Genomic DNA, 57,671 nt, shown 5'->3' with positions numbered 1-57,671 from the left:
GTAAACGGAACGGGTCAATCCCAAGTCGCTCGCAAATACTCTGCCGAGTCGCCTGATCCGCCGTTGCCGTCAGCGCCATCATGGGCACATAGGGGAAGAGTTGTTTTAGCTGGCCAAGCGCCGCATATTCAGGGCGAAAATCATGGCCCCACTGACTGATACAGTGCGCCTCATCGATGGCAAACATCGCCAACTGCAACGACTGCATACGCTCAATAAAATCAGCGGTTAATAAGCGCTCAGGTGACACATAAAGTAGTTTTAACTCACCATGGCGCAGCTGCCTTAATACTTCGGCGCTCTGCTCTCGCGGCAATGAAGAATTGAGATAAGCCGCTGCAACACCGGTTTGCAACAAGCTATCGACTTGATCTTTCATCAAAGAAATCAATGGAGATACGACAATAGTGATGCCATTCATCAGCAACGCGGGGAGTTGATAGCAAAGACTCTTACCGCCGCCCGTTGGCATGATCACTAAGCAATCTTGCCCGCCACAGACACGTTCTATCACCTCCCGCTGACCGTCCCTAAAGTCACGGTAACCAAACACCTGTGCGAGGCGTTGCGAGAGCGGATCATCATGCGTGTCGAGTACGAGCTTTTCCATGGATCTTCTATGTCAAAAGTGAGGGTGCCTATTCTATACCCAAACTAGTTCAAAATGCAGGATTCAACGGTAATTTAAAGCGTTTTAGACGAGGCAATTCACCACGATTGCAGCTATTTTAACCCTAGTGGGCTAAGCCAAAAATAACGAACGCGGGGTAAAATACTTTAAAAACTGCCGAAACTGTGTCGTCATTTTAGCGACGGAGTTGCATTAGCCGTAAACTTCACTGTAGATTAATTGCTCTAAGCCGCACTTTGTTTATCTCAGTGTTGATAACAAATCCAATTACGCCTAATACCGTCACTCAGTGACAAGGACCCCAAAATGACCAGCCCAATCCAAGCCGAAGCTTTGAGAAGAGTCGCAGCAGTATTTGATCAACATGTCCCTTTCCATAATCTACTCGGACTCGATATCAAGCGTTATGACATTGATGGCGTCGAAGTCGTGATCAACATGAAGCCTGAGCTGATTGGCAATATCCACCAGCAAATCCTCCACGGCGGTGTGACAGCAACGGTACTCGATGTGGTTGGCGGACTCACGGCCTTTGCAGGACTGGTCGCCAGTCGTGATGATTGGACGGTCGAAGAGCTGCAGCAACGCCTGCAAACCCTAGGGACAATTGATATGCGCGTCGATTATCTGCGGCCGGGACGCGGCCTCACCTTTACGGGCACGGGCAGCGTCATTCGTGCGGGTAATCGAGTTTCAGTATGCCGCATGGAACTACATAATGAGCAAGGCACCCATATCGCTTTTGGAACAGGGACTTATATGGTGGGTTAGGCGGTTAAATTTAGATGTGTATTACTGCCTTAGGGCTCAAAATTGACTAAGGTAAACGTCTTGATCAACAGGATGTTTACTCACTTTAATCGCCCATTCAATCTATTGCGGAGATATTCTGTAACGAAAAGAACACGGCGATACCCTTGAGTCAGCGGTCAGACACACCTACAATCGCCACCTTGTTGTTCTTCGAAGATGTCTCATGCCAAATCTTGAATACCGCAAAGGGATCCTACTTGCCGTCAGTGCTTACTGTATGTGGGGTTTTGCGCCTTTATATTTCAAATTACTCAACCATGTTTCCGCCACCGAAATTTTGCTCCATCGAGTGATTTGGTCATTCGTGTTTATGCTGATCATTATGCAGTTTATCGGCGGTTTTTCTCGCTTACGCTTACTGTTTAAACAGCCTAAACAGTTGATGGTTCTCACCATTACTTCCATATTGATCGCGGGAAACTGGCTACTATTTATCTGGGCGGTAAATAACGATCACATGCTCGATGCCAGCCTAGGTTACTTCATCAATCCTTTACTCAACGTCTTACTCGGTATGTTATTTCTAGGCGAAAGGTTGCGTAAACTGCAATGGTTTGCGGTTTCACTCGCCAGCGCTGGCGTATTGATCCAGTTAATCTCTTTTGGCTCGATTCCCATCGTCTCACTGGCACTCGCGGGCACCTTTGGTTTCTATGCACTGCTGCGAAAAAAGGTCAATGTGGATGCTAAGGCCGGATTATTGGTCGAAACCGCAGTGTTATTACCGGTAGCGCTGATTTATCTCGTCGCAACCTTAGACACTGCCACGGCGAGCATGCTGACTAACGATTGGCAATTGAATCTGATGTTAATGGCGGCGGGGATAGTGACTACCATTCCTTTGCTGTGTTTTGCAGGGGCAGCGGTACGTATTCCATTGTCTATGCTCGGCTTTTTCCAATATATTGGCCCGAGTATTATGTTTATCCTCGCGGTGAGTCTATTCAATGAGCCCTTCGATGCCGAAAAAGGCGTGACCTTCGGATTTATCTGGAGCGCGCTGCTCGTCTTTACCTTAGATATGGCCTATAAACGCAAAACGGCGTGAGCATTATCACGCCGATAAACACAGTGGCAGAAATGATGACATATGATGATTACTTCTGTAACTGTGCTAAAAACTCACTCCCTTGCGGTACTGTCAGTAATAAACTGTAGCCTTTAGTCGTTGGCACTAACACTAACTGCGATTTATCTGTTATCGCCAAAAATGCCCTGCCTTTCCCTTGTAGATTAAACCAACCCAATTGAAATCCTGGCATGCCTATACCATTCGTTTTAAATCTCGGCGTTAAATCTGCCTCTTGTTGCAAATCGACTATACGTGCCTCGGCGGGCAATAAATCCGCGCGGGATAACTGCACTTTATAGAAGGGAACATCCACTGTGAGCTCTGTATCGGTTAACACTAATTCGGCGCTATTCGATTGATAGAAGACCCAAGAAAATCCGCCCATCATCACCAGCAATATACCTAAACTCGCTGACTTCGCTATCTTAGGCATATTTTTTAGCCATAACATCAGTAAGATACCCGCTAAACCGAGCAATAAGACGATAAAACTGAAGATAGAGGTTTGGGTTAAAGGGGCGAGTTCAAAAAATTGAGGACTCATTGGCAGTATCTCCCGTGCAGTGAAGCCTTAATCTGCCAACAAAGACATATTATGTCAATAAAAATGCCAGCGCTAATATGAGTACTAGGCTGGCATTGATTGGATTGATTTAGAACGGCTTAAAGATCGAGCGCGAGAATTTTTGAGCGGCGTTGATAGTTATACAACTGCTTCTTCTTCTGTGGCAGTGCTTCAACATCTTCAATCACAAAACCATGCTCTAAGAACCAGTGAATGCTCCGAGTTGTCAATGCAAACAAGCGTGAATAACCACGGTTTCTGGCCTGATTGATAATGTTCTTCAGCAGTAAGCTCCCTCTGTCGGCATCGCGATAATCGGGATGCACCACTAAACAAGCAAACTCACCCGCATTGTCCTCTTCAAAAGGATAGAGCGCAGCGCAACCAATCACTAAACCGTCGCGCTCAATCAACATGAACTGTTCGATTTCAATCTCAAGCTGCTCACGACTACGACGCACCAGAATGCCTTGCTCCTCCAATGGACGGATAAGGTTCAACACACCGCCAATATCAGCGATCGACGCACAGCGTAAACGCTCAGCACTCTCAGTGACGATTTGTGTACCAATCCCTTCACGGGAAAACAGCTCTTGTAGTAAAGCACCATCTTCAAGGTAGCTAACTAAATGACAACGTGGCACACCATTGCGGCAAGCATCGATACTGGCTTTGAGAAACGCCATAGTGCCAACACAAGCTGACCCTTGCTCGGCCAGCTTGTTCATGATGTTTTGCGCATCATTTGGCATCAACTCGGCAATTACATCGCCATTACGATCGAGAATACCGTTCTGTGAGCTAAAGCCGATCATCTTGTCTGCTTTAAGCTTAATTGCCACTTGAGTCGCGATTTCCTCAGCGGTGAGATTAAAACTTTCACCAGTAACCGAAGCCGCAATCGGCCCCATCAATACGATGCAGTGATTATCTAACTGACGTTTTAAGCCTTGCACGTCAATACGACGCACTTTGCCACTCAGGCAAAAATCCACACCATTATCCACACCCAGTGGTTGAGCAATCACAAAGTTGCCGCTCACTAAGTTAATTTGCGCACCTTGCATCGGCGTATTACTTAAACTCATGGATAAACGCGCTGTGATATCAAATTGCAGTGCACCTGCAACTTGCTTAATCACTTTGAGCGAATCTTCATCCGTGATACGCACACCGTCGTGGTAGGCAGGCGCAATACCGTTGGCGGCTAATGCTGCATCAATCTGCGGCCTAGCGCCATATACCAACACCACTTTGATCCCTAAACTGTGCAGCAGGGCGACATCATTTAAGATGGCGCGGAATTGATTTTGAGCCAAAGCTTCACCGCCAAGCATGACCACAAAAGTTTTACCTCTGTGAGCATTAACATAGGGGGCAGAGTGACGAAATCCATCAACCAGTTCAGTGGTACGCACGCGTTATTTACACCTCATTTTTGAGCTGGCAGCGTCACTATGACATGCCAGGAATGAATCGATAACTTTCGCGTATGGTATTGCATTTTAATTCACATATAAAGAATTTATTCTCACTAAAGTGCAGCTTTAATGATTTAAAGTGCTTAGAACTGCACTATTTTATATTTTCAGCAAGTGTTCACACTTTTTTAACTTCACAGGGGATGATTCAGCGGCTTAAGTTTGCGAGGCAATTATCTCAACTTGATGACTAGCCACTAAAAAAATGCAAAAAAAAGCCCCTTAAATAAGGGGCTTTTCTCGAAACACTAACCAAGGATTACTTGATTTTGGCTTCTTTGTAGATAACGTGCTGACGAATAACTGGATCAAATTTTTTGATTTCCATTTTTTCAGGCATGTTACGCTTGTTTTTTTCAGTTGTGTAGAAGTGACCAGTCTTAGCTGTAGAAACTAATTTGATCTTCTCACGATTACCTTTAGCTTTAGCCATGATCTATTATACCTTCTCGCCACGGGCACGAAGTTCAGCAACAACAACTTCGATACCTTTTTTGTCGATCAGACGGATACCTTTAGTAGATACACGTAACTGTACGAAACGCTTTTCTTCTTCTAACCAAAAACGGTGGTTTTGTAGGTTAGGTAAAAAACGACGACGGGTCGCGTTTTTTGCATGCGAACGGTTGTTACCAACCATCGGCTTCTTGCCAGTAACTTGGCATACTCTTGACATGTCAATCTTCTCCAAAAACAATTTTAACGCTCGAGCATTAATGTGCCTCGTATGGCCGTCGCCCGAGGCACAAAGAGGGCGCATTTTATACACGATCACAGAGTGAAGATCAAGTGTTAGATTAATTAATCCAGCCTCGTTCTGCAAAAGAAACTATCTCTCGATCACCTACAACCATATGGTCCAACAAGGATACGTCTATGGTTGCTAACGCATTTTTTAATCGCTCAGTTATTCGTCGGTCAGCCTGACTGGGCTCGGCAATACCAGACGGATGATTATGACAAACTATAACTGCTGCGGCCTTTTTCTCCAGCACTAAGCTCACCACTTCACGTGGATACACTGAGGCTGAGTCTATTGTGCCGCGGAATAATTCGACAAATTGAATCACTCTATGCTGGCTATCCAGCAGTAAAACTGCGAACACTTCATAGGAGCGATCGGCCAATTGTCGCATTAAATAGTCCCGAGTTAAATCGGGATTTGTCAAAACCTGACCTCTTTGCAGATTTTCCTGCGCTACACGCCGCGCTAATTCGGCCGCAGCTTGAAGCTGGGCGTATTTTACAGGTCCTACGCCCGGAAGTCGACACACCTGATTTCTTGGGGCACAGAGCAGGTTTCTGAGGCCGCCAAACTCGCAAATAAGCGACCTAGCAAGGTCAACCGCGTTTAATCCGGCTAAACCGTTACGCAGCAATACTGCCAGTAATTCAGCATCCGAGAGATGCGCAGCTCCTTTTTGTAACAGTTTATCTCTGGGACCTTCGCCCTCAGGCCAATCTTTAATCCCCATGTGACCTCCCTGTCATCTCACATATTTTCACTTTACTGAGTATGGACGAGATTTTTTGAACTGGGATAGTCACTAAAATTCACCACTTTGTGATATTGTTGCCGGCATTATTTCTATCTCGGATGATGTCTGTGAGTCTGACAAATAAAAACGTCCTGCTGGGCATTGGCGGCGGTATTGCGGCCTATAAAAGTGCTGATTTAGTACGCCGCTTGAAGGAGCGAGGCTTTGATGTGCGCGTGGTGATGAGCCAAAGTGCGATGGAATTTATCACGCCTCTGACGCTGCAAGCGTTGTCTGGACATCCAGTGGCATCTAGCTTGCTCGACCCCGCAGCAGAAGCAGCCATGGGCCATATAGAACTTGCTCGTTGGGCAGATCTCGTCATCATCGCCCCTGCAACCGCAAACCTATTGGCGCGGATTAATGCAGGCATGGCCGATGAGCTAATCACCACCACGTGTCTTGCCACTGAGGCGCCAATTGCCCTGTGTCCAGCAATGAATCAGCAGATGTACCGTAATCTGGCTACACAAGCGAATTTAACTAGCCTCGCATCACGTGGTTTTACACTTTGGGGCCCCGCCAGTGGCAGTCAGGCCTGTGGTGAAGTCGGCCCTGGTCGTATGTTAGAGCCATTAGACATAGCGGAACTGGCTACACAATTTTTTGCCACGCCTGACGCCGTTGAATTTAAGCCACTCGCAGGACAGTCGGTGCTGATCACCGCCGGACCAACCCGTGAAGCAATTGATCCCGTCAGATACATTTCAAATCACAGTTCTGGAAAAATGGGCTTTGCACTGGCCAAAGCCGCGGCAGATATGGGTGCAGCAGTCACCTTAGTCTCAGGCCCCGTAAATTTAAATACTCCTGAAGGCGTGGTACGCATTGATGTTGAATCGGCGCAAAATATGCTCGATGCTGTTATGGATAACGTTGATAAAAAAGATATTTTTATTGGCTGCGCCGCCGTTGCAGACTACCGCATTAGCGATATTGCTACCTGTAAGATCAAAAAATCGACCGAAGAAATGCAACTTGCGCTGGTGAGGAATCCTGATATCTTAGCCACGGTTGCGAGCTTACCTAACCGTCCTTTTGTGGTGGGATTTGCCGCCGAAACCCATGATGTAGAAGCCTATGCGCGCGATAAGCTCAAACGTAAAAACTTGAACATGATCGCCGCAAACGACGTTTCCATTGCTGGCCTAGGCTTTAATGCCGATGCTAATGCCCTGCGTGTTTTCTGGCCGCACGGCAGTCAAGATTTGCCTGCTACTGACAAACTCACGTTGGCACGGCAATTACTTTCGTTGATAGTGAAAGAAAAAACAAATACATGAAAACACCGATTGAATTAAAAATTCTCGACTCCCGTATCGGCTCAGAATTTCCCTTGCCCGCTTACGCCACCGCAGGCAGTGCAGGCATGGATCTTCGCGCCATGATAGACACGGCTTTAACCATAACACCGGGTGAAACAGTGCTCATTCCTACGGGGATTGCCATTCATGTGGCCGACCCAGGACTTGCAGCGGTGATTTTACCGCGCTCAGGCCTGGGCCATAAACACGGTATCGTACTGGGGAATCTAGTCGGACTCATAGATTCAGATTACCAAGGCCCCTTAATGGTATCTTGTTGGAATCGTGGTGACAGTCCATTCACCTTAGAAATGGGCGATCGTCTCGCGCAACTGGTGTTTGTTCCTGTGGTACAAGCACAATTCAAACTCGTTGATGAGTTCGACAGCTCAGACCGTGGTGAAGGCGGATTTGGCCATTCAGGCACTAAATAATCCCCTAAGTCGTTATTGAGCCAAGGATACTGCAATGGCTGTAAGCCCAAAAATTAATCGTCGTGAACACATTCTGCAATGTCTAGCGCAGATGCTAGAAACCAACCCAGGACAAAGGATCACCACAGCGAAACTGGCCTCAGAAGTCGGTGTATCGGAAGCCGCACTGTATCGCCACTTCCCGAGTAAAGCGCGGATGTTCGAAGGCCTAATCGAATTTATCGAAGAGTCGTTATTGTCGCGCATCAATTTAATCATGGATGACGAAAAAGACACCATGAAGCGCTGCCAGTTGGTACTGCAACTGCTGCTGATCTTTGCCGAGCGTAACCCAGGAATTTCCCGCGTTCTCAACGGTGATGCTCTACTAGGTGAAAATGAACGCCTGCGAAGCCGTATTGGTAACTTATTTGCCAAAATTGAAACCCAGTTAAAGCAAATTTTACGGGAAAAAACCCTGCGAGAAGGTAAAGGCTTCAACTTAGACGAAGCCATATTAGCCAATTTACTGTTAGCCTTTGCCGAAGGCCGAATCGCTCAATTTGTACGAAGTGAATTCAAACTCAAACCGACGACACACTTCGATGAACAGTGGCGTTTTATCCAGCACCAACTTTTACAAAGCTAATGATTTTTCAACATAAAGGACGGTAACTATCGTCCTTTATTTTCGATATTCCTTCCTTGTTTCGCTCCATCTTTTGTTTTATCCTCGAAAAACATTTTAAGAACAAAAAACACAATGATTTTACAAGGATGTCAGATGAAACTCTTCCGATTAGCCATGTTGGCGACACTTTGCTTACCAATACTTCCAATATCCACCTTTGCAGCCAATAGCTCCAACGCGAATGCGTTATCGCAAGCACAATTATTCAGCAAAGGTGATGAGTACTCGGATGTAAAAATATCGCCTACTGGTAAATATTTAAGCGCTATCACAAGTGTCGAAGGTAAAAATGTTCTCTTAGTCTTAGATACCCAAACCAAAAAACTCCTCAATGCGATACGTTTTCCCGGTAATGCTCAAGTCGGCGACTATGAATGGGCCAATAGTGAGCGACTGGTACTGGCAAAAGAATACCTAAAAGGCTGGCAAGACACACCTATCTACTACGGTGAATTGATGGCGGTAAATGCCGATGGTTCACGAAAAGCGTATCTATTCGGCTTCGAGAGTGGCGAGCAACAAACAGGTTCAAATATCAAGAAAAACACACCTATGCGTGCGAGCGCGTTTATCCTCGATCCTCTGCCAGATGATGAACGCTACATGTTAGTCAATGCTATTCCATGGAATGATAGGATCAATCTTGACTTTGAACTATCACAAGATGTCTATCGCGTAGACTTGTTCAATGGCACACGTAAACGCATCACTGGCTCACCTATCGGCCGAGCCCGTTTTATGACAGACCATCAAGGTGAAGTCCGCTTCGTTGCCGGTGAGGACAAACAAAACATTACTAAAGTGTTCTACCGCAAAGACGGTAACTGGGTAAATACCGATAAACTAAATCTAGGTCTTGCTGATTTTAAACCACTCTCCTTTGCCGATGATAAAAATACGATTTATGCCGCGGGTCGCTCCCAAGGTGAAACCTTAGGAGTTTACAAAATTAATCTCGAAACGGGCGATAAAACTGAAATCATTCAGGATGAAAACGTTGACCCTAACAACTTTTGGATTAACGGCACCAATAAACAACTTTACGCAGTTGAGTTTGAAAATGGCTACCCAAGTTATGCCTTTGTCGATAATGAGGATTCGCACGCTAAATTGCTAAAAGATCTGCTTGGTGCTCTCCCCGGCCATCAAGTACGAATTGTTAGCGAAACCCGAGATGCAGAAAAACTCGTTGTACTTGCGTTTAACGATCGAAACCCTGGCGATTACTACATATTTGATACGAAAACACTAAAACTTGAATATCTAGCCGCCGCTAAAAAATGGCTCGACCCAGAGCAAATGGCTGATGTTAAACCCATCAGTTTCACCAGCCGTGATGGTAAACAACTCCATGGGTATCTAACGCTCCCCTTTGGTAAAGAAGCTAAAAACCTACCCTTAGTCGTCAATCCACACGGTGGTCCACACGGTATCCGTGACTGGTGGGGCTTTGACCCACAAAACCAATATCTAGCAAGCCAAGGCATAGCCGTTCTACAGGTCAACTTCCGTGGCTCAGGTGGATATGGCGATCAATTTGAACGCGCAGGCTATCAAAAATGGGGCTCAGATATTCAGCACGACATTATCGACGCAACCCAGTACGTTATTGACCAAGGTTTTGCCGATAAGGAACGCATCTGTATTGTTGGCGGCAGTTTTGGTGGGTACAGCGCCTTGCAGAGCGCTGTGCTTGCGCCAGATATGTTTAAATGCGCCATAGGTGTAGCTGGCGTATATGATCTTGAATTGATGTTTAATGAAGGCGATGTCGCCAACAGCCGTTCTGGTACTAGCTATCTCAAGGATGTGCTTGGCCAAGATAAAGCGGTACTTAAAGCAATGTCTCCTTCTGAAAACGTCGATAAACTCAAAGCAAACATACTATTGGTGCATGGTGGTGAAGATGAGCGAGCGCCAATTGAGCAACTCGAATCCCTCGAAAAAGCCCTAAAAGCTCACAATTATCCTTACCAAAAACTGGTGATGGACAATGAAGGCCACGGTTTTTATAACGATGAGCATAGAGCGAAGTACTATGAACAAATGCTCAGCTTCCTAAAAACCAATCTGAAACTTTAGAATTAACTCAAACTTGCCGACACTGCTAGGCTAAACTCGATTGACAGTGGCAAATTTAAAGCCGATATCCGATAAGGACTATCGGCTTTTTCATGTGGCCTATGCGCGTTTTTCGGTATGAATTGTCTGCAATTCGCGCTATCCTCCTCCCCCTATTCTTGCCCTAGCGAGAATAACAATAATTTGTATCTGATGCTGAACAGCCCAAGTACCACGCGATGATCAGCATAGGTTTTCTGTTATAGCCGCTACGACGTAGTGGAGGATAAGATGGCATTAAGTGAAGCAGCAGTAAAAGTACAAGCCGCGTTATTAGAACGTGGACTTGAAACCCCAATGCTCCCAAGCGTTTACAGCAGTGAAGAACGTAAAGACAAGATTGAACATCATATGAAAGAAATCCTGACATTAATGTCATTGGATCTATCAGACGATAGCCTTGCCGATACGCCGCGCCGCATTGCTAAAATGTACGTCGATGAAATCTTCTCCGGCTTAGATTATGCGAACTTCCCTAAGATCACGGTTATCGACAATAAGATGGGCTTCGATGAAATGGTGCGAGTGCAAGACATTAGCCTCACCAGTACCTGCGAACACCATTTAGTGACGATCGATGGCACTGCGACCATAGCTTATCTACCACGCAAAAAAATCATTGGTTTATCAAAGATTAATCGCATCGTGCGTTTCTTTGCCCAACGTCCACAAGTGCAAGAGCGTTTGACTCAGCAAGTGTTAGTCGCGCTGCAAACCTTGCTCGAAACCAAAGACGTTGCCGTTAAAATGGATGCCGTGCATTACTGTGTAAAATCCCGTGGCGTGATGGACTCCACCAGTTCGACCACTACCACAGCGCTGGGCGGCATTTTCAAATCTAACCCCGCGACCCGCGCCGAGTTTTTGCACCAGTCTAAATAAATGTATTGAAACTTAACGCTATTTAAAACGTGTCGAAATCAATAGCAATCAATACAACTCAATAAAAAAACGCTGCGATTCCTTCTATAGAATCGCAGCGTTTTTTGTTTTCATACCCACTCAATCAAACCTTTCTCAACCTAGCTAAGATCAATGCCGGCTGATTAACTGATTTCACCAAGCCAGCGATAGCCACTTGATCAATACCAGCCGCTAAGCGCTAGACTTAAATCCCGTATTGCTCGCGGTACTGGCTCACGGCGGCAAGTTGCACTTCCATCCCTGGTTTTTCAGACAAATAACTGATTAGGTCGGCGAGTTTAATAATTGCTACTATTCCGCAGCCAAAATCACGCTCAACTTCTTGGATGGCCGATAACTCGCCCTTGCCTTTCTCTTGCCTGTCTAAAGCAATCAACACACCCGCTAATTGTGCTTTATGGGCTTCGATGATTTCCATCGACTCACGAATCGCAGTACCCGCAGTGATCACATCGTCCACCAGCATCACGCGGCCTTTCAGCTCGCTACCGACTAAGCTGCCACCTTCACCGTGATCTTTTTTTTCTTTGCGATTAAAGCAGTAAGGAATGTCGATATCGTGATGCTCACATAGAGCAACCGCCGTAGTGGTCGCAATCGGAATGCCTTTGTAAGCAGGGCCAAACAGCAAGTCGTAATCAATACCAGAATCCACTAACGCAGCGGCATAAAAACGGCCCAGACGCGCTAAATCACGGCCAGTATTGAACAAACCCGCATTGAAGAAATAAGGACTGATACGGCCCGATTTAAGGGTAAATTCGCCAAATCGCAACACCTGACGTTCTAGGGCAAATTCAATAAACTCACGTTGATAAGCTTTCACAATATCTCCTTACGACTTTGTATTTTACTGGTTTTTTATTATGGGGAATTTTTATTCGGTACAGGGCTTGCTTTACACTAGCATCTTGCTGCAGATAAAAAGCTGCAGTTAATAAAAAGCCCAGCACTCTATAACATGACGGGGCTTTTTCATCACCACAATATTAGTTCAGTGCGGCTTTCTGCACATCGACGATTTCACGAATACTGTTCTTCGCCAATGCCAACAGTTCGAGTAATTCTTCGTGGCTGAATGGCTCGCCTTCGGCGGTGCCTTGAATTTCGATGATCTTGCCCGTTTCCGTCATCACCACGTTCATGTCCGTTTCGGCGGCGCTGTCTTCGATATATTCTAGATCGCTTATTGCTTCACCCTTGTAAATACCGACGCTGACAGCAGCGATAAGGAATTTCAGCGGGTTAGATTTAATGATGCCTTTACCACGCGCCCAGTTCAACGCATCCACTAAGGCCACACAGGCGCCAGTGATAGAGGCAGTGCGTGTGCCACCGTCAGCTTGGATCACATCACAGTCGATCACGATAGTGTTTTCGCCTAGGGCTTTCATATCCACACAGGCGCGTAGGGCACGACCGATAAGACGTTGAATTTCTTGCGTACGGCCAGATTGCTTACCGCGAGCGGCTTCACGATCCATACGGCTATGGGTCGAACGTGGCAACATGCCGTATTCAGCCGTTACCCAGCCTTGACCCTGACCTTTAAGGAAACGTGGCACACCTTCAGTAAAACTGGCGGTACAAAGCACTTTCGTTTCGCCAAATTCCACTAACACAGAACCTTCGGCATGGGCCGTAAACTGGCGAGTGATAGTGATGGGACGAGTTTGTGCTGGCGTTCTGTTACTTGGACGCATGCGAGATTCCTGTATTCTGAGTCATTGACCGATTTTGGCTGCATATTATAAGGGCTTGAGCCTTAGGATGCCATGCTTAGGGTGATTCTCTGGCAAACTCATCACACTCAAACGCCTAATCCCGGTCGCTATTGGCGGTATGCCTTTAATCCTAAAGCCATTGACTCTATAATCGCCTCTCATTATGACGATTACACCATTAGGACAACCCATGATCCAAAGCATGACAGCCTACGCTCGCATCGAGCACAAAGCACAATGGGGCACAGCCTCCTGGGAAATTCGCTCAGTCAATCAACGCTATCTCGAAACTTACCTACGTTTACCCGAGCAATTCCGCAGCTTCGAACCTGTACTGCGCGACCGTCTTCGTAAACGCTTAAACCGCGGCAAAGTTGAAGTCAATTTGCGCTACGAGCTGGCAGACAACAGCAATAACGAGCTGCAGTTGAATCAAGCGCTAGCAAAACAGCTCTTAGGCGCCGCCACTTGGCTCAAGCAAGAAGCGGGACAGGGCGATGTCAATCTTACCGACATCCTGCGCTGGCCGGGCGTGCTCGCGAGCGGTGAACAAGATATGGATGCCATCGGCGCCGATCTGATGACAGCCTTCGACTCAGCCATAGATCAATTCATCGAAGCCCGTGGCCGTGAAGGCGAAGCCATCAAAGACATGCTGTTAAGCCGCTTAGACGGCGTGAGCGAGCAAATCGCCATCGTACGCGAGCACATGCCTAATGTGATGCTGTATCAACGCGAAAAGCTCATCAACCGCCTTGCAGAAATCAAAGGTGAACTCGACCCCGCCCGTATCGAGCAAGAAATGGTGCTTCTGGCTCAGAAACAAGATGTCGCCGAAGAAATGGACAGACTCGAAGCCCATGTGGCCGAAGCTCGCCGCATCCTCAAAAAAGGCGGCAGCGAAGGTCGCCGTTTAGATTTTATGATGCAAGAATTCAACCGCGAATCGAACACACTCGCCTCTAAATCCATCAGCACTGAAATCACCTCAGCCGCAGTTGAACTTAAGGTGCTGATTGAGCAAATGCGCGAGCAGATCCAAAACGTTGAGTAATGATAGTTAACGCGTTTTAGATACCAAAAAGCCCTTAATGTAAGGGCTTTTTGTATTTTATGACACTGAGGGAGTATCAGTTAAAACACTCACTTTGAGTCACTAATATCAAGTGCGAAGTGCTGAGCTAGACTCAGTGAACAATTATTTACGGTAACAGGATTTTTTGCAGCTCTTGGTGCGAGCTCACTTGATAGTGCGGGGCGATACCGGCGGGTACACCGTGGCCGTGGACGTTATACCAACAAGTATGAATACCTGCATTGATACCGCCTTGAATATCTGAATGCGGGTTATCACCGACCATGAGCACAGCATCGCGCTCAGGATGACCCATGAGTTCGAAAGCATGTTCGAAGATGCCCACATCAGGTTTGGCTATGCCGACTTTTTCTGAAATCACTAAAATATCAAAATGATGCTGTAAGCCTGTACGCTCTAATCGCACGGTTTGTAGCTCAGTGAAACCGTTAGTGATGATGCCTAATTTAGCCTTACCTTGGAGCGCGGCTAATAACTCGCGGGCACCGGGTAGCGGCGAACAAATTTCGGCCATTGCCGATAAAAAGGCACTATTGAGCGTCATCGCCGTGACAGATAATTTGGCAGCCCAAGGCTCGAAACGTATGGTCTGCAACTCAGCGGCAGTTATCTTGCCATCTTGATAATCGACCCAAAGTGGTTTGTTAACTAACTGATACTCATCAAAATCGGCTTGGGTAAAATCGACCCCAAACTCACTAAACATCAATTTAAGCCCTTTTAAGGCATCGAAATAAAATAGGGTTTCATCGGCATCGAACAAAATCCATTGGTAAGGCAAGGACATAGGAACTCTCTTTCTGACAAAATAGCTAAGACCCATCCCATGCCGTTCAGTGGCATCGAGAATGGTACATCGGCGATTGCGGCAACACTGTGGCTAACTACCTAGCAGTAATCAAGATAAGCGATAAACATGAGCGATGAGCGCCAAAATAACTAGGCTTCACAGTCGACACCCGCAATCAGCAAGTGCATTAGTCTACCTTGCATCAAGGGCGATGATAACCACGATAATAAAAACTGACTGTTGAGGTATCATCAACAATAATGGCAGGGGAACGCGATAATCTAAGGACACCATGGAGCACTTTTCGGCATTACCTATCTTTGTCACGGTCGTGGAATGCGGTAGCTTTTCGCTTGCAAGTCAAAAGCTTGGACTGAGTAAATCGGCGGTGAGTAAACGCATTACCCTATTAGAACAAAGTCTGGGTATTCAACTTTTGCACCGTACCACTCGCAGCTTAAGTCTTACCGAAGCGGGCGCCCGCTATTTTGACTATGTTCGTCCTGCCGTTAAACTCGCAGAGGAAGGGTTAGACGCCATTTCTGAGCTACAACAAGCGCCTCAGGGCAATCTTCGCATCGCAGTTCCTATGGTATTTGGCCGCTTGCATATCGCCCCTTTAATCCCCGAGTTTCTGCGCCGTTACCCGAAAATACAGCTGCAAATGCAGATGGATGATAAGACAACCGATTTAATTGCTGGCGGATTCGATCTGGTAATTCGTATAGGCGAGCTACCAGATTCAAGCCTTATTGCCCGTAAAATCGCCCCTTGTTTAAGTGTCATTTGCGCCTCACCCGAATATCTTGCTCGCCACGCTGCAACACAAACGCCGCAGCAATTAAGCCAACATAACTGTTTGTTCTACTAATATTTTCGTGATGGTGTTGAATGGACCTTCTTAAGCCCGCAGGGCCCCACTCGTATCCAGCCGAACGGTAACTATCAAGTCAACAATAGTGATGCTATCCACCAAGCCACACTCGATGGTTTAGGCATAGCCAACCTGCCGCGTTTCATGGTCGACGCCGACTTACAAGCTGGCCGCCTACAAGCCTTGCTCACAGATCATCCCCTCCCCGAACATGGCATTTATGCAGTTTATCCACAGCGAAAACATTTGCCGACTAAGGTGAGTGTATTGATTGAGTTTTTGATGGAGAAGCTGGCGAGTTCAGATAAGTTTCAGCTTGTAAGCGACTAAGAATTACATCCCTACTTTACCCATATGTTGAATGAGAGATATGCTCGATACCTGTAAAAGCGGAGCAACTCTATCTATCCAATGGGTAAAGTTGATATTGCAAATAGGATAATAAAGTTAGTTCGTGTCTCACTCAAAAGTTCAAATCTCTTCGATTCCACACGCTTTTAGAAATTGATAAGTCGAATCATAAAAAGCCGGTTTTCTAGTAATATCTAACTCATCGCCTTTAGGGACGAAAATCACCATTCCTTGCCTCGCTCGCGTCAGTAAGACTCGATAGGCATTTTCAAGATACCTGCATTTTTCTTCCCGTTGTCGTTGTTCCCAGCTTGAGCCTCGAAACTGCATATGCTCAAAACCTGCATGACCGAATCTAAAATCAGCCTCCCAAGCAACCAAACACCAATCAAGCTCAAGCCCTTGAACATCAAACTCTGTGGCGACATCTTCAAGAAAATGTGAAGAACGAATATCCTCTATCGGCCCCAAAAACCAATCTTTATGCTCAATTTTGTTTTTAACGAAAATGCCTTCAGCTTTTAATCGAATACCATTTGACGAGGCTAGCATTCCCATTGTTTCAGTCCCACGCACTTGAGATTTTATCCAACATTTAGCAGCCTTTAAGTCTCGGGTAACTTTAATTGTATATTTTTGCTTAAAAGTCGCCATAACATTCAAAGCCATGCCACTGTTACCATTAACTAAATGGTGGATAAAATTTGACAACTTTTCGGCTCGAAATGAACGCATCGATGTCGCCAAATGTAAACAAGGTAACAAAGTACCTTTTGAAAAGTCGCGAGTCGTTAAACCCGTAGACACATACTCACCATTAAGTAAATCCGTAGAATAATAAGCATCCCAGTGAGTAAATCGGTTGCCAAGTGCATCCAACCATCCAAAAAGCCCAACCTCGCCGGTGTTGATTTCTTGTCCACCGCCGATCAACGCAATAATTACAGCCCAATCTTCATGGCGGTCCATCACTTCGATAAGATATTCTGGCTCAGACTTATTGAATCCAGCTTGATTACGCTTGGTCTGCATGAATTTGCTAGTCTGCTCAACATTCCAAGCACGCTGAGCTTCGTCAAAGATAGCTACTTGCTCTACTGGGGGTTTGTTCGATGTAAGCGAGTCATCCCTAAACTTATGGATATTCTGAATAAATTGCTCAGTATGTCGTCGACAATCGCCAATTTTCTCTTTAGTGCGATCACGTCTATCTCGCGCCAGAGCTTCTTGCAAAACAGAGACTAAAGGGCCATTTCCGCTTAAAAATACGGCATATTCCTTTTCGTCAGCATTAGAATGCGCACTCGCAATATTAAGCCCTACAAGGGTTTTGCCCGCACCCGGAACGCCGGTAACGAAACAAATGATTTTTCGCTTATTGATCCGAGCATTGTGAATCAACTGAAGTAATTGCTGGCTCGTTTGTCCAAGATTTTGAGTGTCGGCTTCACTACGAGCAATATCTTCGACTTTATGCTGCGCATATAGCGCTTGCGCCGCTTCGATAATAGTTGGTGTTGGCAAATAACCAGAATCAGCCCACAAGTTTGAATCAAAAGTAGGTTGATTCAACCGCTCAGCAATTAGGCGCATTCTTGAAAACAATTCACCGGGTGAAATACACAAGGTAGAAGCAACATTATCGCCTGCGAATACTGGATCTTTCGATTGGCTCGTCGCTTTGGTGGCGACAAGCAGAGGGACTAGATATTTATCATGACTACCGCGATGAAAGTTCTTTAAATCTAAGGCATATCCATGAGTTTGCCTCATATCTGCAGCGGTAAATACTTTTGCGCCAACTTTAAACTCTACAATAAAAACAATTCCTTTAAATATCATGACGACATCCGCACGTCGTCCCATTCGTGGGATCATAAACTCAATGAAAATATGCCCTTCTCGCTCAACGCTCTCGGCCAAGGAGCGTTTGAGAACTTCAATTTCAGCACACCAAGCACGAGTTTGTGCATGCAATAAATGCTGAGTATGGAAACGTGATATCTGCCCGGTAATCGCATCGGGCTCAGCAGATAGAAAATCTTTAAAACTCGCCGAATAAAATGCTCGTTGAGTCATAATGATCCCTCAACGGTAAAATCAAGAAGTTGTTTCGCCGGAATATCTAAAGCACTGGCAAGCTTAAAAAGATTAATCAAACTAACATTGCGTTGCCCACGTTCAATGCCGCTGACATAGGTTCTGTCCATGTCAGCTTTTAATGCAAGCTGCTCCTGAGAAAAAGATCTCTCAAGTCGCAAACTTTTTAGATGAGTACCGAATGAGGTAAGCAAATGATCTTCCATGAATAATCCTTTGAAGAGTTTTCATGATGATCTTTACTTGTAGACAATACGTCTACGGACTATGAGTCACATTAAATGCCTAGCACTTAATGATTTGGACATAACATCGCACAGGGTAATCACTCACAAAATGCAAAATGATTGTTGCCGCTGATTACATTTAGACGGCAAATTCCGCAATCTACTTACCAACCACTCGGCAATAAGTACCTTGTACTTCGGCCGCCGACGTCGGCTTTGAGCCAGTATCTATCTCAAATTTCTATTAAGCGATTGGTTCTACTGGCTAACAGATATGCGCGAAGGCTAGCAGGATTAGGCACTAACATGGAAGTGACCATCCGTGACAGGACGTCACGGTTGAGCATCCTGGGACTTGAACATTCCCTATTTAACTGCCTGTTCGCCTTCCATGGCTCTCGTTCATAAACTTAGAAACCCTAGGTTTCTATTCACCGAGTCACTGGAATGCAAGTGCTTGATAACATACCTAACCTTTATCGTTTCATACTGAGTGGCAATAAGTATCTGGTACTTCGGCCACCGGCGTCGGCTTTAACTAAAAAGTGCTGTTCAACCATTTGCGCAAGATGACGGGTGGCGGTGGCGCGACTCACCTTAGCGACTTTTTGATACTGGCTACTATTAATCTCTAGTTCAAAATCGCCGTCTAACATGCGATTGAGTACTTTGGCTTGCTCTTGATTCAATAAAGATTGGTCGACACTTTGCCAATACTGAGTTTTCGACAGCGTTCTACTCACATCTGCCATCGCATTGAGTAAGCAATCATTGAGGGTTTCAAAAAACCAGACTAACCAAGGAGTAATATCTACATCGCCCCTTTGAGTGGACTCTAAAATATCATAGTAGCTTTGGCGACGGGCAAGAATACTGACCGACATAGCGTAAAAACGAATCGAGCGTTTTTCCGCTTGTGCCAAGGCCAAATCGGTCAATAGGCGAGTGATGCGCCCATTGCCATCATCAAGCGGATGCAGCGTCACAAACCAAAGGTGAGTTATCGCCGCGCGGATAAGCGGATCTAAAACCTGCGCTTGCCGTGATGCATTAAACCATTCGATAAACTGCGAGAGTTCAGCATCCAATGACACTCTAGAGGGTGCCTCAAAATGTACTGTTGGTTTATCAATGCGGCCAGAGACAACCTGCATAGGTGTATCGCCACGCAGCGCTCCGCCAATAACAGGGTTAAACAGCGTATAACCCTGGGGAAATAACTGTTTATGCCAACCTAATATCCGCTCAAGGGTTAACTCTGTATCTAAATTTTTTAAGGCATCGAGCATAATGTCAGCCAAACCATCGGTTTGTGCTGTTGTCGGATACGGTTTATCTTCAGTCACACCGAGTTTTTTAGCTAAGGATGAGCGTACCGAAGCCGCATTGAGCTTTTCACCTTCGATCGCACTGGAATGGATAATGTTAGCGAGTAAGGTGTCGAGTGCAGCGTCTGAAGTTAATAAGCTATCGTCGTGACTTAGCATTTGCTTGCCAAGCAACTGGCCCTGATTGAAATAGACCTGACGCAGCAAGGCATCAATGCTGCTGGTGTTCCAATGAAACTTAGGCCAATCGGCTTGCTGCCAAATCCACATATCTACCCCATGAGTCAAATAACAAGCCTATTCTACTCACATAATGAGGCGATTAACAAACCTATTCGCCTCACTTTATGAGTCGAATAGCACTAATAATCGCCTCATCAATACCAACATGGCTATGCAATACAGGGAAATGAGCCTTGTTGGTAATCCGGGAGCTCGTTTCTAAGCCTTGCGGTCAGCCACTTGCTATTATTGTGCAGCTACAGTGCAGCTATCATACAACTTAGTGGCGCCTTTACTGTGGTGCATTGGCGTTGCGCGTGACTTTTATGTATAGCCACCGACAAATATGTATAGCCACCGACAAAGCCTTCGCGCTGAGATATAATGCCGCCGCTGATTTGACACGCCAATGTGAAACGCCGAGGTGATAACCTACGGCTTTACCGCACCGCTGACACACATTCTGAGCCTAACCTATGCCTGATAACGCCAACAATTCACCAACCTCTACTCACGTACAATGTACTGCTAATGCACAGCGTATCGGCAATGTTCAACCTACTGGTAATTCACAGATTGCTACGCCAGATGCAATGTATCCAGTCCAGTCGAATGCGCTCAGTAACGAACAGATAAAGGTAAAAAAGCAGAAGGTCTTTATCATAGGTTTGCCACGTACGGGCACCACGAGTGTGAGTGTGGCGCTGTTGGAGCAAGGGCTAAAAGTGGCGCACATGGCCTTTACTAAGCAGGCGTTTATGCTGGCCGATGCAGTGTCTGACACGCCTTGTTTCAGCGATTATCAGCAGTTGGATTTATTATTTCCCGAGGCTGTGTTTGTCTATCTCGACCGCGATATCAATACTTGGTTGCCTTCGATGCAGATGTTACTTGGTAAAATGGCGCCCCATTTGGATGAAAAAACAGGCCGCTTCCATCCAATATTAAAGCGCAGTTTTAGGCATACTTTCGCCATAGATAAAGTGGCGGAACCTGCCAGCAGTGAGCACTTAATTGCTTGTTATCAAAAGCATCAGCAAGAAGTGTTCGCTTACTTTAGTGGGCGGGAAGACTTTATTTCAATTGATGTTAGCCATGCGGGGAGCTTGAGTCAGTTACTGCAATTTTTGGGAATGGAAGCAAACGCGGAGAATAGCGATGTTACATTAGGTTTAAGCGAGCCACTGAGTTTCCCTAAACTTAACGTGGGCCGCAACGTGGCAAGTTGGGGCGAATATAAACACCCCAACAAGGTCAACACCAATAGCGCAGGCCCACAAAGCCGTAAATTTTTCGACTACACGCTTTAACATTGGATCAGTACACAGATACCAATACACAGATATCCAAGCGCTGAATTAGAAATTAGCTTTAAGCACAGTCTCTTGGTCGAGCAAGCTTTGGTACAAGGTAAACTGGTTGGCCGCGCGGTCTAAATTATGGCCTTCGCGGTGGATGTGGAAATACACATCACCGTTAAGATAATCCGTTAAAAAACGCACACCTATCATCAAACAAATCACCCGAGCACCGAGCCACAGACTGCGCTTTTCGTCTTCCGTTAAAACGTCACCCAACTCGCTCAAGTAGCCACGGCAAATCGCGGCGAAGATATCTTGGCGCACTTGGACTTTATCCAAGGCCGTAGAGTCTTCCTCCTCTGGCGAGCAGAAAGTACGGACCATGTCGCCAAAGTCATACATAAGATGACCTTTCATGCAGGTATCTAAATCGATAATCGCCATGCTGGACATGTCACGTTTATCAAAAAGCATGTTATTGATTTTAGTGTCGTTATGACAAATTCGTAGCGGCAGCTTTGGTGATATTTCTGCAAGTTCATCTAGCAAAGCCTGCTGAGATAACGCGTAATCGACCCAATGACGGCAGAGCGCTAAGCGATGTTGACTATCGAGTTCAGCGGCCTGCTTTAGTAAGGCCATGCGTCCCGGTAAATGGTGAAATTGAGGGATCACATCTTCAAGCTCTGTCGCATCAAAATCACTTAAGGCAGAGGCAAAATGCCCAAAGGCCTTGGCCGCCATTTCCGCTTCTTGTTCCGACTTAACCACTTCAATGCTGAGACTATGGGGCAAGTAACTGATCGCACGCCAAAATCCTTGCTCGCCTAAATCGATAGCCAGCTCACCCTCTTGGGTTAAACATGGGCTAACGACTTTAAGGCCGTATTGTTGCTGTAATGACTTAGCGCATAAATGATGGCTAATTTTATAGGCATTGCAGACCAAAGCGTTGGGTGTTTTAAATACCTCAGTGTTAATTCGCTGCAATACCAATTCGCCCGCAGGCCAGCGCACTAAAAGGGTGTCATTGATGTGGCCATTACCGAGGGCAGAAATTTTCGCCTCGGCAGATTCAATACCAAAATGAGGCAACACTGACTGCCTGATGAGTTTAATCACTCAATAACTCCGTTAATTTTTGTTTTACCCAGACAGTGTCCTGCGGATAAGTCACGCCAAGCCATGGCTCACAGGCAACATCGACATAGACAGGCAAACCTTGCTCAATTCCCACTTGTACTATGGCGGGTAAATAGCATTCAGACTTAGGTTGTTGACCCTGTTGCCCGATAAATTCGGTTAATTCACGTTTAATAACATCAAATATGTTTGGGGAGAAGCCCCAGCATGTCATAGAGACCAAGGACTGCGCCGGCAAATTAGCATGACCCTGCGGGCCATCACCCATTAAGTGGCCTGCTTGCTCGGCGATATTAAGCCATTCGGCGACCGATTTAAGCTGACCATTTTCAACCTGACACAAACCACGGTTAACACCACCGTGTTCCGACAATGTGAGTTCTATGGGATAGGCCACCATCATCCACTCGGTTGGCCTAGTGCTTAAGCCTTTGGCTAAGGAAGCAAAAGCGCTATCACCATAAAAATCATCGGCATTGATAACGGCCATTGGCTCTTTAACAAGATGGCGCGCACTCCAGAGTGCATGGGCCGTCCCCCAAGGTTTAAGCCTGTGGCTAAGATCCGCCAACTGCGCCGCTTCGGGTAAATCCGTTAAGACTTGATAGCAAAAATGATATTCAAAATCGGCTGGCAAAAATCGTGTCAGGATCTCAGTTAATTCACTTTCTAATTCTGGGCGGATCACCAGCACAGCACGCTGAAAACCACTGCGAATGGCCGACATGATTGATAGCACCAACATGGGTTCACCCGCGGGGCCGAGTGCCGCCAATTGCTTATCGCCGCCGAAACGACTACCTAGCCCCGCAGCCATAATGACTAAGGTCAATTCTGTATTCATGCTGGATTGATATATTCAGTTCAAATTTAAAGGTGTTCCCCCAAACCGCAGCGACCTAAACAACCTAAAGTACGGTTTGAGAAAAAGAGGAGCAAAAGTGTAATCTACCCCTCTAATTGTGACTAGCATTTAAGCAGAATTTTTATCGACTTAGCTGCAGACTTTTTTAACGAGCAATATAATCGCCAAAGGTGCGATTTTGTTCCAATATCGCTTGGCTGCCCTTAAGACTGAACTTATAACCACACAGGCTAATATTACCTCGACGGGCGAGATCAATAATGATGGCCTGAGTATCGAGTGGCGAGAATCGTGCCTCTGAAGCGGAATCCGCTTTCAGATCCACAGTCACAGGGCGATAGTCAGTGCCATTGTTAAAGGATAAGACGCTGCAAGTTTTATCTCCCTTTGCCGTCGCTAAGGACCACAGGTTTTGTGCTTTACCTTTCTCACCGAGCCAACGCATGATCAAGATGTCATCCTCCAGCGCCACAGAAAAACCGTCCGGTAACGCGAGCGTCACCCGCTCACCCGCATAGGGCGCAATCGCGTTAACTGTGACAACTTCTGCACCATCACCCGTTTCTGCGTCGCCATTTGGCCAAAGGCCCCACACCAAGGCAATCAAGAGCACCACGCCACAGCCAATTCCTGCTGGGCGCCAATAACGGCGTTCCACTTTCGGCAGTTTAATCTTAGGCAACACCAAGAAACGCTTTAGTGGCGCCAAAAACTCAAATAAACCGCGAAATAGCTCAGTCATCGAACCAGAATCTTTTGCTTCGGCGCGGCGCTGACGCACTTCTTCGGCATGATCTCTATCGTTAAAGCTGTCAGGCTCGTCATCTTCTTCGGCGGTAAAACGCCAACCGGGTTCAGCACTACGCTCGGCAGGATCTAATTGCGCCGCAGTAAAGTCGACATGTTTCAAATCAACATTGTCCACATCGACATCGACCAACTCAATGTGGGTCTGTTCAACGCGGCTAGTATTAGCAGGACGGAAATCTGCATGGCTGTCTGGTATCACAAAATCGGCAGGATTCTGCGTCATTCGAGTTAACGCATCAAAGCGCAGCTCATCTTGACGCAACGCCTCTCGCTCTGCCTCCGCCGCGCTAACACTCGGCTCAACCCTCGGCGATGTTAAAACAGATTCAACATGGGTAGACAAATCGACCTCTGGCTCAGACACAGTCTCAGCACTAATGGTTTGGGCATGAAGCTGATCAACATGCGGCTCATGCCTTTCAGCTTGAGGTTGTGCTTGAATATGAGAGGTAGATTTTGCCGATTGTCTTACGGCAACGTCTTGAGCAACAATAGGTTTAGGGTCAATGATGTTAGGATCTATGGCAGTTTTAGATGCCATGGCTTTAGGGTCTATAGTTTTAGGATCTACGATTTTAGGATCTATGGTTTTAGGTGCGATGGTTTTAGGAACGATAGTCGGTTCCACACGGCGCCTAGGCATTGCCTGTGATGTTGGTGCATCCAGCTCAGGACCGAAATAACCGTAGCGATAATCCACTATCGTTGGTGCAGGAAAGCGCCAGCCCCAAAATGTCAGTCCCGCGGCTAACACTAAACTCAATACAATTAAGACAATATGCACACCGGCCGCTAACAGGCCGATGAAAATTATTAACGGCAATAGAAATACGCCAATCAAGCCTTTTGACTTATCGGCATCGGCCAAACGACGCAAACTGGTGAGCCCTAATAAAGGTAGACCCAACAATGCCAGCAAATACATCAGAAAATTAGCCCCAAAAGCAGCGGCTGCAAATGCAATACAGACATAAACGCCAACACTGATTGCGACAAAACGGGGACGAGAATCACGCCCGTGAAGGCAGAAAAGAGATTTTAACAGCACGACCCTTCCTTTATTGTTGTAAAAACGAGATACAAAAAGACACTCATTGCCTTATTCGCACGAGCGTAACCAATTTACCCGCAATTGTCAGTGCCTACGACCCAAGTCGGATAAAAATGCACATAATATCGAAGTAAATCTAAAATAGGCTTAAATTGCCAGCCAACAAGCCCTAGTATTTCTATGGTCAAAATCGGTATAATACTCGGCTTTCTGGGCCCTTCTTGCGTTAACCCATTGGATATTTAGCTCATGACCGCACGCGGAAATTTATTTATTGTGTCGGCGCCAAGTGGCGCAGGTAAATCCTCGTTGATTTCAGCCTTGCTTAAAGACAAGCCAGCCGACATGCAGGTTTCAGTATCTCATACCACCCGCGCACCACGCCCAGGTGAAGTTGATGGTCAACACTATCACTTCGTTAATGTTGAGCAATTCAAAGCCTTAATTGCTGAAAATGCCTTTTTTGAATGGGCAGAAGTGTTCGGCAATTATTATGGTACCTCGCGCCATGTGATCGAGCATACGCTCACCCAAGGTATCGATGTTTTCCTCGATATCGACTGGCAAGGTGCCGAACAAGTTAAAGCCGTGATGCCAGAGGCCGTTGGTGTGTTTATTCTACCACCCTCTAAAGCCGAGCTAGAGCGCCGCCTCACAGGTCGCGGACAAGACAGTAGCGATGTTATCGCCAGCCGTATGGCACAAGCCGTATCGGAAATGTCCCACTATAAAGAATATGATTTTATTATCGTCAACGACGATTTTGACACTGCCTTAGCCGATTTGCGTGCCATCATTCGCAGTCAGCGCTTAACAGGTGCTAGTCAGATCCACGCGCAAAATGATATGCTTCACGATCTGTTGGCAGGATAGCTGTCATAGTGTACAATTTTGCGTCATTTTTTCCCTAGATAAACTGGAGTTTCAACACATGGCTCGCGTAACTGTAGAAGACGCCGTAGAACAAATCGGCAACCGTTTTGATATGATCTTGGTTGCGGCGCGTCGTGCTCGCCAAATCGCCGTGCAGGGTAAAGACCCTATGGTTGAAGAGATGAACGACAAACCCACGGTTATCGCCCTGCGTGAAATCGAACTAGGTTTAGTTAATGCTCACACCTTAGATGCCGATGAGCGTCAAACGGTGCGTGAACGTGAAGCCGCTGAAATTGCAGCGGTTGCAGCCATTGCTGAAGGTCGTTCATTATAGTTTTTGAGTAAAAACCTATTTAGGTAAAAGGAGAGCTGCCACTTGTATCTGTTTGAAGGTCTAAAGGAGTCTGCTTCCGGTTACTTAGAACCTGAACAGGTAGAATTGCTCAAGCAGGCGTACCAGATTGCGCGCGATGCCCACGAAGGGCAAATGCGCACGAGTGGCGAACCTTATATTACTCATCCGGTTGCGGTTGCCCGCATCCTTGCTGACATGCGTCTTGATCATGAGACGCTGATGGCAGCACTGCTCCACGACACTATCGAAGATACTCATGTCACCAAAGACGATTTAGCCGAACTATTCGGTGTCGCGGTGGCCGAACTCGTCGAAGGCGTGTCAAAACTCGATAAGCTTAAATTTCGCGACAAGAAAGAAGCTCAGGCTGAAAACTTTCGTAAAATGATGATGGCGATGACGCAGGATATCCGCGTTATCCTCATCAAGCTTGCCGATAGAACCCACAACATGCGTACCTTAGGCGCACTGCGTCCCGACAAACGTCGCCGTATCGCCCGCGAAACCTTAGAGATCTACGCACCTATCGCTAACCGTCTCGGTATCCATAACATCAAGACAGAGTTAGAAGACTTAGGTTTCCAAGCTTATTATCCCATGCGATATCGGGTGCTTAAAGAAGTCGTTAAAGCCGCCCGTGGCAATCGCAAAGAATTGATCCAAGGCATTGAAGCCGCTGTGTATACGCGCTTAAACGATGCGGGTATTCCGGGAAAAGTCAAAGGTCGCGAGAAAAACCTCTACTCCATCTATAACAAGATGCAGAGTAAAGAGCTGCAATTCCAAGAAGTCATGGATATCTACGCCTTTAGGGTGATAGTCGATTCCATCGACACTTGTTATCGCGTACTCGGTGCCATGCACGGACTGTACAAACCTCGTCCCGGTCGTTTCAAAGATTATATCGCTATCCCCAAAGCCAACGGTTATCAGTCTCTCCATACCTCTTTATTTGGTCCACACGGCGTGCCCGTTGAGATCCAAATTCGTACCGAAGATATGGATCAGATGGCCGACAAAGGGGTCGCCGCACATTGGGCCTACAAAGGCGGAGCACAAACAGGCCAAGGCACGACGACTCAAGTACGTGCCCGTAAGTGGATGCAAAGCTTGTTGGAGCTACAACAAAGCGCTAGCACCTCATTCGAATTCGTTGAAAACGTGAAGACTGAACTCTTCCCTGAAGAGATTTATGTGTTCACCCCTGAAGGTCGCATTCTGGAATTACCCGTCAATGCCACCGCGGTAGACTTTGCCTACGAAGTGCATACAGACGTAGGTAATACTTGCGTCGGCGCCCGTGTTAACCGCCAAGCGTATCCGCTTAGCCAGCCGTTAATTTCAGGCCAAACAGTTGAAATCATTACCGCCAAAGGCGCCCGTCCTAATGCCGCTTGGCTGAACTTTGTGGTAACCGGTAAGGCCCGCGCTAAAATCCGCCAAGTGCTGAAAAGCCTTAAAGGTGATGATGCGATTGCACTCGGTCGCCGCCTGCTCAACCATGCGCTAGGCAAAACCAAACTCGACAGCATTGCGCCTGAGCAGATTGAAAAAGTGATCCGCGATACTAAACATACGACGCTCGATTCGCTGCTCGCCGACATTGGCCTTGGCAATGCCATGAGCATCGTTATCGCCCAGCGTTTGATTGGCGATAATCTTGAGAATCAAGAGAGTCGCGACGGCCACATTATGCCAATTCGTGGCGCAGAAGGCATGCTCGTTACCTTCGCCAACTGTTGCCGCCCAATTCCTGGTGATGCCGTGATTGCCCACGTGAGCCAAGGTAAGGGCTTAGTGGTACACATGGAAAACTGCGCCAATATTCGTGGTTATCAAGGCGAGCCAGACAAGTATATTCCCGTACAATGGGATAATGTTGAAGGCGTTGATTACCAAGCCAATCTGCGGGTGGAAATTGTTAACCACCAAGGTGCACTGGCGAAGATCACCTCGATCATTGCCGCCGAAGGTTCAAACATTCACAACCTCAGCACTGAAGAACGTGATGGTCGCGTGTATTTGATCAACCTGCGGATTTCGGTGAAAGACAGGATCCATTTAGCCAACGTGATGCGCCGAATTAGGGTACTGCCCGAAGTACTGCGCACGTCCCGTAATCGTTAATTAACTCAACACTAGAGAGAGCGTCATGGCAGAAAAAATCATCATAGCGACCGAAAACGCCCCAGCGGCCATAGGCACGTATTCACAAGCGGTTAAAGTCGGCAGCACAGTGTATTTATCTGGCCAGATCCCGCTCGTGCCAAGCACAATGCAAATTGTCAGCGATGATTTTGAAGCACAAGTCGTGCAAGTATTTAAAAACCTGACGGCAGTTTGTACTGCTGCGGGCGGTTCAATCAACGATATCGTTAAGCTCAACATCTTCCTGATTGATTTAAGCCACTTCGCTAAAGTGAATGAAATCATGAGCCGTTACTTCAGCCAGCCATACCCAGCCCGTGCTGCTATCGGCGTGAAGCAATTGCCGAAGGATTCTCAAGTTGAAATGGACGGCGTGATGGAGCTGTAAGCGCTAGCATTTCACCTTCTATAAACGAAAAGGCGCTACGGCGCCTTTTCGTTACCACCACAATCCTACACCCTACTTGCCACTCTCTTCATCTTGCTTTCATACCAATCACATTAAATATCTAATCAGTTCAGAGCCTCACAGGCATTTCAATCCAAGGCGCATTGACGCAGAAATGGTCATTCCCTTTTAAGTCAATGCAACACCGGAGTGGGATGCCTGTGTGGCTCCCGAAGGGCGGCTGATGTTCACTACATGGCAACGTGCTTTATACTGCGTTTAAGGCTTTCGGCAGAGCACCACTATGCCTTCAAGCCTTCGCCTTGTCTAAAGCGCGTTGAACTCCCGCTGAATGAACAGATATTTAATACGATTGGTATAACACTCAACTTGTAGGCTTTGCGCTCCATTCTCATATTTTACAATCTTGTAAACTATTTGCGCGAGCTCACAAAACTCGCCATACTGGGTACAGCCAAAAGAACAATAAATAACAGGGAATTGCCAATGGATACAGCGATTAAGACGCCAATTGAAATGCTGGCGCACTGGGCTAAGACTCAGGGGGACCAAGTCTATTTACGCCAACCGATCAAGGGTCAATTCCTTGATTTTACTTGGGCTGAAGTTCAAGAAAAAGTTCAACAACTTGCCGGTGCCTTACATCACTTAGGCTTAGAGCGTGGTGATAAAATTGCCGTTCTCTCTAAAAACTGTGCCGAATGGTTTATCACCGACCTCGCGTTGATGCACGGCGGTTATGTCAGCGTACCTATTTATCCTACCGCCAACACAGATACTATTCGCTATGTGCTGCAACACAGTGGCGCAAAAGCCATTTTTCTCGGCAAACTTGACCATTGGGCAGACCAAGAGGCTGGTGTCGGCGGCGAGCTACTACGCCTTGCCATGCCCTATGATACGATGCCAGCACAATATCAATGGGAACAATTGCTTAAGCTAGGCTACCCCTTAGTTAACGCCCCGCTGCCTACTCCAGATCAAGTGATGACGCTCATCTATACCTCTGGCTCGACTGGCCAACCTAAGGGCGCGATTCAAACCTTCGCCAGCTATGGCTGGACTTGCCAAGCGGTCGTCCGTGACCTGCGCACCGATGGCGACGATAGACTGTTATCCTATTTACCCTTAGCCCACATCACAGAGCGCGTTGCGATTGAAGGCTCATCCTTCTACTCAGGTAGTGTGGTGGCTTTCGTTGAAAGTCTCGACTCCTTCGTTGTCGATGTTCAACGGGCAAAACCAACGGTATTCTTCTCAGTACCACGGTTATGGAGCCTGTTTCAAAAAAACATTATCGACAAAATTGGGGTCAGTAAACTTAATCTATTGCTGAAAATCCCACTGCTTAGCAGCTTTGTGAAATACAAAATCCATAAGGGTTTAGGCTTGAACCATTGTCGTCTACTCGGCTCTGGCTCGGCGCCAATTCCACCATCACTGATCCACTGGTATCACAGTATTGGTCTTAATATCTGCGAAGCTTGGGGTATGACAGAAAACTGTGCCTATTCGATCATCAACTATCCTTTTGATGCGCGTAAAATTGGTACTGTTGGCCGCCCAGTTGAGGATTGCCAGATCCGCCAAGGCGAGGATGGTGAGCTACTGCTCAAGAGTCCGGGATTAATGACAGCTTATTATCTGCAGCCTGAAGCTACTGCAGCGGCATTCGATGCTGATGGTTTCTTCCACACAGGCGATCTCTGCTCAATTGATGCCGATGGTTGTGTCACTATTACTGGCCGAGTGAAAGACAACTTTAAAACCGCCAAGGGTAAATATGTAGCGCCCGTGCCTATCGAACGTAAACTGGCACAGGATCCCCATGTTGAACTGATCTGCGTGATTGGCTCTGGTCTGCCACATCCCGTCGCACTAGTGCAGTTATCCGAAGGAGCCAATCTACAAGCCCGTGAAGAAGTCCGCACCTCACTCAAAGCGACACTCGATAGCGTTAATCCGCACTTAGAGTCACACGAACATGTCGATGCGATTGTCGTGGTCAGTGATCCTTGGACGATTGAGAATGATGCGCTCACGCCTACCCTCAAAATCAAACGCCATGTGCTTGAAAAAGCCTTTAGCGAACGAGTTGACGGCATTCGTGGCGCCCAAGTCCGCTGGGAAGATGAATTAACTCAAAAATAACTAGGCCAAACAATCAGTTGGCGAGTATGGTCATCAGCTAAAACTAAGCACGCCTAGGGTGTGCTTTTTTATGACATATTCTGTCAAAATCCGATAAAACCACGTATCATGTGCGCCAGTCGGCCAAGGGGCAATTCCCTTGTACTTTTCCATTCAATATTAGGTTTAACAGAGTCTAACGATGCTAATTACACTATCGATTATTGGCGGTTTTATTATTTTAACCTTAGGCGCTGAAGCCCTAGTTCGTGGCGCGAGTTCTATCGCTCTACGTTTAGGTATTACGCCACTTATCATAGGCTTAACTATTGTAGCCTTTGGTACTAGCGCACCAGAACTGGCTGTGAGTGTAAAGTCTGCTCTAGCAGGAAACAGCGGTATCGCCTTAGGTAACGTTATTGGCTCTAACATTGCCAACATAGGTTTGATTTTAGCCATCACGGCACTTATCCGCCCAATTCAAGTGCAATCTCAAGTCGTAAAGCGTGATATCCCTTTGATGATATTGGCTTCTATGTTGTTCTGGGCACTCTTGTTAGATGGCGAGCTCAGCCTAATTGACGGTGTGATATTACTGTCACTACTGTTCGGTTATTTAGCCTTTAGTTACATCAGCTCGAAAAATGGTAATGAAGAGGAAGAGATTGAAGCTGGTCCAAATAATCCCCTACTTTCAGCCCTATTTATCTTAGTCGGTATTGGTATGTTAGTCGGTGGCGGTATTTTGTTTGTCAACGGCGCAGTAGATTTAGCCAAGACCTTCGGTATCAGTGAAGTCATTATCGGCTTAACGATCGTGGCGATTGGTACCAGTATGCCAGAGTTAGTAACTTCTGTTCTAGCGGCACTGAAAGGTCAGAGTGACATAGCCATAGGTAACGTTGTCGGTTCTAACATATTCAATATTTTGGGTATTTTAGGTATTACTGCAATAGTACAGCCAGTATCATCACTTGGCTTCCAACCCTTTGATTTCATCGTGATGTTGGCATTTGCCATCATGATTTTACCTTTCGCTTGGACAGGATTTCGTATTGGCCGCCGCGAAGGTTCAGTATTACTACTGTGCTACTTAGGTTACTTGGGCTACCTAATAAACCAAGCGAGCACTCAAGCTGTGGTATAACACTTAGCTGCTCATTTGCGATAAAAAACACCGGAGCCTCTCCGGTGTTTTGCTCTCTAGGTATTGTCCCCTTTATTAATCAAGCACTTTCTTTAAAGCACACCTCATAAAAAATATAAGCACACAACTCAACTGATGACATTTGTCATGCCAAAGCCATGACCTTTGTATCTGCATTTCTTCTATCGAATTTCTGATAATGAGCCCGTACCCAAACATTGGGAAACTCACTCAATAAGGAAATACCATGAAAGCATTACTCCTCGCCTCCAGCTTTGTACTTATCAGTACTCACTCGTTTGCAGCAACGTCATCAAACACTAACATCACCAACGTAGATGCAGCCTCGAATGCGATGAATCTAACGCAATTACAACAACTGAGCGGCAGCACTCAAGATTATGATAAAGCCTATGCGAACTATCGCTTAGCCATCAGTGCCAATGTAATGGGGCAGAAAACGCTCGCTAGCATCGCACTGACTACAGCGCAAACCACATTAGAAGCACTCGAAACCAGCCAAGCGAATGCAGAATCCCTCGCGCTGTTATCGTCGGTTTATGGCATGCAAATCGCCTTAGACAATAGCAAAGGTGCAACGCTCGGTATGAAATCCGCCAAGGCGATTACCAGTGCCGAACAATTAGAACCACAAAATCCACGGGTAGCGCTTGTTAAAGCCATCGCCGCCTATAACACCCCAGCCATATTTGGCGGCAGCATGCAAAATGCTAAGACCTTAGCCACTACGGCCATAGAAAGATTCGCCCAGCCTTGCGACAACATTTGCTGGGGTGAAGCCGAAGCCTACACGTGGCGCGGGCTCGCTAAACAGGAATTAGGCGATAGCCAAGGCGCGATTGAAGATTGGCAACAAGCGATCAAAGTACAAGCAGATTATGGTTGGGCAAAATTTTTGCTTCAACAAAATCAGCAATTAAGTGCAAAATAGACAAAGTTGTTAACGGGGATCTATGGCGCTGACGATAGCGCCAATCCCTAAAAAGAATAAATTAAAACAGATGCCATCGGTGGGCATTCAACAACCAACTCAGTGACACAGAGGCATCATGATAAGCACTCCCCTTCAGCTCGAACGAAAACTTGCTTGGGTGTATTTGATAAACTTAGTGTTTTATCTGATCCCACTTGCCATAAATCCCTATCCAAGCTGGAAAATCGCCCTCAGTTTTGCCGTGTTAATCCCTTTTATTGCCAGTTATTTTTGGACCTATAAGTGCAATAGCCGTAGCGCCTATCTGCCCATTCTCATTATGGTGGCCATAGCAATAGCGATCACACCAATCAACCCAGGCTCTATCTCGCTATTTACCTTTGCCGCTTTCTTCATTGGCTTTTTTTATCCTCTCCGGACCTGTCTGTTGGCTATTGCAGCCCTCATCGGCCTGCTGTTTGCCCTCAATGAGATTTACCACTTTAACAGTTACTACTTTCCGCTTTACGGCTCGGGATTAGTGCTCGGCGTGGGCATGTTTGGTGTCGCCGAACGCAGACGTTATCGGCATAAATTGAAAGAACAGCAAAGTGCCCAAGAAATTACCACCTTGGCCACTATGCTTGAGCGTGAACGTATCGCGCGGGATCTACACGACATTATGGGGCATAGCCTATCTTCCATCGCCCTTAAGGCTGAGCTAGCCGAAAAGCTAATCGCAAAACAAGAATATGAACTCGCATCAACCCAATTGACTGAGCTAGGACAAATTGCGAGGGAAAGTTTAAGCCAGATCCGCCACACCGTGTCAGACTACAAACACAAGGGCCTAGAGAGTTGCGTGACGCAGCTTTGTAAATCCTTAAGGGATAAAGGCTTAAGTGTCGAGCTCAGTGGTGAGCTACCCAAGCTAGGTGCAACCACAGAAAGCCAACTGAGTTTGATCCTCACCGAACTCATTAATAATATTCTTCGCCATAGCGGTGCAAGTGAATGCTCTATCCACTTTTCTAAGCAATCAGACCGCCTGCTGCTCGAAGTCAAAGACAATGCCGCGGCCAAACCTTTTATAGAGGGTAATGGCCTCACAGGTATACGCGAGCGCCTCGACAGTTTAGGCGGCAGCTTGAGCTATAATCTCGAACAGGGATATACATTTACCGTCAGTTTACCTTTGCAGGGAGCAACACATTAATGAAGATTTTATTGGCGGAAGATCAAGCTATGGTGCGAGGAGCACTCGCCGCACTCCTCACGCTTGCTGGGGGTTTTAGTATCACCCAAGCGAGTGACGGCGACGAAGCTCTAAGTTTACTCAAACAGCAAAGCTTTGATCTCTTGCTAACGGATATCGAAATGCCCGGCCGCACAGGCTTAGAGCTGGCCACATGGTTAAAGGAGCAACATAGCCAAACCAAAATAGTGGTCATTACCACCTTCGGCCGTACGGGCTATATTAAACGTGCCATAGAAGCGGGTGTGGGCGGCTTTCTGCTTAAAGATGCGCCCTCGGAAACCTTAGTCAACGCGATTCAACAAGTGATGGCGGGAAAACGAGTGATCGATCCTGAACTTGCCATGATGGCGATTGGCGATGTCGACCCGCTCAACGACAAAGAACGCCGCGCTCTTCGCCTCGCTAGCGAAGGCAAATCCACCTCCGACATCGCCGAAACTCTTTTTATCGCCGAAGGGACTGTTCGCAACTACCTCTCAGAAGCCATAGCCAAACTCAATGCCAGTAATCGAATCGATGCAGCCCGCATTGCCAAGCAAAAAGGCTGGTTGTAATAACACTCACAGTTAACCACGCTTTCAGCCTAACGATATCTTATCAACAATTTTGTGGTCTTAAGGCCACAGAAGGATATTAGCTATGCTTCCAAACAAAATTTGATAACACCCTAATTCCCCTTGAGATTGCCTTACGCTTATTCTCTGTTAATATATGTATAAATTCACAGTGATTGAGTGCTAACGACTTGCAGCAATTGGATCTTGTTCCGATCACCGACCTCAAAGGCGTCGCCAAAAAGGTCGCGGAGAAACTCGCAAAGCTCGGCATCACAACAGTACAAGATCTGCTGTTTCACTTACCCCTGCGCTACGAAGATAGAACCCAAATCTATCCCATTGCCGCCCTCAGCCTAGGCGGTTATGGCACTATAGAAGCTGAAATCCAATCGACACAAATCATCCAAGGCCGCAAGCGCATGCTGGTCTGCAATGTGCGCGACGATACGGGCAGCTTAAGCCTGCGCTTCTTTAACTTTTCCGTTGCTCAGCGTAATGCCATGCAAAATGGTTTGATGATCCGCGCCTACGGTGAAGTGCGCCGTGGTAGTCATCAAGCTGAGATAGTGCATCCAGAATATAAAGTGGTGTATCCCGGTGAAGATGTTCACCTGAGTGATACCCTAACGCCGATTTATCCCACGACTGAGGGCTTAAAACAAGCGAGTTGGCTCAAGCTGACCGAGCAAGCTTTGGTATTGCTGGAAGAGGGCGGTTTAACTGAGCTGCTGCCACCGCAGTTGCAACCTAATAACATCAGCCTTAAACAAGCGCTGCAGACGCTGCATCGACCTCCTGCGGGGATCTCTCAGTTCGATTTAGAGTTAGGCCAACACCCAGCCCAGCAGCGACTCGTGCAGGAAGAGTTGCTCGCCCATAATCTCAGCATGCTACGCCTAAGGCAGCGCAGTAATTTAGATGCAGCGGTTACCATGCAGGCCACGGGGCAGTTGCTCAATCCCTTCCTCGCGGCTTTGCCCTTTAAGCCGACTGGCGCCCAGCAAAGAGTCGTGGCTGATATAGGCAAAGATTTAGAACAGCCGCACCCTATGATGCGCTTAGTGCAAGGGGATGTTGGCTCAGGTAAAACCTTAGTCGCGGCGATGGCGGCATTGCAAGCGATTGAAAACGGTTATCAAGTTGCCATGATGGCGCCAACCGAGCTATTGGCCGAGCAGCATGCGACTAACTTTGCCGCTTGGTTTGAGCCACTCGGGCTTAAGGTCGGTTGGCTGGCGGGAAAACTTAAAGGCAAGGTCAGAGCGCAATCCCTTGCGGATATTGAATCCGGCGCCGCCCAGATGGTGATTGGTACCCATGCCATCTTCCAGCAGCATGTGGTCTTTAACAAACTTGCGTTAATTATCATAGATGAGCAACACAGATTCGGCGTACACCAACGCTTAGGCCTGCGGGAAAAGGGCGTGAGCCAAGGTTTCCACCCGCATCAATTGATCATGACAGCCACACCTATTCCCCGCACGCTGGCAATGACGGCCTATGCAGATCTCGACACGTCCATTATCGATGAACTGCCGCCGGGGCGAACTCCAGTGACCACTGTGGCGATTGCTGATTTACGCCGTAACGAAGTGCTTGAACGGGTGCGTAACGCCGTCATCAGCGACCAACGTCAGGCCTATTGGGTGTGTACTCTGATTGAAGAATCCGAAGTGCTCGAATGCCAAGCCGCCGAAGACACAGCCGAAGAACTGCGCCTCGCCCTGCCCGAGCTCAATATTGGCCTAGTGCATGGCAGGTTGAAGAGCGCCGAGAAACAGCAAATCATGGCCGACTTTAAGGCAGGCATTATTCATCTACTGGTAGCGACAACCGTGATTGAAGTGGGCGTCGACGTGCCTAATGCCAGCCTGATGATCATTGAAAACCCTGAACGTTTAGGTCTAGCACAGCTGCATCAACTGCGCGGACGAGTCGGTCGAGGCGCCATCGCAAGCCATTGTGTGTTACTCTACAAGGCGCCGTTGAGCCATACCGCCACCCAAAGACTGAGTGTACTCAGACAAAGCAATGATGGTTTCATCATAGCGCAGAAAGATTTAGAAATTCGTGGCCCGGGTGAAGTGCTTGGCACTAAGCAGACGGGACTGGCTGAGCTCAAAATTGCCGATCTGGTGCGCGATCAAGCTTTGATCCCACACATTCAGAAATTAGCGAGCCATGTAATGGCGCAAGCTCCCGAAAAAGTCGATGCAATTATTTTACGTTGGCTCGGGCACAGACAGCACTATGTGCAGGCTTAGGCCGTAAATATTAAAGGGTAAAGAACGAGGCGTAACATCTGCCTTTACTCGAAATAAATTGTTTATGTTCAGCTAAGCGCTATAGACAAGCGCATGGAAACTTGCAAAATGAACCTGCGGCCTTCAAATAGCCCGCTCTTGCACTTTAATGTTAGCTGCATGTATTCACCAAGTTACCTTGACACTCAAGCGAAGGATGTAAAATGCAAGTTAATCAAGATGATAGAATAACACCTCAAGAGACTTCTTCTAGCAGCAATCGCTTTGCGCTTTTTGCGATAGTGCTCGTCGTGCTACTTTCTGCCGGAGGATATTATTACTACAGCGGTGATTCTGACTCACCTAAACTCATTCCTAACGCCCCTATTGTATTGCCTGAAACACCGCCATCTGAACCTATGACGCTCGAAAGTGAGCCAGAGCCTGAAACCACTGAGACGACGCCTGCCGTTACAGAAACGAACACTAATAGCACTGAAACCACTGCAGTGGCAGAGCCTGAAGTTGTCGTAGAACCTGTGCCTGTGCTGGCTGAAAGTGATGCATTTGTGCAACAAAAAGCTCTCGCCATGATCAATAACAATGTGCTGAGTTCTTCGTTAGTGCAGCAAGATCTCGTCCGCCAATTTGTGGTATTCGTGGATAACCTAGCTCAGGGTGAATTAACCCGTAAAGTTAGCCCACTTAAAGGACCAGAGAAGCTGTTCTCAGTCTCAGAAATCACCAACAAAGTGTATTTAAATCCTGAGGGTTTCCACAGATACGATGCCTATGTTGACTCGATTGCCAAAATGGACGAACAGAGCTTAATTACAACTTACAAGCAACTGACGCCGCTCCTAGAGGAAGCCTTTACCGAACTCGGCTACAGCAACGCCAAATTTAACGACAGAATGCTGCAAGCGATTAAAATGTTACTCGCAGCACCTATTATTGAAGATCCGATTGAGCTGAATTCAATTAGCGTTAACTATCAATTCGTTGACCCTAACTTAGAGGCACTACCCAGTGCACAAAAACTGTTGATCCGTATGGGTCCAGAAAATACTCGCAAGTTGAAAGTAGCGCTGCGTAAAATCGAGAATCAATTGTCGCAATAGGTTATCAAGCTCATGCCAAAAGGCGCTCAGTGCGCCTTTTTTCATTTTAACCTGTAAGTTAAAGCGTCTGCGCAATCAGATAGCCACTGCGATATTTGTTACTCAATGTCGAATAAGTGCTGTAAATCACAGCACTTGATCCCATTCCGTTAACCCGCACAATGCAAATGGCTTCATAAAAAGAAGGGGCATAGTGTAGAATGACCACGCTGTAGAGGGCATTTCGAGCGTCATTCTTCTAACGCGTATACTCCTCACTATGGTATGACAATCCATTAATGTTCTAACTTAGTTAGGGATAACTAAGACAGCTTAAATTTAGTGTCGAGGCAAAGTAGTGCAACTAACATTCAGCATTCTCTCTTGGGGCGCTTGGGCCCCCCAATATCAGCACCATCAAAGTTGGCAAACTTGGTGCGAGAGTTCGGCTGAGCTCAATCTCGATACGCCACCACAGTCGGATACCACCGCTCCCGCACTCAAACAAATTCCCGCCATGCAGCGCCGCCGTTTTAGTCGCTTGACTAAGATGATGTTAGAGGTGAGTTTTCAGTGCGAAATGCCTGCAAATTGTCGCTCTATTTTTGCCTCGCGCCATGGAGAGTTGCAGCGCACCATTGGCCTACTCGAAGACATTATCGCCAAACAACCCTTATCGCCCTTAGGTTTTAGTCAGTCGGTGCACAACACCGCCAGCGGCATTTTTGGCATAGTGGCGGCCAATACAGCGCCTTCAACCTCAGTTGCGGCGGGCACAGAAACCCTGTCCCAAGCTATGGTCGAAGCCTTCGCCCAATTACATCAATCGCCAGAACCATTGTTATTGGTCTTCGGTGATGATCCAGTGCCTCCTGTGTACGATGAGTTTACCCAAGAATTTGAATTACCTTTGGCCCTAGGCCTACAGCTCGCGCCCTTCGATACACCCGCTTCGGCCAAGCTCACAGTGAGCCGTATTTCTAAGGCAACAGCTTTAAATCCGCTGACCTATGGTGCATTTATCCACGCCCTAGCGACGGCGCAAAATATTTCAGGCTGCTTATCCCAATGGCATTGGAGACTTGAGCATGTTTGATGCAGCCCACAGCCATGACGCCGCCAAGGATCATCAAGATTCAATACTCAATGCCGCTTATACCTTGCCGGAAACTCGCCGCGAAGGGCTGAATTATGTGCCACGTTGGCTAGGCGGTGTAAGTTGTTATATCGCCTTTGGCTTAGGCGGCTTATTAAGCTCCTTGACCATTTTGCCTTTGCTGCGTTTTTGGCCAGGCACACCAGAGGCGCGGATTATTCGGGTACAAAAGGCCGTGCATTTAATGTTCAAAGGCTTTGTCGCCATGCTCACTTGGGCAGGTGTGATTAAGGTCAGCAGCCACGATGCACAAAAATTACATGATGCCAGAGGCGTTATCGTCATTGCCAACCACCCCAGTTTAGTCGATGTGGTGGTATTGATAAGTCTCATGCCCAATGCGGGCTGCATAGTCAAACAAGCTTTGTGGCGTAATCCATTTTTGCGTGGTGTGGTGTCCTGCGCGGGTTATATTCCCAATCGCGGCGCCGAACTCATGCTAGAGGATTGCCGCGAAGTGCTCGCAAGAGGCACCAATTTAATCATCTTCCCCGAGGGCACGCGTACGGTGGTTGGTGCGACCATTAACCACTTTGCCCGCGGCGCTGCCAATATCGCCTTAAGGGCCGAAGCGGATATTTTACCTGTGGTGCTACGTACCAATGTGCGTGGTTTGACAAAGGAGCAACCTTGGTATGAAATCCCAAGGCAAACCATGGGAATGGCCGTTGAAATCGGCACAATCGTTTCTTACCAGAAGTACCAAGCGGCTTTAGGTGAGCATGCAAAAATGGCCCGGCAGCTGACGCGGGATCTTGAACATTACTATAAACAACAACTCGAAAATAATTATGAACTTAAACAATGAAATAAAGCAGTTAATCATCGACTGTCTCGATCTAGAAGACGTCAGCATTGATGATATTGAAACCGATGCGCCGCTATTTGGCGAAGGTTTAGGCTTAGATTCTATCGACGCCCTCGAACTCGGCTTAGCCATCAAGAAAAAATTTGATGTCAAAATCGAAGCCAATTCGGATGCCACTAAGGCCCATTTCCACAGTGTTGCCAGCTTAGCTCGCTTTATCGAATCACAGCGTCCATAGGAGAGGAATATGCAAAATCGTGAACAAATCCTCGCTATGCTGACCACTATTTTAGTGGACGAATTCGAAATTGATGCCGAGGCGATTACGCCTGAGGCCAACCTGTATGAAGAGCTCGATCTCGACAGTATTGATGCCGTCGACTTAGTGATAAAGCTGCAGCAACTGACAGGTAAAAAGATCCAACCCGATGAATTTAAATCAGTTCGCACAATCAACGATGTGATTAATGCTATCGAAGGTTTAGTGAGAACCTAATGCGAGCCTTGCTACAGGTCTTAACCGCCCTAACTTTGCTGGCCTACCCCGTTGCCGTGTATTTAGGGCTCAGTTACTTGCCTGCTGGCACCATAGCGCTCGTGCTGTGTTTATTGCTGATAGTGCGGCTAATGCTACAAAAGCAAAAGGTTAAGACATTAGTTTTACCACTATTGGTGGGGATTGTGCTCACGGCAGGCAGTTATCTTGCCAAGCGCAGTGACTGGCTGCTGTATTACCCAGTAGTGATAAATCTCACTATGCTGGCGCTGTTCAGTTATTCACTGCACACTGGCCCTAGCATGATCGAACGTTTAGCCCGTTTGAAAGAACCCGATTTACCGGATGAAGCCACTGGGTATCTTAAAAAAGTCACTCTACTTTGGTGCGGCTTATTTATCTTCAATGGCACTATGGCGGCTTACACCGCTGGCTTTACTAGCTTAGCAACCTGGACCTTGTATAACGGTTTGATTGCATACGTACTCATGGGACTGCTCCTCGGTGGGGAATGGTTATATCGCAGCTTTTGGTTGAAGAAAACATGACACAGCTACTCAAAAACTGGTTAACCCAAGGGCCCTTTGCCCAACAACTGATCAGCTTTAATCACCACGACATAGTCACAGGTGCATTATTTACCAATCAGGTGGCGTATTTTTACGAGCAACTGCTGGCCGCGCCAGAGAAAAAATGGCTGCTCGCGAGTGATACCAGCGATCTGTTTGCTGTCGGTTTATGTGCGGCGCTGTTAGCAGGCAAGGAAATTATCTTACCAGCCAACACCCAAACGGGCACGCTGAGCGAGTTAACCCACCAGTTTGAAGGCATATTGTCGGACAAGCCATTGTGTGAAAGTCAGGCCTTTATTCTACTGAGAAAAGAGCTGAGCCTGCCGAGCAAGCCTTGGCCGGCGAGCGAGGCTATCGGTGAACTTGTGCTATTTACCTCCGGCAGCAGTGGCGAACCTAAGGCGATCCGTAAAACACTTCAGCAATTAGACGTTGAAGTCTCAGTGCTCGAACATACCTTTGCCGAACATTTACCCCATTGCAGTGTGGTTTCAACGGTTTCCCACCAGCATATCTATGGCCTGTTATTCAAAATTTTGTGGCCACTCGCCGCCAGTCGGCCGTTTTTAAGTGAGCAGATTGAATACCCAGAAACCTTAAGCTATTACACAGCCTTACTGCCAAACCTATGTTTGATCAGTAGCCCAGCCCAGTTATCGCGTTTACCTAAGGCCTTAGAGCACGAGCGCCAACTGCGCTCACCTAGCTTAGTGTTTAGCTCTGGCGGGCCCTTAAGTTTTGCGGCGGCTCAGGGGATCAGCCAATGCTATGGCCATTTGCCCATCGAGATTTTTGGTAGCACAGAAACGGGCGGTATCGCCTATCGCCGTCAGCATGAGGCCGATGAACCTTGGCAAGTATTTGACAGAATATCGATAGATCAAGATCCTAGCGACGGCGCCTTGCTGCTTAAATCACCCTATTTAGCCGACGATGAATGGTTGCGCTGCGAAGATAAAATCGAACCGACCGAAAATGGCCAGTTTAGACTCAAGGGCCGACTCGATCGCATCGTTAAGATTGAAGAGAAACGCCTGTCACTGGCGCAAATGGAAACGCTGTTAGGCAGTCACGCCTATGTTGAGCAAGCCGCACTTGTCGTATTGCCGCAGTTTAAATCCCAACTGGGCGCGGTCGTGACCCTCTCAGCGCTTGGCCGCAGTGTGCATCAAGAGCAGGGAAAACTCAGTATCAACAATGCGTTAAAAGCACATTTACTGACGCAATTTGAGCGAGTCACCCTGCCACGCCGCTGGCGTTATCCCGATATTTTGCCGCTGAACACTCAGGGTAAGCGTGTCACTGCCGAGTTAGTCGAGTTATTTGATCATGATTAAATCGAGTTTACCGCCGATCCTGCATTCCAATATCGACATGGATAATATTGAATTACGTCTGTTAGTGGCGGCCGACCTTGAATCTTTTAAGGGACATTTTCCCGAGCAAGCCGTACTGCCAGGCGTGACGCAATTAGATTGGGCGGTGCGTTTAGGCTGCCAATATTTCGGCTATTGCGAAGCCGTAGCCAACTTAGAAGTGCTTAAGTTTCAGCAACTCATACTGCCGGGGCAAGAAGTCACCTTAAGCATTAGCAATAATGCGGCTAAGGGGAAACTCACCTTCGCCTATAGCGATGGTGAAAACCGCTACGCGTCAGGTCGTATCGCCTTCGATATCTCGCCCGTTAACAGCAAGCCTTCTGATACCAACAGCAGCGATGAGGCGAGCCAGTGCTAACACCTCCCAGCGACTTAGTTGAGTCGGCGCCCATCAAGCTCGCCTTAGTGATCCCCAATTACAATCACAGTGCCGCAATTGCCCAGACCTTGGCCGAACTCGCCCAATTTAATCTGCCCTGTTATTTGATTGATGATGGCAGCAATGACGAAACCCGTTATCTACTGCAATCCTTAGCCCAAACCTATCCTTGGGTGACTTTGCTGCTGCATCCTTACAACCGTGGTAAAGGCGCTGCTGTGATGACGGGCCTACGCCGAGCCTACCGCGATGGCTTTAGTCATGCACTGCAGGTCGATGCCGATGGTCAACACAATCTAGCCGATATTCCAGCTATGGTAGCAAGGGCGCAGGCTAAACCCGATGCACTGATTTCAGGCAAACCCGAGTACGATGAATCCGTGCCTAAGGGCAGGCTCTATGGCCGTTATATCACCCATTTTTGGGTGTGGGTCGAAACATTAAGCTTTGATATTAAAGATTCTATGTGTGGCTTTCGCGTTTATCCCCTCGCCGCCACCGAGCGATTACTGTGCCAGCAAGCATTAACGGAGCGAATGGATTTTGATATTGAAATCCTCGTCAAACTCTACTGGCAAGGGGTGGAAATTTTATTCCAGCCGACTAAGGTGATTTATCCCGAAGGTGGTGTTAGTCACTTTCAAGGTGTGGCCGACAATGTGCGCATCACTAAACTGCATACCAAGTTGTTTTTCGGCATGCTCAAACGCCTGCCTTGGCTATTGAAGCGTAAATCACAGCAACAAGCCGCGCAAAACTCCCATTGCTCGTCAGCAACACTATCGACTTCAGCAACATCATCAACTTCAGCCACCCATTGGTCGGGCATGAAGGAGCGCGGCAGTTACTGGGGCATCAAACTGTTAGCCGAGAGCTATCGTATTGGCGGCCATTGGTTGTGCCGCGCCATTATGTATCCTGTGATTTGTTATTTCTTTCTCACGGGCAAAGTCACCCGCGAAGCCTCGTTAGATTTCCTGCGCCGCGTGCAAATGCTTGAGCCGCAACATCCTAAGCTCAATCAGCCCGTAGGCTGGCGCGATAGCCTGAATCACTTTTTAGCCTTTGGCAATGCCGCTCTCGATAGAATCGATGCATGGTGCGATCGCATCCAATTGAGCCAAGTGGATTTCCCCGATCGCCAAGTGCTGGCCGACCAGCTCGAAAGCGGTAAAGGCGCGGTGTTATTGGTGTCGCACCTTGGCAATTTAGAACTCTGCCGCGCCATTTCCATCCACCAGCGCAAGGTCAAAGTAAACGTCATGGTGTTAACTAGCCATGCTGAAAATTTCAATAAGGTACTTAAGCAGTTAAACCCTGATAGCACGCTTAATCTTATTCAAGTGACCGAGCTTAACCCCGCGACGTCTATGCTGTTGCAGCAAAAAATAGAAGACGGTGAACTGGTGGTGATCGCGGGCGATAGAACCTCGCCGAATACCCAAGGTCGCGTCATGTACGCGCCGTTTATGGGGCAAGATGCAGCGTTTCCCCAAGGGCCGTTTATTTTGGCAGGCTTACTCGATTGCCCTGTGTTTTTAATGTTTTGCCTGCGGGAACAGGGCCGTTATCGGGTGCATTTAGAGCACTTCGCCGAAACACTTAAAGGCCCAAGGCCGGGCAGAATGGACAGATTACAGCAGGCGGTAAATCGCTACAGCGAACGTTTAGAATACTTTGCCAGACGCGAGCCTTTGCAATGGTTTAACTTCTTCGATTTTTGGCGTAAAGACAGCGAGTTAGGACGCGTATCAGCCAATTCAGTACAAGCCGATGCTGTAACAGCAGAGTCAACATCACCGCAGATCCCAGAGCAGGATCATAAGACAGACAGGACTAGTCATTCATGAGCCACACCCAAGCCGCCGACTCAAAGAATCAATCAGACTTAAAGACTGTTGAGTTCGGCCGTCAATTTCTTACCTTAGAACAAGTGGTTGCCGTCGCCAAGGGCGCACCAGTCAAGCTCTGTGACGATGCGGATTATCAAGAATACATTCAAAAAGGTGCGCGCTTTATCGATAGCCTGCTGCACGAAGAAGGCGTGGTTTATGGTGTAACCACAGGTTATGGCGACTCTTGCACAGTCAATGTGAGCTTAGATCTGGTCCACGAATTGCCACTGCATTTAACCCGCTTCCACGGCTGCGGTTTAGGCGAGACCTTAAACATAATGCAGGCCCGCGCTGTGATGGCTTGCCGTTTAAACTCCTTAGCCATTGGCAAATCTGGCGTGACCTATGAGCTATTAAAGCGCATCGAAACTTTGCTCAATCTCAACATAGTCCCTGTAATCCCAGAAGAAGGTTCGGTCGGTGCCAGCGGTGATTTAACGCCGCTGTCGTATTTAGCCGCCGTGTTAGTCGGTGAGCGCGAAGTAATCTACCAAGGTGAACGCCAAGCGACTCAAGATGTCTACGCTAAGCTCAACATCACCCCGCACGTACTGCGGCCAAAAGAAGGCTTAGCCCTGATGAACGGCACGGCTGTAATGACGGCCTTGGCCTGTTTAGCCTTCGATCGCGCCCAATATCTTGCCCGCTTAAGTAGTCGCATTACCGCTATGGCTTCGTTAACGTTAAAAGGCAACTCGAACCATTTTGATGAAATCTTATTTGCCGCTAAACCGCATCCGGGACAAAACCAAATCGCCACTTGGATACGGGAAGATTTAAATCACCACGAACATCCGCGCAATTCGGACAGGCTGCAGGACAGATATTCCATCCGCTGCGCACCGCACATTATCGGCGTGTTGCAGGATGCGCTGCCGTTTATGCGTCAGTTTATCGAAACCGAAGTCAACAGCGCCAACGACAACCCGATTGTCGACGGCGAAGGCGAGCATATTCTCCACGGTGGCCATTTTTACGGCGGCCATATCGCCTTTGCGATGGATTCACTGAAAAATACTGTGGCTAACTTAGCCGATCTTATCGATCGCCAAATGGCGCTAGTGATGGACCCTAAGTTTAACAATGGTTTACCCGCTAACTTATCCGGCTCAACCGGCCCGCGCCGCGCGATTAATCATGGCTTTAAAGCGGTGCAAATTGGGGTATCTGCGTGGACAGCAGAAGCGCTCAAGCACACTATGCCCGCCAGCGTATTCTCGCGCTCGACCGAATGCCACAACCAAGACAAGGTGAGCATGGGCACTATTGCCGCCCGCGATTGTATGCGCGTGCTGCAATTGACCGAACAAGTCGCGGCGGCAGCCTTGCTCGCCATGACCCAAGGTATTGGTTTACGTATCGCCCAAAATGAACTGGACGAAGCCTCGCTCACCCCTTCATTGGCGAAAACCCTCGCTCAAGTGCGCGGTGATTTTGAGACCTTAATCGAAGACCGACCGCTTGAAGCCGTGCTGCGCCAAACCATAGCTAAAATCCAAGCGGGCGAATGGGAAGTGTGCAGATGAAATCATTGCTCACTATCGATATGGAAATGCAAATCCCCTTCCACGATGTGGATTCCATGGGGATCACTTGGCATGGCAATTACCTGCGTTATTTCGAGATTGCTCGCTGCAAACTGCTCGATGAGTTGGGCTACAACTACCGCCAAATGCAAGCATCTAACTACGCGTGGCCTATTATCGATTTGCAGATTAAATACGTCAAAGCCAGCACCTTCGAGCAAAAAATCACAGTCCGCGCCGAGTTAGTCGAGTGGGAAAACCGCTTAAAAATCAGTTATCAAATTCGCGATGTTGAAACCGGTGCGCGCATCACTAAGGGTTACACCATTCAGGCAGCAGTCGACATGAGCACCCAAGAATTGTGCTTTGTTACCCCAGAGGTGTTCCGTGACAAAATAGCCACCCTGCTCGCTAAGGTTGAAAACCAATGAATGCCGCGCTAACACACATCAAGCTTATGCTTATCCTGTGTTTTTGCAGCGTATGGATATCGGCACAGTGCAAGGCTGACACATCGACAACGGCAGTTTCTGCCAGCAATTACCAGCAACTATTCAACCAACCTGCGGATAAAGCACAGCTTGTCGCCTTAAGCCAAAAGCTTAACTTGGGCGAAACGGTTCGTGGCAACTTTGTGCAATCTCGGCAGTTGAAGGTGCTCAAAAAGCCGTTAATCAGCCAAGGTCAGTTTATCTTCGATCAGACCCAAGGACTGATTTGGCAGCAGATAAAGCCCTTCGAATCCCTGCTGATTTTAAAAGATAAGCAGCTTATTCAGCGCGATAGCCAAGGTCGAGTCCAAGTCAGCAAGGCCGATGCCTCGGCGAGCGCTGCCGCTATGGGGGATTTATTGCCCAGCCTAGTGCGCGCTATGCTCGGCGGTGATATTTCCGGTTTAAGTGAGAACTTCGAGCTGCACTTCCTCAGCACAGACAAGTTAAACGCAGAGAACTTGAGTCCAGGCAGCCAATGGCAATTAGGCCTAACGCCCAAAGATCCCTTAATGAAAAAAGCCATCGCCAATATGGTGTTAGAGGGCAGCGATATGTTGCAATCCTTAGTGCTGCTCAGTGCCGCACCGAGTGTGAACCCACAGGATATGACCCGCATCGACTTTAGTGCGATTTCCCAAGGCAAACTCAGCGAAACAGAATTGGCGCAGTATGCTGTAGCGATAGAGGCAAATAAACCTTAACTATGGCCGCCAACTTCGCCGCGCGCGCCAATCAAGCGCTAATACAATCATCCCCTAAATGGCGCCTCGCCATTTGGTTGCTATTGATGCTCTCTGCCAGCCTATGGACGTTGCAACTCTGGCAAAACGGCGCAAGGGTGCAGAGCGATATTCTCGCAATGCTGCCCCATTTACAGCAGGACAAACTCACAGAGCGCGCCCTTAACCAAGTTAAAGCGACGCTCGCCGATCAAGTCTATATTGCGCTCGTCGCCAAAGATGAAACCACGGCAATCGCTGCAGCTAAGCTGTTGATGCAAAAGCTTGAAACAGACCTTGTTGCTACTGGAAAAAATGCTGCACTTACAGATATTCGCAGCGCAGATATGCAGATCGGTGAAGCCTTGGGGCAATATTATTTCCCCCACAGATTTAAATTACTGACAGCGCCACAAGCTGAGGCGTTAGCAACGAAAGACATTGGAAATCTGATTGAAGCGGCCACTGCACAGCTTTACAACGCCTTTAGTTACGCCAATAGCAACTTGCTTGCCCAAGATCCACTACTGTTATTCCCCGCCAATTTACTCGCCCTCGCGCCGAGTTCCAAAGTCAGAGCCAGCCAAGGTATTCTGCTGGCTAATCAAGGCGATAATGTCGCTGCGGTTGTTATGGCAAGGGGCCAAGAAAGTGCTTTTAATCCCAATGCGCAATTGGCGCAGATGACGGCATTAACCCTAGGATTGGATACGGTTAAACAAAGCTATCCCGATATTACCCTGCTTAAGGCTGGCGCCCTGTTTCACGCTATTGCGGCGACCCAAACGGCTAAGAGTGAAATCTCGATTCTTGGTCTTGCATCCTTACTTGGGGTAATAGCCCTAGTCTGGCTGGCGTTTCGCTCTGTAATGCCGCTACTGCTGGCGATTGTCACTATCTCCAGCGGGCTGTTGCTGGCCGCGACTTTTACCTTAAGCGTATTTGGCGAGCTTCATTTACTCACCTTAGTGTTTGGAACTAGCTTGATTGGCATTGCCATCGACTACAGCTTTCATTTTTACTGCGAGCGCTTAAGCGATACCGAACGCAACGCAAAGGCGACGGTCGCGTATATCTTCCCCACAGTGACACTTGCCTTTATCACCAGTGCCTTAGCTTATGTGGGCATAGGTTTAGCGCCGTTTCCAGGAATGCAGCAAGTGGCGATTTTCTGCGCCGCGGGGCTACTCGGGGCTTATCTCACCCTCATTCTCGCCTACCCACTGTTAGCGGGAAGTCGTTTGCCATCGGGCTCCCGCCCATTAGCGTTAGCGGGGAAATACCTTGTCAACCTCACTCAGTTATCCAACAGCTTGACCACGCCTTTAGGCATGGGCATGTTTGCTTTAGTGATAGTAATGTGGTGTCTGGTTGGCGTAACCAAGTTAACCGTCGATGACGATATTCGCCATTTGCAGCAAAGCCCCGCGAGCGTGACTGAACCTGAAAATAAGCTCAGGCAGCTACTCAGCGGCGGCACAGATAATCAATTCTTACTGGTACGCGCCGCGAGTGAAGAAGCACTACTACAACAGCTTGAGCGAGTGTCGCCACAGCTCGATGCCGCTATTACGAACCAAGAGTTAGGCAACTACGTCAGCCTCAGCCAATATCTGCCCAGCCATCAAAGGCAAGACACGGCTTATAGCTTGCAGGGTGAAATCTATCAAACTCAGATAGATACTGTGCTCACAAGCCTTGGGTTGGATGAGAACTTAAAGCCAGAGCTGCAAGCAAGCTACTTAGCAGCTAAAGAGCAATATATCGCCCCAGCAGATTTCTTTAAGCTAGAGGCAGGCAAGCAACTCGCACCGCTGTGGCTAGCGCCAAATGGCAAGGCCACCGACTATGACGCGCTAAATGATGGCGGCGCGAGCGCTGAGTATGGTGCCATTGTCTTGCTTGGCGGCATTAAACAGATCGACGCGCTCAAGGCGCGCTTTGCCAATGTTCAAAGCGTACAACTTATCGATAAAGTCGCGGATATCTCCGCCGTCATGGGCCATTACCGACTGTTAACCCTAAAGCTGTTAGCGCTCGCACTCGGTATCGCACTCTTGTTGTTTAGCCTGAATTTTGGCATTAAAAAAGCCGCGGTTGTCGTTGCCGTTCCAGCCCTTGCGGCCTTGCTAACGCTTGCAACCTTAGGCTTAACAGGCTCGCCGCTGAGTCTGTTCCATGCACTCGCGCTCATTTTAGTTTTCGGGATTGGGATAGACTACAGCTTGTTCTTTGCCTCAGCTCAAAACCACGGCAAGGCAGTGATGATGGCGGTATTTATGTCCGCCTGCTCGACCCTATTAGCCTTTGGTTTACTCGCCTTTAGCCAGACCCAAGCGATTCATTATTTTGGTTTAACCCTGTCGCTAGGTATAGGTTTAACCTTTTTACTTTCGCCACTGATTTTAACGACTAAAAAGTCCTGATAACGACAAGGAACGTACTTTACATGCCTACACCCGCTCACGATTTATCGGCTATGCCAAATTCACTTGCCGTCGATGTGGCTATTATCGGCGCAGGACCTTCAGGCGCCATCGCCGCCAGCTTGCTACACCAACAAGGTAAGCGCGTGCTGGTGTTAGAAAAACAACATTTCCCCCGTTTCTCCATCGGTGAAAGTTTACTGCCCTGCTGCATGCAGTTTATCGAAGAAGCCGGCATGTTAGATGTGCTCAATGCCGCCGGATTCCAACATAAAAATGGCGCCGCCTTTCGTCGCAATGGCACTTACACTACCTTCGATTTTACCGATAAATTTACCCCAGGGCCGGGCACCACATTCCAAGTGCAGCGCGCCAGTTTTGATAAACTGTTAGCCGATACCGCCCAAAGCCAAGGGGTCGAAATCCGCTATGGCGAAACCGTCGAGGCGATAGATTTAACCGAGAATCCATGCTTAATGGTGCGCAATGAACAGGGCGAGCTTTATCAAATCAGCGCCCAATATGTGCTTGATGCCAGTGGTTTTGGCCGTGTGTTACCCCGCTTGCTCGACTTAGAAAGTCCGTCTTGCCTACCACCGCGTAGCGCCATCTTTACCCATGTGGAAGACAACATCAGCGATCCTAGCTTTGATCGAAATAAAATTTTAATCAGCGTCCACCCAGAGCATAAAGACATTTGGTATTGGCTCATTCCCTTTAGCAATGGCCGTTGCTCACTCGGCGTGGTTGCCGAACCGCAATTACTTGCGCGTTTACAAGGTTCGCTTGAGCAACAATTGATGAACATAGTCAATGAAGAACCAGGACTAAAAGCCCTACTGGCAAACGCTAAGGTGGTGCAAGAATGCGCCACACTCAAGGGTTATTCAGCCAATGTGTCACGGCTTGCGACCGACAAGTTCGCCCTACTGGGTAATGCCGGCGAGTTCCTTGATCCGGTATTTTCCTCCGGTGTCACTATCGCCATGCAATCGGCATCGATGGCAGCAAAATGTGTGACGAAACAACTCAATGGCGAAACGGTTGACTGGCAAGCCGATTACTCAGCGCCTTTAATGCAGGGGGTGAATACCTTCCGCACCTATGTGCAAGCTTGGTATGATGGCCGCTTTCAGGATGTGGTCTTCTATGAAGAACCGAACGAGCGTATCAAGCAGATGATTTGTTCTATTCTGGCGGGCTATGCTTGGGATACGAATAATCCCTTTGTTAAAGACTCGGAGCGCCGCCTGAATATGATAGTCGAACTGTGCCGAAATCCAGCCGCCACTCCAGCATTCGCAGAGGTCTAATCGCATGCTGCTAAACCTTAACGCTAAATGGCTAATCATCCCCGCGCTATTGCTCGCAAGCCTTGGGCTAACGGGCTGTAGTGAACTGCTGTTCAGGCAGACCTGTGTCGGACTCGCTAAGGATATGCGTTATTGTTTGGCACCATTGCCCCATGATTTTGCTCCCGCGACCGATAAGCCGTTGACTCAGCCAAGGATAAAGTCCACGACTGAGCCTACAACTAAGCCCGCCATCATGGCGAGTCAGCAAACCGACAGCAACACAGGCGTATCTTCTCCCCAGTCCTTTAGCCAAAAGGTCAGCATTAAAGTGGGTGATAAATCCCACGAGCTGCTCACTCAATTAGAGTTAGAGAATGAGCGCATGACGCTCGTTGGCTTAGCGCCACTCGGACAGGCTTTGTTTACCTTAGTTTATGATGGTAATACACTCAGCAGTGAACAAAGCATGCTGCTAGGGGACCGTTTTAAAGCTGAGTATTTAATGGCGATGATGCAACTGGTCTATTGGCCTGAGCAGAGTATTCGCGCCCATTTAGAAGGTGGTCATTTAGTCACAGGCCTTTGCGATAAGGTTGGGGGAAATCAGGGCGATACGCTTATAGGCACCCGAGTGAATACAATCCCCTGTCGCCAGATCTATAGTCAAGACACCTTGATCAGTAAAAGCGGCCAGCAAACCCATGTGGTGCAAATCCGTTATCAACAAAATATCGGCGATGCTCTTTGGCAAGCCCACATCAGCTTAACTATGCCACAAGCTAAATTTGAGCTAGAAATCGAACCTATTTAATCTGTTAGCATCCGCACTTAACTGTGCCATGGTAAAAAGACACACAATGATGAACAGAGTAGCTATTACACAGATTGGATTGTGTACCCCGCTAGGGCAAGATCCCCAGCAGGTTTTAGACCGCCTGATCGCTGGTGATACCAGTGCGATGCTGCGCTGTGACACTCTCCTGTTCGAGCACCCAACCTTAGTTGCCCCCGTGACGGCAGCACTACCAACCATTCCCGAAAAACTCATTCAGTTCGATTGCCGTAACAACCAATTACTGCTGTGCGCCGCACTGCAAATTGCGACCACAGTTGAACAAGCGAAACGGGATTTTGGTCATGCCCGTATTGGTGTAGTACTAGGCACGAGCACGTCAGGCATATCTAAAGGCGAAGCGGCACTTGCGTATCGAAATCAACACGGATACTTTCCCGCGGATTACCACTATTTCCAGCAGGAGCTCGGCAGCACCAGCGACTTTTTACGCCAGTATTTTGAGCTCGATGGTCCTTGCTACACAATTTCAACCGCCTGCTCATCCAGCGCTAAAGTGTTTGCCAGTGCCAAACGCCTATTACAGGCTAACCTCTGTGATATTGTGATTGTCGGCGGGGTCGACAGCTTGTGCCAACTGACAGTCAATGGTTTTAATGCCTTAGAATCTGTCTCGAAAGGCCACTGCAATCCTTTTAGTATCAACCGTGATGGCATCAATATCGGCGAAGGCGCGGCGCTTTTCGTCCTAACGTTGGGCGAGTCAGAGGTCATGCTAGCGGGTATTGGCGAGTCGAGCGATGCGCACCATATGTCGGCGCCACACCCCGAAGGCGCAGGCGCTATCGCTGCTATGCACGCGGCGTTGCAAGATGCACACATTGCAACAAAAGACATTGGTTACATAAACTTACACGGTACAGCCACGCCTAAAAATGATGCGATGGAAAGCCGCGCCGTGGTTGAGGTGTTTGGCGTGAACACGCCCCCTTGTAGCTCGACCAAGCCCTTAGTCGGCCATACCTTAGGTGCCGCTGGCGCCATTGAAGCCGCCTTCTGTTATTTATTACTTTCAGCACATAATCACCGCCAAGCCCTGCCGCCCCATCAATGGGACGGACAAGTCGATCCACAGGATCCGCCCATTGCCTTGGTCGAGCGCCATCAAGTCGCTGCTAAGGGCGCGCTTAATTATGTGATGAGCAATTCCTTCGCCTTTGGCGGCAGTAATGCCAGCCTAATTTTCTGCCGTAACGAGGCCTAGTACCATGCAGTTACTTAAGATTAACCAACCCTTTGCCGAACAGGATATTGCCGATTTTATTCCCCATAGGGCACCGATGATTTTGCTCGATAAAATCATTGGCTATCGGCGCGATAACCTAGAGACCGAAGTCACTATCACGGCCAAGAGCCCTTATTTCGATGATAAATATCAAGCCGTACCCAATTATGTGGGTATCGAATATATGGCTCAAAGTATTGCCGCCCTTGCTGGGGTTGAGGCAAAGCTTCGCAATGATAAAATCCGCGTGGGCTTTCTATTGGGATCGCGCAAATTAACCTTGTATGCCAAGCAATATGAGCTCGGGCGCACCTATCGCACCCAAGTCAGCCGCCTCTATCAAGAGGAATCGGGATTAGCGGTATTCGATTGCCAAATTTATCTGCTGCCCGAAGCCGGCACTGAGCTAGAAAAGAGCTTAGTGGCCCAAGCCAATGTGAATGTGTTCCAACCTCAGGACACACAAGCCTACCTTGCAGGCAATCAAGACGCGGCAAATAGAAGTCTTGGGCACTAAAGCAATGATGTAGATAAAAAAGCCTTAAAGCGCCTTAACAAGCGACCTTTTTACCATAAATACATGAAACCCCATACCGACACATAACGATAAAATGGGGTGGAGAAAACAGATGAATAACAGAGTATTAGTTACCGGTTCGAGCCGCGGTATTGGTAAAGCCATCGCCCTAAAACTCGCCGCTGCGGGTTTCGATATCGCCCTGCATTACCACAGTAACCAAGCAGCTGCCGATGACACTGCCGCGCAAATCCGCGCGCTTGGGGTGAATGTGAGCCTGCTGAAATTTGATGTCGCCGACCGCGCAACCGTCAGAGCCACCATTGAAGCCGATATCGAGGCCAATGGTGCCTATTATGGCGTGATCCTCAATGCTGGTATCAACCGCGATACCGCCTTTCCTGCTATGACAGAAAGCGAGTGGGACAGCGTGATCCACACTAACTTGGACGGCTTTTATAATGTCATCCATCCCTGTGTGATGCCTATGGTACAAGGCCGCAAGGGCGGGCGTATCATTACCTTAGCCTCTGTTTCTGGGATTGCGGGCAACCGTGGCCAAGTCAATTACAGCGCCTCAAAAGCGGGTATTATCGGCGCGACTAAGGCATTGTCATTAGAGCTGGCAAAACGCAAAATCACCGTCAACTGTATCGCCCCCGGCTTGATTGAAACCGACATGGTGGCCGATATTCCTAAGGATATGGTCGAGCAATTAGTGCCGATGCGCCGCATGGGTAAACCGAGTGAAATCGCCGCCTTAGCCGCATTTTTAATGTCTGACGATGCCGCCTATATCACTCGCCAAGTGATATCGGTCAATGGGGGCATGATCTAAATGAGCGAACCGACAAATCAAACCCGCTTAGGGAAACGAGTGGTCGTCACTGGCATTGGCGGCATTACCGCCATGGGCCATGATTGGGAGGCGATAGCAGCGAGCCTTAAGGCGCAGAAAAACTGCGTCGTCACTATGGGCGAATGGGATAAATACGATGGTCTCAATACCCGCTTAGCCGCGCCCATTACCGACTTTGAAGTGCCAAGCCATTATTCGCGCAAGAAAATTCGTTCTATGGGTCGGGTTTCCATCATGGCGACCCGCGCCAGTGAACTTGCATTAATCGATGCGGGATTGTTAGACGATCCTATCGTGTCCTCGGGTGAAATGGGTATCGCCTATGGCTCGTCCACTGGCAGTACCGATGCCATCATCGCCTTTGGCGATATGTTGAAAACCGGTGATATGTCGGGCGTCACCGCCACGAGTTATATCCGCATGATGGCACACACCACAGCGGTGAATGTGGGGGTATTTTTCGGCTTAAAAGGCCGAATTCACACCACTAGCAGCGCCTGTACCTCGGGGAGCCAAGGCATAGGTTACGCCTATGAAGCCATCAAATACGGTCATCAAACCTTAATGTTGGCGGGCGGCGGTGAAGAACTCTGCCCCACAGAGGCTGTAGTGTTCGATACCCTGTTTGCCACTAGCACTAAAAACTCAACGCCCGAACTCACGCCACGCCCCTTCGATGCGAGCCGTGATGGCCTCGTGATTGGCGAAGGGGCTTGTACACTGGTACTCGAAGAGCTAGAACACGCCAAGGCGCGGGGCGCCAAGATTTATGCTGAGTTAGTCGGTTTTGGCACGAATTCAGATGGCCAACACGTCACCCAACCAAACGCGCAGACCATGGAAATCGCTATCAGGTTGGCGCTCAAAGATGCCCAGCTTGAGCCTAGCGCCATAGGTTATGTGAACGCCCACGGCACGGCAACGGATCGCGGTGACATCGCCGAAAGCCACGCGACCCATGCAGTTTTTGGTGCTGGCATGCCGATTTCATCCCTTAAAAGCTACACGGGCCACACCTTAGGCGCATGCGGCGCGTTAGAAGCTTGGGTGAGTATTGAGATGATGAATGCGGGCTGGTTTGCGCCAACACTCAACCTTGAAAGTATCGACTCACAATGCGCTGATTTGGACTATATCCGTAACGAACTGCGCCCAATCGATACAGATTATGTCATGAGTAATAATTTCGCCTTTGGCGGCATTAATACCTCGCTGATTTTTAAACGCTGGGCCCAATAACGACATATAAAAACCACATAAGGACATCACCATGAAACCACTCTTTGCAGGTATGCTGCTTAGCATCAGTTTATTAAGCTCGCCTTTATTGGCTCAGGAATATACGGTTGAAACCTATCAAGAAATCTTTAAGGGTGATAACCAATTCAAGCAAAAAGAAGCCATTGAATCACTCACCATCGCTGGTTTATCCGATCCTGCCATTTTTGATGCGCTCGAAGCAAAGCTACTCGCATCTTTGCCCCAAGCCACTGAAAAAAATGCCATTGACTACAGTGCTTGGTTAGTCAAAGGCTTAGCTTATTCAGGCAATGATAAGTACAGCGAAACCATCAACAAGATTGTTAATGGTGATTATCCTAAAAAACTCAAAAAATACGCAGGTCAAGCTTTAGAAAACATAACGATATATAAAAAATGGAATGCGATTCTTGCGGATAAAAACCAATATACTGCCGATCAAAGTCAGCAAAATAATGCCTTTGCCAATGCCCTACGCAGCAATGATTTAGAATTAATGCGTCTCGCAGCTAAACGCATCATGGATGACCGCCAGTACGATGATTTTATCCTAGCCGTACTCAGTAACGAATTGAAAACACCACGCTTAATGGCCAATGACAAACTCGCCATCGATACCTATGCCAACATGGCAAAAGCGCTAGCTAGTTCAGGGAATACCGCTTACCGCGATGTGATTGAAAATATGGCAACCACGAGCTCAAACAAAAAACTCAAAAACTACGCCGAGAGTTATTTGAAGAAATACTACTAAACCTACCCGTTTTACGCTTAATCGAACAAATCATGGCCGAGCTTATCCTCGGCCATTTTTATATTCGCCTATACAGGCTTGCCATGGTAATCACTCACTACACTGTGAAAGAACCTAGAGGCTCTAAGTTGATAAACGAGAGTTACCGAAGGCGAAGAGGCAGTTAAACATAGATATTGTTCAGAGTGAGGCCAACCATGGTACTGGCTCGACGACCCGCAGCAAGTCCTATATGGACACCTCGAATAGATCAACCACTTTTTGAGTAACAGAAAGTAATACTGCGTACGTATATCCGACCTGTTTGTGAGAATCTTTGTTCTCTGGCCTTAATGAGAACCGCGCCTTTGCTGCTTATCGTCCTTTCGGAGTCATATGCTCCTTGTACTCTCTCAGCATCTGCAAAGGCCGGTATTACCTGTTACTTCATTATCTGTAGTCGTGTTTTTGGGGTGAGTTTAATACT

54 protein-coding genes and 1 pseudogene (1 of these 55 running past the window's edge) are annotated in these 57,671 nt (G+C 47.8%); 40 read left to right on the top strand and 15 right to left on the bottom strand.

Features of this window, described 5'->3' with window-relative positions; all coding sequences use genetic code 11:
• A protein-coding gene (recQ, locus tag L5M51_RS20270) for a DNA helicase RecQ (protein WP_263174349.1) crosses the window boundary here: on the bottom strand, positions 1–610 show its 5' end (the start). It extends 1,214 nt beyond the left edge of the window; only the first 610 of its 1,824 coding nucleotides appear in the window; it begins with the start codon at positions 608–610; the stop codon falls past the left edge of the window.
• 327 nt (positions 611–937) lie between these two features.
• Here recQ and L5M51_RS20265 point away from each other — a divergent pair, with 327 nt between their 5' ends.
• Complete coding sequence (locus L5M51_RS20265; protein ID WP_006079875.1) at positions 938–1,402, top strand: thioesterase family protein; 465 nt, start codon at positions 938–940, stop codon at positions 1,400–1,402.
• 205 nt (positions 1,403–1,607) lie between these two features.
• Positions 1,608–2,492 (top strand): EamA family transporter RarD, encoded by an 885-nt coding sequence (rarD, locus tag L5M51_RS20260; RefSeq protein ID WP_198572571.1) that lies wholly within the window; start codon positions 1,608–1,610, stop codon positions 2,490–2,492.
• 49 nt (positions 2,493–2,541) lie between these two features.
• Here rarD and L5M51_RS20255 read toward each other — a convergent pair whose 3' ends face one another.
• From L5M51_RS20255 to radC, 5 genes are all read right to left on the bottom strand, one after another.
• Entirely contained in the window at positions 2,542–3,060 is a 519-nt protein-coding gene (locus L5M51_RS20255; RefSeq protein ID WP_263174347.1) for a PH domain-containing protein, read from the bottom strand.
• Positions 3,061–3,179: 119 nt separating this feature from the next.
• Positions 3,180–4,499, bottom strand: a complete 1,320-nt coding sequence (gene argA / locus L5M51_RS20250; protein ID WP_105251176.1) for an amino-acid N-acetyltransferase — start codon at positions 4,497–4,499, stop codon at positions 3,180–3,182.
• 322 nt (positions 4,500–4,821) lie between these two features.
• A complete protein-coding gene (rpmG, locus tag L5M51_RS20245; protein ID WP_006079871.1) occupies positions 4,822–4,995 on the bottom strand; it encodes a 50S ribosomal protein L33 in 174 nt (57 codons plus the stop codon).
• Between the two features lie 6 nt (positions 4,996–5,001).
• Entirely contained in the window at positions 5,002–5,238 is a 237-nt protein-coding gene (rpmB, locus tag L5M51_RS20240; protein WP_006079870.1) for a 50S ribosomal protein L28, read from the bottom strand.
• Between the two features lie 121 nt (positions 5,239–5,359).
• On the bottom strand, positions 5,360–6,037 hold the full coding sequence (gene radC, locus L5M51_RS20235; RefSeq protein ID WP_113941095.1) for a RadC family protein: 678 nt from the start codon (positions 6,035–6,037) through the stop codon (positions 5,360–5,362).
• Positions 6,038–6,159: 122 nt separating this feature from the next.
• Here radC and coaBC point away from each other — a divergent pair, with 122 nt between their 5' ends.
• The 5 genes from coaBC to folE all read left to right on the top strand — a co-directional run bounded on the left by coaBC (position 6,160) and on the right by folE (position 11,511).
• Positions 6,160–7,383 (top strand): bifunctional phosphopantothenoylcysteine decarboxylase/phosphopantothenate--cysteine ligase CoaBC, encoded by a 1,224-nt coding sequence (gene coaBC, locus L5M51_RS20230; RefSeq protein WP_263174371.1) that lies wholly within the window; start codon positions 6,160–6,162, stop codon positions 7,381–7,383.
• The gene (gene dut / locus L5M51_RS20225) at positions 7,380–7,838 is read left to right on the top strand and encodes a dUTP diphosphatase (RefSeq protein WP_173247374.1); all 459 of its coding nucleotides are present in this window, start codon (positions 7,380–7,382) and stop codon (positions 7,836–7,838) included. Before coaBC ends, dut begins: the two co-directional genes overlap by 4 nt.
• A gap of 34 nt (positions 7,839–7,872) precedes the next feature.
• Complete coding sequence (slmA, locus tag L5M51_RS20220; RefSeq protein ID WP_113941097.1) at positions 7,873–8,466, top strand: nucleoid occlusion factor SlmA; 594 nt, start codon at positions 7,873–7,875, stop codon at positions 8,464–8,466.
• Between the two features lie 135 nt (positions 8,467–8,601).
• Complete coding sequence (locus L5M51_RS20215; RefSeq protein WP_263174342.1) at positions 8,602–10,590, top strand: alpha/beta hydrolase family protein; 1,989 nt, start codon at positions 8,602–8,604, stop codon at positions 10,588–10,590.
• A 270-nt stretch (positions 10,591–10,860) separates the two neighbouring features.
• Entirely contained in the window at positions 10,861–11,511 is a 651-nt protein-coding gene (folE, locus tag L5M51_RS20210; protein ID WP_006079864.1) for a GTP cyclohydrolase I FolE, read from the top strand.
• Positions 11,512–11,737: 226 nt separating this feature from the next.
• Here the strand turns inward: folE and pyrE are convergent, their stop codons facing one another.
• Positions 11,738–12,379 (bottom strand): orotate phosphoribosyltransferase, encoded by a 642-nt coding sequence (pyrE, locus tag L5M51_RS20205; RefSeq protein ID WP_006079863.1) that lies wholly within the window; start codon positions 12,377–12,379, stop codon positions 11,738–11,740.
• 163 nt (positions 12,380–12,542) lie between these two features.
• The gene (rph, locus tag L5M51_RS20200; RefSeq protein ID WP_006079862.1) at positions 12,543–13,256 is read right to left on the bottom strand and encodes a ribonuclease PH; all 714 of its coding nucleotides are present in this window, start codon (positions 13,254–13,256) and stop codon (positions 12,543–12,545) included.
• Between the two features lie 211 nt (positions 13,257–13,467).
• Between rph and L5M51_RS20195 the strand changes: the two genes are divergently transcribed.
• A complete protein-coding gene (locus tag L5M51_RS20195; protein ID WP_263174341.1) occupies positions 13,468–14,331 on the top strand; it encodes a YicC/YloC family endoribonuclease in 864 nt (287 codons plus the stop codon).
• Between the two features lie 148 nt (positions 14,332–14,479).
• Here L5M51_RS20195 and yjjG read toward each other — a convergent pair whose 3' ends face one another.
• Entirely contained in the window at positions 14,480–15,160 is a 681-nt protein-coding gene (gene yjjG, locus L5M51_RS20190) for a pyrimidine 5'-nucleotidase (protein ID WP_263174340.1), read from the bottom strand.
• A gap of 295 nt (positions 15,161–15,455) precedes the next feature.
• Between yjjG and L5M51_RS20185 the strand changes: the two are divergent.
• Positions 15,456–16,367: pseudogene (locus tag L5M51_RS20185) on the top strand (LysR substrate-binding domain-containing protein).
• A gap of 141 nt (positions 16,368–16,508) precedes the next feature.
• On the opposite strand, the gene L5M51_RS20180 reads toward L5M51_RS20185, so the two are convergent.
• The 3 genes from L5M51_RS20180 to L5M51_RS20170 form a co-directional block, all read right to left on the bottom strand.
• Entirely contained in the window at positions 16,509–18,467 is a 1,959-nt protein-coding gene (locus L5M51_RS20180; protein WP_263174338.1) for a DUF2075 domain-containing protein, read from the bottom strand.
• Positions 18,464–18,694, bottom strand: coding sequence for a helix-turn-helix domain-containing protein (locus L5M51_RS20175; protein ID WP_076497128.1), 231 nt, complete (start codon positions 18,692–18,694; stop codon positions 18,464–18,466). The genes L5M51_RS20180 and L5M51_RS20175 overlap by 4 nt, the downstream gene beginning before the upstream one ends.
• Before the next feature lie 497 nt (positions 18,695–19,191).
• Positions 19,192–20,313, bottom strand: coding sequence for a Fic family protein (locus L5M51_RS20170; protein WP_263174337.1), 1,122 nt, complete (start codon positions 20,311–20,313; stop codon positions 19,192–19,194).
• Positions 20,314–20,741: 428 nt separating this feature from the next.
• On the opposite strand from L5M51_RS20170, the gene L5M51_RS20165 reads away from it, so the two are divergent.
• Positions 20,742–21,575, top strand: a complete 834-nt coding sequence (locus L5M51_RS20165) for a sulfotransferase (RefSeq protein ID WP_263174336.1) — start codon at positions 20,742–20,744, stop codon at positions 21,573–21,575.
• Between the two features lie 48 nt (positions 21,576–21,623).
• On the opposite strand, the gene L5M51_RS20160 is transcribed toward L5M51_RS20165, so the two are convergent.
• From L5M51_RS20160 to L5M51_RS20150, 3 genes are all read right to left on the bottom strand, one after another.
• Positions 21,624–22,688 carry a phosphotransferase enzyme family protein gene (locus L5M51_RS20160; protein ID WP_263174335.1) on the bottom strand — a complete coding sequence of 355 codons (1,065 nt, stop codon included), beginning with the start codon at positions 22,686–22,688 and terminating at the stop codon, positions 21,624–21,626.
• On the bottom strand, positions 22,681–23,553 hold the full coding sequence (locus tag L5M51_RS20155) for an NTP transferase domain-containing protein (protein ID WP_263174334.1): 873 nt from the start codon (positions 23,551–23,553) through the stop codon (positions 22,681–22,683). Before L5M51_RS20155 ends, L5M51_RS20160 begins: the two co-directional genes overlap by 8 nt.
• A gap of 166 nt (positions 23,554–23,719) precedes the next feature.
• Positions 23,720–25,432 (bottom strand): hypothetical protein, encoded by a 1,713-nt coding sequence (locus L5M51_RS20150; protein ID WP_263174333.1) that lies wholly within the window; start codon positions 25,430–25,432, stop codon positions 23,720–23,722.
• Positions 25,433–25,684: 252 nt separating this feature from the next.
• Between L5M51_RS20150 and gmk the strand changes: the two genes are divergently transcribed.
• From gmk to L5M51_RS20000, 30 genes are all read left to right on the top strand, one after another.
• Complete coding sequence (gene gmk, locus L5M51_RS20145; protein WP_105251162.1) at positions 25,685–26,308, top strand: guanylate kinase; 624 nt, start codon at positions 25,685–25,687, stop codon at positions 26,306–26,308.
• Positions 26,309–26,366: 58 nt separating this feature from the next.
• Complete coding sequence (gene rpoZ / locus L5M51_RS20140; RefSeq protein ID WP_007651394.1) at positions 26,367–26,645, top strand: DNA-directed RNA polymerase subunit omega; 279 nt, start codon at positions 26,367–26,369, stop codon at positions 26,643–26,645.
• Between the two features lie 42 nt (positions 26,646–26,687).
• On the top strand, positions 26,688–28,793 hold the full coding sequence (spoT, locus tag L5M51_RS20135; protein ID WP_263174331.1) for a bifunctional GTP diphosphokinase/guanosine-3',5'-bis pyrophosphate 3'-pyrophosphohydrolase: 2,106 nt from the start codon (positions 26,688–26,690) through the stop codon (positions 28,791–28,793).
• A 25-nt stretch (positions 28,794–28,818) separates the two neighbouring features.
• Positions 28,819–29,202: a RidA family protein gene (locus L5M51_RS20130; protein ID WP_212600294.1), complete on the top strand. Its 384-nt coding sequence runs from the start codon at positions 28,819–28,821 to the stop codon at positions 29,200–29,202.
• A gap of 507 nt (positions 29,203–29,709) precedes the next feature.
• Positions 29,710–31,374 carry an AMP-binding protein gene (locus L5M51_RS20125; RefSeq protein WP_198572541.1) on the top strand — a complete coding sequence of 555 codons (1,665 nt, stop codon included), beginning with the start codon at positions 29,710–29,712 and terminating at the stop codon, positions 31,372–31,374.
• Positions 31,375–31,555: 181 nt separating this feature from the next.
• Complete coding sequence (locus tag L5M51_RS20120; RefSeq protein ID WP_105251158.1) at positions 31,556–32,500, top strand: calcium/sodium antiporter; 945 nt, start codon at positions 31,556–31,558, stop codon at positions 32,498–32,500.
• 247 nt (positions 32,501–32,747) lie between these two features.
• The gene (locus L5M51_RS20115; RefSeq protein WP_263174328.1) at positions 32,748–33,452 is read left to right on the top strand and encodes a tetratricopeptide repeat protein; all 705 of its coding nucleotides are present in this window, start codon (positions 32,748–32,750) and stop codon (positions 33,450–33,452) included.
• 118 nt (positions 33,453–33,570) lie between these two features.
• Positions 33,571–34,650: a sensor histidine kinase gene (locus tag L5M51_RS20110; protein ID WP_263174325.1), complete on the top strand. Its 1,080-nt coding sequence runs from the start codon at positions 33,571–33,573 to the stop codon at positions 34,648–34,650.
• Entirely contained in the window at positions 34,650–35,246 is a 597-nt protein-coding gene (locus tag L5M51_RS20105; protein ID WP_263174322.1) for a DNA-binding response regulator, read from the top strand. The genes L5M51_RS20110 and L5M51_RS20105 overlap by 1 nt, the downstream gene beginning before the upstream one ends.
• A gap of 191 nt (positions 35,247–35,437) precedes the next feature.
• On the top strand, positions 35,438–37,513 hold the full coding sequence (gene recG / locus L5M51_RS20100; protein ID WP_263174370.1) for an ATP-dependent DNA helicase RecG: 2,076 nt from the start codon (positions 35,438–35,440) through the stop codon (positions 37,511–37,513).
• A 203-nt stretch (positions 37,514–37,716) separates the two neighbouring features.
• Entirely contained in the window at positions 37,717–38,613 is an 897-nt protein-coding gene (locus L5M51_RS20095) for a DUF3014 domain-containing protein (protein WP_173242771.1), read from the top strand.
• A gap of 337 nt (positions 38,614–38,950) precedes the next feature.
• Positions 38,951–39,688 carry a beta-ketoacyl synthase chain length factor gene (locus tag L5M51_RS20090; RefSeq protein ID WP_113941113.1) on the top strand — a complete coding sequence of 246 codons (738 nt, stop codon included), beginning with the start codon at positions 38,951–38,953 and terminating at the stop codon, positions 39,686–39,688.
• Positions 39,681–40,556: a lysophospholipid acyltransferase family protein gene (locus L5M51_RS20085; RefSeq protein ID WP_212600287.1), complete on the top strand. Its 876-nt coding sequence runs from the start codon at positions 39,681–39,683 to the stop codon at positions 40,554–40,556. Before L5M51_RS20090 ends, L5M51_RS20085 begins: the two co-directional genes overlap by 8 nt.
• Positions 40,540–40,794: a phosphopantetheine-binding protein gene (locus tag L5M51_RS20080; RefSeq protein WP_011787697.1), complete on the top strand. Its 255-nt coding sequence runs from the start codon at positions 40,540–40,542 to the stop codon at positions 40,792–40,794. The genes L5M51_RS20085 and L5M51_RS20080 overlap by 17 nt, the downstream gene beginning before the upstream one ends.
• 9 nt (positions 40,795–40,803) lie before the next feature.
• Positions 40,804–41,052, top strand: a complete 249-nt coding sequence (locus L5M51_RS20075; protein WP_014609665.1) for an acyl carrier protein — start codon at positions 40,804–40,806, stop codon at positions 41,050–41,052.
• Positions 41,052–41,600, top strand: a complete 549-nt coding sequence (locus tag L5M51_RS20070) for a hypothetical protein (protein ID WP_011787695.1) — start codon at positions 41,052–41,054, stop codon at positions 41,598–41,600. Before L5M51_RS20075 ends, L5M51_RS20070 begins: the two co-directional genes overlap by 1 nt.
• The gene (locus L5M51_RS20065; protein ID WP_263174312.1) at positions 41,597–42,961 is read left to right on the top strand and encodes an AMP-binding protein; all 1,365 of its coding nucleotides are present in this window, start codon (positions 41,597–41,599) and stop codon (positions 42,959–42,961) included. The genes L5M51_RS20070 and L5M51_RS20065 overlap by 4 nt, the downstream gene beginning before the upstream one ends.
• The gene (locus tag L5M51_RS20060) at positions 42,954–43,361 is read left to right on the top strand and encodes a thioester dehydrase (protein ID WP_263174310.1); all 408 of its coding nucleotides are present in this window, start codon (positions 42,954–42,956) and stop codon (positions 43,359–43,361) included. Before L5M51_RS20065 ends, L5M51_RS20060 begins: the two co-directional genes overlap by 8 nt.
• Positions 43,355–45,232, top strand: coding sequence for a glycosyltransferase family 2 protein (locus L5M51_RS20055; RefSeq protein ID WP_263174307.1), 1,878 nt, complete (start codon positions 43,355–43,357; stop codon positions 45,230–45,232). The genes L5M51_RS20060 and L5M51_RS20055 overlap by 7 nt, the downstream gene beginning before the upstream one ends.
• Positions 45,229–46,803, top strand: coding sequence for a histidine ammonia-lyase (gene hutH, locus L5M51_RS20050; RefSeq protein ID WP_263174304.1), 1,575 nt, complete (start codon positions 45,229–45,231; stop codon positions 46,801–46,803). Before L5M51_RS20055 ends, hutH begins: the two co-directional genes overlap by 4 nt.
• The gene (locus L5M51_RS20045) at positions 46,800–47,234 is read left to right on the top strand and encodes an acyl-CoA thioesterase (protein ID WP_263174302.1); all 435 of its coding nucleotides are present in this window, start codon (positions 46,800–46,802) and stop codon (positions 47,232–47,234) included. The genes hutH and L5M51_RS20045 overlap by 4 nt, the downstream gene beginning before the upstream one ends.
• On the top strand, positions 47,231–47,998 hold the full coding sequence (locus tag L5M51_RS20040; RefSeq protein ID WP_263174300.1) for an outer membrane lipoprotein carrier protein LolA: 768 nt from the start codon (positions 47,231–47,233) through the stop codon (positions 47,996–47,998). Before L5M51_RS20045 ends, L5M51_RS20040 begins: the two co-directional genes overlap by 4 nt.
• Before the next feature lie 2 nt (positions 47,999–48,000).
• Complete coding sequence (locus L5M51_RS20035) at positions 48,001–50,442, top strand: MMPL family transporter (RefSeq protein ID WP_263174298.1); 2,442 nt, start codon at positions 48,001–48,003, stop codon at positions 50,440–50,442.
• A 23-nt stretch (positions 50,443–50,465) separates the two neighbouring features.
• Positions 50,466–51,755, top strand: a complete 1,290-nt coding sequence (locus L5M51_RS20030; RefSeq protein WP_263174296.1) for an NAD(P)/FAD-dependent oxidoreductase — start codon at positions 50,466–50,468, stop codon at positions 51,753–51,755.
• A gap of 4 nt (positions 51,756–51,759) precedes the next feature.
• Entirely contained in the window at positions 51,760–52,548 is a 789-nt protein-coding gene (locus L5M51_RS20025) for a DUF3261 domain-containing protein (protein ID WP_263174294.1), read from the top strand.
• Between the two features lie 46 nt (positions 52,549–52,594).
• Positions 52,595–53,794: a beta-ketoacyl-[acyl-carrier-protein] synthase family protein gene (locus tag L5M51_RS20020; RefSeq protein ID WP_263174292.1), complete on the top strand. Its 1,200-nt coding sequence runs from the start codon at positions 52,595–52,597 to the stop codon at positions 53,792–53,794.
• Positions 53,795–53,798: 4 nt separating this feature from the next.
• Positions 53,799–54,332 (top strand): hotdog family protein, encoded by a 534-nt coding sequence (locus tag L5M51_RS20015; protein WP_168826494.1) that lies wholly within the window; start codon positions 53,799–53,801, stop codon positions 54,330–54,332.
• 112 nt (positions 54,333–54,444) lie between these two features.
• On the top strand, positions 54,445–55,170 hold the full coding sequence (locus L5M51_RS20010; RefSeq protein WP_263174288.1) for a 3-ketoacyl-ACP reductase FabG2: 726 nt from the start codon (positions 54,445–54,447) through the stop codon (positions 55,168–55,170).
• Positions 55,171–56,430, top strand: coding sequence for a beta-ketoacyl-ACP synthase (locus tag L5M51_RS20005; protein ID WP_263174286.1), 1,260 nt, complete (start codon positions 55,171–55,173; stop codon positions 56,428–56,430).
• Positions 56,431–56,461: 31 nt separating this feature from the next.
• Positions 56,462–57,205, top strand: a complete 744-nt coding sequence (locus L5M51_RS20000; protein WP_263174285.1) for a hypothetical protein — start codon at positions 56,462–56,464, stop codon at positions 57,203–57,205.
• Positions 57,206–57,671 lie beyond the last annotated feature (466 nt).

Origin of the sequence: Shewanella sp. SM73, assembly GCF_025653795.1 — a bacterium.
Taxonomy (GTDB): Bacteria; Pseudomonadota; Gammaproteobacteria; order Enterobacterales; family Shewanellaceae; genus Shewanella; species Shewanella oncorhynchi.
The sequence above is the reverse complement of the archived record's forward strand: the minus strand, read 5'-3'. Positions and strand labels throughout refer to the sequence as shown.

What these genes read in the sequence shown, in the direction of transcription:
- radC (WP_113941095.1), bottom strand. Translation starts at nt 6,037, where the DNA reads ATGGGGATTAAAGATTGGCCTGAGGGCGAAGGTCCCAGAGATAAACTG.
- L5M51_RS20020 (WP_263174292.1), top strand. Translation starts at nt 52,595, where the DNA reads ATGATGAACAGAGTAGCTATTACACAGATTGGATTGTGTACCCCGCTA.
- L5M51_RS20000 (WP_263174285.1), top strand. Translation starts at nt 56,462, where the DNA reads ATGAAACCACTCTTTGCAGGTATGCTGCTTAGCATCAGTTTATTAAGC.
- L5M51_RS20025 (WP_263174294.1), top strand. Translation starts at nt 51,760, where the DNA reads ATGCTGCTAAACCTTAACGCTAAATGGCTAATCATCCCCGCGCTATTG.
- yjjG (WP_263174340.1), bottom strand. Translation starts at nt 15,160, where the DNA reads ATGTCCTTGCCTTACCAATGGATTTTGTTCGATGCCGATGAAACCCTA.
- L5M51_RS20215 (WP_263174342.1), top strand. Translation starts at nt 8,602, where the DNA reads ATGAAACTCTTCCGATTAGCCATGTTGGCGACACTTTGCTTACCAATA.
- L5M51_RS20195 (WP_263174341.1), top strand. Translation starts at nt 13,468, where the DNA reads ATGATCCAAAGCATGACAGCCTACGCTCGCATCGAGCACAAAGCACAA.
- L5M51_RS20010 (WP_263174288.1), top strand. Translation starts at nt 54,445, where the DNA reads ATGAATAACAGAGTATTAGTTACCGGTTCGAGCCGCGGTATTGGTAAA.
- L5M51_RS20105 (WP_263174322.1), top strand. Translation starts at nt 34,650, where the DNA reads ATGAAGATTTTATTGGCGGAAGATCAAGCTATGGTGCGAGGAGCACTC.
- L5M51_RS20085 (WP_212600287.1), top strand. Translation starts at nt 39,681, where the DNA reads ATGTTTGATGCAGCCCACAGCCATGACGCCGCCAAGGATCATCAAGAT.
- L5M51_RS20075 (WP_014609665.1), top strand. Translation starts at nt 40,804, where the DNA reads ATGCAAAATCGTGAACAAATCCTCGCTATGCTGACCACTATTTTAGTG.
- L5M51_RS20070 (WP_011787695.1), top strand. Translation starts at nt 41,052, where the DNA reads ATGCGAGCCTTGCTACAGGTCTTAACCGCCCTAACTTTGCTGGCCTAC.
- L5M51_RS20265 (WP_006079875.1), top strand. Translation starts at nt 938, where the DNA reads ATGACCAGCCCAATCCAAGCCGAAGCTTTGAGAAGAGTCGCAGCAGTA.
- L5M51_RS20035 (WP_263174298.1), top strand. Translation starts at nt 48,001, where the DNA reads ATGGCCGCCAACTTCGCCGCGCGCGCCAATCAAGCGCTAATACAATCA.
- L5M51_RS20170 (WP_263174337.1), bottom strand. Translation starts at nt 20,313, where the DNA reads ATGTGGATTTGGCAGCAAGCCGATTGGCCTAAGTTTCATTGGAACACC.
- L5M51_RS20015 (WP_168826494.1), top strand. Translation starts at nt 53,799, where the DNA reads ATGCAGTTACTTAAGATTAACCAACCCTTTGCCGAACAGGATATTGCC.
- L5M51_RS20095 (WP_173242771.1), top strand. Translation starts at nt 37,717, where the DNA reads ATGCAAGTTAATCAAGATGATAGAATAACACCTCAAGAGACTTCTTCT.
- L5M51_RS20120 (WP_105251158.1), top strand. Translation starts at nt 31,556, where the DNA reads ATGCTAATTACACTATCGATTATTGGCGGTTTTATTATTTTAACCTTA.
- L5M51_RS20125 (WP_198572541.1), top strand. Translation starts at nt 29,710, where the DNA reads ATGGATACAGCGATTAAGACGCCAATTGAAATGCTGGCGCACTGGGCT.
- L5M51_RS20060 (WP_263174310.1), top strand. Translation starts at nt 42,954, where the DNA reads ATGATTAAATCGAGTTTACCGCCGATCCTGCATTCCAATATCGACATG.
- L5M51_RS20255 (WP_263174347.1), bottom strand. Translation starts at nt 3,060, where the DNA reads ATGAGTCCTCAATTTTTTGAACTCGCCCCTTTAACCCAAACCTCTATC.
- L5M51_RS20180 (WP_263174338.1), bottom strand. Translation starts at nt 18,467, where the DNA reads ATGACTCAACGAGCATTTTATTCGGCGAGTTTTAAAGATTTTCTATCT.
- dut (WP_173247374.1), top strand. Translation starts at nt 7,380, where the DNA reads ATGAAAACACCGATTGAATTAAAAATTCTCGACTCCCGTATCGGCTCA.
- L5M51_RS20165 (WP_263174336.1), top strand. Translation starts at nt 20,742, where the DNA reads ATGCCTGATAACGCCAACAATTCACCAACCTCTACTCACGTACAATGT.
- L5M51_RS20080 (WP_011787697.1), top strand. Translation starts at nt 40,540, where the DNA reads ATGAACTTAAACAATGAAATAAAGCAGTTAATCATCGACTGTCTCGAT.
- gmk (WP_105251162.1), top strand. Translation starts at nt 25,685, where the DNA reads ATGACCGCACGCGGAAATTTATTTATTGTGTCGGCGCCAAGTGGCGCA.
- hutH (WP_263174304.1), top strand. Translation starts at nt 45,229, where the DNA reads ATGAGCCACACCCAAGCCGCCGACTCAAAGAATCAATCAGACTTAAAG.
- rarD (WP_198572571.1), top strand. Translation starts at nt 1,608, where the DNA reads ATGCCAAATCTTGAATACCGCAAAGGGATCCTACTTGCCGTCAGTGCT.
- L5M51_RS20155 (WP_263174334.1), bottom strand. Translation starts at nt 23,553, where the DNA reads ATGAATACAGAATTGACCTTAGTCATTATGGCTGCGGGGCTAGGTAGT.
- folE (WP_006079864.1), top strand. Translation starts at nt 10,861, where the DNA reads ATGGCATTAAGTGAAGCAGCAGTAAAAGTACAAGCCGCGTTATTAGAA.
- rpmB (WP_006079870.1), bottom strand. Translation starts at nt 5,238, where the DNA reads ATGTCAAGAGTATGCCAAGTTACTGGCAAGAAGCCGATGGTTGGTAAC.
- L5M51_RS20175 (WP_076497128.1), bottom strand. Translation starts at nt 18,694, where the DNA reads ATGGAAGATCATTTGCTTACCTCATTCGGTACTCATCTAAAAAGTTTG.
- L5M51_RS20045 (WP_263174302.1), top strand. Translation starts at nt 46,800, where the DNA reads ATGAAATCATTGCTCACTATCGATATGGAAATGCAAATCCCCTTCCAC.
- slmA (WP_113941097.1), top strand. Translation starts at nt 7,873, where the DNA reads ATGGCTGTAAGCCCAAAAATTAATCGTCGTGAACACATTCTGCAATGT.
- L5M51_RS20040 (WP_263174300.1), top strand. Translation starts at nt 47,231, where the DNA reads ATGAATGCCGCGCTAACACACATCAAGCTTATGCTTATCCTGTGTTTT.
- L5M51_RS20030 (WP_263174296.1), top strand. Translation starts at nt 50,466, where the DNA reads ATGCCTACACCCGCTCACGATTTATCGGCTATGCCAAATTCACTTGCC.
- rpmG (WP_006079871.1), bottom strand. Translation starts at nt 4,995, where the DNA reads ATGGCTAAAGCTAAAGGTAATCGTGAGAAGATCAAATTAGTTTCTACA.
- L5M51_RS20110 (WP_263174325.1), top strand. Translation starts at nt 33,571, where the DNA reads ATGATAAGCACTCCCCTTCAGCTCGAACGAAAACTTGCTTGGGTGTAT.
- L5M51_RS20065 (WP_263174312.1), top strand. Translation starts at nt 41,597, where the DNA reads ATGACACAGCTACTCAAAAACTGGTTAACCCAAGGGCCCTTTGCCCAA.
- rpoZ (WP_007651394.1), top strand. Translation starts at nt 26,367, where the DNA reads ATGGCTCGCGTAACTGTAGAAGACGCCGTAGAACAAATCGGCAACCGT.
- L5M51_RS20115 (WP_263174328.1), top strand. Translation starts at nt 32,748, where the DNA reads ATGAAAGCATTACTCCTCGCCTCCAGCTTTGTACTTATCAGTACTCAC.
- coaBC (WP_263174371.1), top strand. Translation starts at nt 6,160, where the DNA reads ATGATGTCTGTGAGTCTGACAAATAAAAACGTCCTGCTGGGCATTGGC.
- L5M51_RS20005 (WP_263174286.1), top strand. Translation starts at nt 55,171, where the DNA reads ATGAGCGAACCGACAAATCAAACCCGCTTAGGGAAACGAGTGGTCGTC.
- L5M51_RS20130 (WP_212600294.1), top strand. Translation starts at nt 28,819, where the DNA reads ATGGCAGAAAAAATCATCATAGCGACCGAAAACGCCCCAGCGGCCATA.
- rph (WP_006079862.1), bottom strand. Translation starts at nt 13,256, where the DNA reads ATGCGTCCAAGTAACAGAACGCCAGCACAAACTCGTCCCATCACTATC.